The organism is Sphingomonas sp. NFX23, assembly GCF_049887795.1.
Taxonomy (GTDB): domain Bacteria; phylum Pseudomonadota; class Alphaproteobacteria; order Sphingomonadales; family Sphingomonadaceae; genus Sphingomonas.
On sequence record NZ_JAGEKH010000003.1, the window covers coordinates 393,186 to 450,856 of the forward strand.

A 57,671-nucleotide genomic window follows, 5' to 3' on the forward strand; every position below is an offset into this window, starting at 1 on the left:
GAAACCGAGGTCGTAATAGAAGTCGCGACCGAGCGTGCTGTCGACGTCGGGAAAGCTGCGATCGAACGCACGGCTGCGGATCTGCGGCCACGCCGCAGCGTAATCCGCCTTGATCCCCTTGGCACAGGCTTCGGCGAGCACCGACACCGAATGCCAGCCGATCATGCACGCGGTCTCGACGCCCTGCAGCGGCCAGACCGGCGATCCGGTCGGGCTCTGCACCGTCTGGCGGACGAGATCGCGCGTAAATTGCGCCGCCTTGTCGGGCTGGACGAGCGTCAGCAGCGGATGCAGCGCGCGGTAGGTGTCCCACATCGAATAGGTGCTGAACGCGGGTTCGGCGGCGGTCGTCTGATGCACCTTGCGGTCGAGCCCGACATAGCGGCCGTCGCGGTCGGTGAAGAGCGTCGGCGACAGGAACGCGTGATACAGCGCGCTCGCCATGATCGTGCGCTGTTCGGGCGTGCCGCCATCGACGCGGACGCGGTCGAGTTCGGCCTGCCACGTGCGCGCCGCCGAGCGCCGCACCGCGTCGAACTGCCAGCCTGTGGCTTCACCCTGGAGCGCGGCCTTGGCACCCGCGACGTCGACCGCGGAGATGCCGGTTTTGATCAGGATTGGCGCGCCGCCCGCCTGGTCGAAGAACAACGCGACCTTCAGGCGGTTGCCGGTGACGCCCTTCGCGCCCGCCGGTGCAGGCGCGTCGTCGTCGCCGAAGAACTGGACGCGGTCGGGTTTGCGCGACAGCAGCATCGCGAAATGGATGCGCCGGCCCTTCGCCCAGCGGTGGACGCGGCGGCTGCCCGTCAGCATCCCGTCGGCGGAGATCGCCAGCGAGGCCTCGTCGATCAATGTCCCCTTGTCCCAGACGTCGAGGATCATGTGCGCGAAGTCGACGAGTATGTGCCCCGGCCCCTGCGGGAAGCTGTAGCGGTGGTGGCCGGTACGCTCCGTCACGGTGAGTTCCGCGAGCACGCCCGATTCGAGCTTCACGCGGTAATAGCCGGGTTCTGCTAGCTCGTCGGTGAAACGCTGGCGATACCCCTGTTCGGGTTTGCCGAGCGCACCGGGCTTCAGTTGCAACGGCCCGCGCGTCGGCACGACCAGCACGTCGAGCATGTCGCCAATCCCGGTGCCCGACAGATGCGTGTGACTGAAGCCCATGATTGAGCCATCGTCCTGGTGATAGCCCGAGCACGCATCCCAGCGGCTGTTGTCGGTGTCGGGGCCGAGCTGCACCATCCCGAACGGCAGCGATGGGCCGGGATAGGTATGACCGTGCCCGCCGGTACCGACGAACAGATCGGGTTTGCCCGCGACGGGCGCCTGCGCGGCCGCGGCGTTGGTGACGGGCAACGCAGCGGCGAGGCCAGCAAGCCCTGTGCCGGCGAGCACCTGGCGGCGGTTGGCGGTGGTCATGTGTATCTCCCGGAATTCATATCAGTAGCGGGCGGCCAGCAAGGCAGGCTTGCGGCGCTCGAGGTCGAGGATCAGCTCGCCGAACAATCCATTGGCCCAGGCGAACCAGCTGCGCGTGAACTTGGCCGGATCGTCCTTGTGGAAGGATTCGTGCATGAACCCGGTGCCGCCGTGCGTGGTCTTCAGCCACGCAAGGCACTGGCGGATCACGGCATCGTCATCGCTGTTCATCGCATGTGTGATGATCGACATCGGCCAGATCATGTCGAGCCCGATATGCGGCCCGCCGATCCCGCGCGCGGCGGTACCGGTGAAGAAATACGGGTTGCGATCGCTCCACGCGAGCGCGGCGGTGCGGCGGAACAGCGGGTCGCTGCGATCCGCCGCGCCGAGCAGCGGCAGGCCCGACAGGCTCGGCACGTTGGCGTCGTCCATGAAGATCGCGTTGCCGAAGCCATCGACCTCATACGCCCAGACCGCGCCGCCCTGCCCGTCCGGCATCCGGCCATGCGCGCGGAGCGCCGCCTCGACCTCGGTCGCCAGCGCCTCGCTGTCGGTCGCGCCCGCCATATCGCCGCGCGCCTCGCGCTGGACCGTCGCCAGCATGCGCAACGCCGACACCGCGAACAGGTTCGACGGGATCAGGAACGGATAGAGGCACGCATCGTCCGACGGGCGGAACATCGAATGGATCAGGCCGACCTTCCGCGTCGGGGCGCCATAGCCCTCGAACATCAGCGTCTCGGTCGGCGAGACGTTCAAGCGCTGGAAATGATACGGGCCCTTGCCATCCTTGCGCTGCTGTTCGCGGAAGGTCGCGATCGCGCGGCGCATCGCCTTCGCCCACAGATCGTCGAACGGCGTCTTGTCGCGGGTCGCGGTCCAATAGCCGTGCGCGAGCCGCATCGGGTAGCATAGCGAGTCTATCTCCCACTTCCGCTCGGCGACGCCCGGCTTCATGTCGGTCTGGTCGGTCCGCGCGCCGAGGTTCGACTTGGCGGTCGGATCCTCCATGAACGCGTTGGCATAAGGATCGATCAGGATGCAGCGTGCCTGCCGCGCGATCAGCCCGGTGAAGACGCGGCGCAAGCCGGCATCCTTCGGCGCGAGGTGCACATAGGCCTGCATCTGCGCCGAACTGTCGCGCAGCCACAGCGCCTCGATATCGCCGGTGATGACGAACGCATCGGGCTTGCCGTCGACCGTGCCGACCTTGACCGTGGTGTCGAGCGTGTTGGGATAGCAATTCTCGAACAGCCAGGCGAGTTCGGGATCGGCGATCTTCGCCTTCACGCGCGCGATCTCGGCCTCGACCGCGGGACTGACGAAGCGGCGCTGGCCGCGCGGCGGTCGCTTGCTTACGAGTAGCGCGGCGGCAGCGGCGGACGCGGCGCGCGGGAGGCTGGCGGTGACGGCCAGCGCGGCGGCGCCCGTCATCACGTCGCGTCGACGAAGGCGCATTCCGGTTTCCATGGTCAACGTCCCGCCACCGGTGCGCTCATCGAGAACGGCGCGTCGGCCTTTGCCGCACCCCAGGCGGTGTTCGGCGTCGGCCCCATCACGAACCGCAGCGTGCCGCCCTGCTGCAACGCCGCGCGCGTCAGCCAGGGCTTGTCGTGCGGAGTGCCGTTGAAGCTCGCCGACTGGATGTAGACATTGCCGGGGCCATTGTTCGCCGCCTCGATCGTCAGCGTCTTACCGCCCGGCATCGTCAGCTTCACGGTCTGGAACAGCGGGCTGCCGATCGCATATTGCCCGACCGCAGGCGTGACCGGGTAGAAGCCGAGCGCGGAGAACACGTACCACGCCGAGGTCTGGCCGTTGTCCTCGTCACCCGGATAGCCGTCCGGCGCGGGCGAGTAGAGCTTCTTCATCACGTCGCGGACGTGATATTGCGTCTTCCACGGTGCGCCGGCCCAGTCGTAGAGATAGGTCATGTGCTGGATCGGCTGGTTGCCGTGCGCATATTGCCCCATGTCGACGATCTGCATCTCGCGGATCTCGTGAATGGTCTGCCCGTAATAGCTGTCGTCGAAGATCGGGGGCGTGGTGAAGATCGAATCGAGCCGCTTCACGAACGCCTCGCGCCCGCCCATCAGGTCGGCCAGCCCCTGCACGTCCTGCATCACCGACCAGCTGTAATGCAGCGCATTCCCCTCGGTGAACGCGTCGCCCCATTTGTACGGGCTGAACGGCGTCGACCAGCTGCCGTCCTTTTTGCGGCCCCGCATCCAGCCGCTCTGCGTGTCGTAGAGCTTGCGGTAATTCTGCGCGCGCGCGGCGTAGAGCTTCGCATCTTCGGTCTTGCCCAGTGCCGTCGCGAGCCGCGAGATCGAGAAGTCCGCAGTGGCGTATTCGAGCGTGCGCGCGGCATTCTCGTTGATGCCGACGTCATACGGCACATAGCCGAGCCGGTTATAATATTCGACGCCCTCGCGCCCGACCGCGCCGACGACCTTGCCCTTCTTGTCGACCGGGCGGCCCTGCGACGTCGTCGCGTTCTTGACCATCGCCTGGTACAGCGTCTCGACGTCGAACCCGCGCACGCCGTTCAGATACGCGTCGGCGATCAGGTTCGCCGAGTTCGATCCGATCATCACGTCGCGGTGGCCGGGACTGGCCCATTCGGGCAGCCAGCCGGACTCCTTGTAGGTGTTGACCAGCCCCTGCATGATCTCGCTGTCGCGCTCGGGATACATCAGCGCGAAGAACGGGAAGACCGCGCGCCACGTGTCCCAGAAACCGTTGTCGGTGTAGAGGAAGCCCGGGTGCACCTTGCCGTCATACGGGCTGTAGTGGACCGTCTGGCCCTTGGCATCGACCTCGTGGAACATCCGCGGGAACTGCAGCATGCGGTACAGCGCGGAATAGAAGATCCGGCGGTTGTCGAGATTGGGATCGGTGACCTGGACGCGGTCGAACTCGCGCTGCCAGATCGCCTTCGCCTTGGTCTTGGTCTGCTCGAACCCGTCGCCGCCGATCTCGCCGCGCAGGTTTCGCTCGGCCTGTTCGAGACTGATGAACGACGACGCGACCTTGACGCCGACCTGCTCGCCCTTGCGTGTCTTGAAGCTGACGACCGCGCCGACATGATCGCCCTCGCGCGTCGGCGTCGCGGTGACCTGGCCCTTGCCGTCCCAGGTCTGGCTGACGGTGAAGTCATGGTCGAATTCGGCGACGAAGTAATTGTGGAAATTGTCGGGCACGCCGCCGTGGTTGTTGCGGACATAGCCGGTGATGCGGCGCTTGGCCTTGTCGATCGAGACCATCGAGCCGCCGGCATAGCCGTCGAGGATGATGTGCGCGTCGTTGCTCTGCGGGAAGGTGAAGCGGAACTGTGCGGCGCGGTTGGTCGGCGCGACCTCCGCGGTCACGTCGTAATCGGCGAGATAGACCTTGTAGCTGTACGGCCGGCTGTCCTCCGCCTTGTGGCTGTACCAGGACGCGCGTTCGTCCTCCTTCACCTTCAGCGCACCGGTCGTCGCCATCAGCGAGAACGCGGCGTAGTCGTTCATCCACGGACTGGGCTGGTGCGTCTGCTTGATGCCGTTGATCTTGTTCGCGTCGTAGGTGTAGCCCCAGCCGCTGTTCGTCTTGCCGGTGACCGGCGTCCAGAAGTTCATCCCCCACGGCACCGCCACCGCGGGATAGGTATTGCCGTAGGACAAGGTGTAGTCGGAATCGGTCCCCATCAGCGGGTTGACCAGATCGACCGAAGGCTGGTCCTGCGGCTGCATCGCGCCGTTGGCCGACGCGGCGGCCGTCGCCTTGGTCTGGGCCAGAATCGGCGCGGGCGCGACGAGAGCGAGCGACGCGACCGCCGCTACCGTGCCGCGCAAATTGGCGATCGCCCTGTTTCTCACATCGCTCTCCCTGAATTTCGTGTCGGCTTCTGCACGCCGATCGGTCGCGGCTTCACGCCCGTATTGGTCATCACCACCGGCTCGATCCGACCATCGGTGGCAAAGACCATCCTGTCGATCGCGATCTGGCGGTGTTCGCCGCGATCGGTCTCGAGCGGGCGGCGGTGATACGCGATGTACCAGTCGTCGGTACCCGGCACGTTGACCACCGAGTGATGCCCCGCGCCGCGCGCGATGCGCAGGTCCTGCGACAGGATCTTGCCGCGCGGCGTGAACGGACCGGTCGGTCCCGGCCCGGTCGCATAGGCGACGCTATAGTCCGGGCCGGTCCAGCCGCCCTCCGACCACATCAGGTAATAGACGCCCTTGCGCTCGATCATGAACGAGCCCTCGACATAGCCGGGTGGCGTCACTTCCTTGTAGGTCGAGCCATCGGCGAACGGCAGGATGCGCGTCAGGTCGGAGCTGAGCCGGACGACGTTGCAATGCTTCCAGCCGCCGTAGAACAGATAGACCTGGCCATCGTGATCGCGAAACGCGAACGGGTCGATCGGTTGCGCGCCGTTGTGGAACGCGCCGACCAGCGGCTTGCCGATCGCGTCCTTGAACGGACCACCGGGCCGGTCGCTGACCGCGAGGCCGATCCCGCCAAGCTCCGCATCGCTCTGGATGTCGTTCGCGCTGAAGAACATGTAATAGCGACCGTTCGCCTGGATCACCGATGGCGCCCAGATCGCATAGGCCGCCCACGCTGCGTTCCGCACGTCAAACACGTGGTCGTGCTTGGTCCAGTGCACCAGGTCGGGTGACGAGAACGCATTGAAGAAGGTCTGCATCCCGTAGGACTGACGCACCGTCTTGCGTTGCCGCGCGAGCGTCTGCGCGGCCGAGAAGCGGCTGGTGACGTCGGGCTTGCCGTAATGATCCGAATAGGTCGGATAGATCCAGTAGCGCCCGCCGAACACGCGGATCTCGGGGTCGGCATACCAGCCGGGAACGATCGGGTTCGACGCACTCGCCAGCCCGCACATCATCAGCGCGGACGCGGTCAGCGCGATCCGAACCCCGCGCCGACCGCGCGTTTCGCCAACATGCGGTGACCCGACGCCGCGAGAAAAGGGAGGGTAGCGCCGCGAAGGCGCCACCCGAGAGACAAGCCGATCAAACCAGGTCATCAGAAGTTGAACGAAACGCCCACATAGGCCCGCCGCCCGAAGTAATTCCGATAGGTGAAGCGGTCCTTCGTATCGTTGCCGAGATGGCGGCTTTCCTCCGCCTTGGTGAGGTTGATCACCGAGGCGGTGAGGTTGAGCCGGTCGGTCAGCGCATAGGCCGCGTTGAGATCGACCTGCGCATACGGATCGGTGTATTCGTTCAGGCCCGACTGCAACCCGCCGACGACTTCGCCGCGCCGGTTGTACGAGGCGCGCATCAGCACCTTGCCGTGCTCATAGAAAACCGAGGCGTTGACCTGCGTCTTGGCGCTGCCGACGAGCGCGGACGAACCGATCTTCTGCCCGTCGAGCGTCACGTCCGCCACCGACGTGTCGTTATAGGTGAAGTTGACCTGCGCGCCGAGACCGAACGACAGCGTGTGCTGCGCGTACAACTCGACACCCTGCGACCGCGCATTCGATCCGTTCGCGACCGTCGAGTAAGGCTGGATCAACTGCTGCGTTCCGTTGACGTCGCGCGTGACGTTGAGCACCAACGGCACCACGAAGTCCGACACATCCTTGCGGAAGAAGGTCGCGCCGAGCACCGAACCGCGGTGGAAATACCATTCGATGCCAAGGTCGTATTGCCACGCCGAGAATGGATTCAGGTCAGAGTTTCCGCCGCTGCCCGACCAGCCGGCGAACTCGCCGAACTGGCCACGATCGAACGCATACGCATCCGAGCGGAACGTGAGCGACCGCTGCGACCCCAGATTCTCGAACGATGGCCGCGCGATCACCTTCGCGACGGCGCCGCGAACGAGGAGATCAGGCGTGACTTCGTACGACACGTTGAAGCTCGGCAGCCAGTCCGTGTACGTCTTCGACTGGTCGGCACGCGTGTTGACGATCGTCTCGCGCACGCTGAGTGGCAGCACCTGGCAATTGCCATCGGGGCCGAGCGGACGGTTGGGATCGGCCGCCCCGCCGGGGCCGTTGACGCAATAGTCGTTGAGATATTGCAGGCGGTCGGACGTGTTGCCCGACTGTTTCGTATTGGCCATGCGGAGGCCGACGTTACCGCGAAGGCCACCGGTCCCGAAGTTTACCTGCGCATAGCCGGCGAAGACCCGCTCCCCCAGCGCATAGACAAAGTCGGGTTCGTACACCCGCACCGCCTGGCCGTAGGTCGAATTCAGATACTTCAGATATTCGTCAAAATTGATGCCCGGCACGACGTTCGCGTTGAAGCCGCCGTTAATGTTGCCAATCTGGTTCGCGTAAAAGAATTCAGGCCGCGCGACGGCACCGGCGGCGGTATCCTGGTAGCGAAGCAACGTCGCCGGATCGGCATACCAGTCGTTGCGGCCGGTCTCGCGGCCGATCTTGAGGTCGCGCCATTTGCCGCCGATCTGCACGGACTTCAGGAAGCCGTCGAACCGCCTTGTCAAGTCGAGCTGCGCATAACGCTGGCCGAGATCGCTGTTGACGAAGCTCGAGTTGGTCGAGCCCACGTCGATTTGTGCGATCCCGTTGCGGAGGTTGTTCTGCAGCTCGGGTGAGAACTCGAAATTGGCGATGCCGTCCGAGATATCCCAGTTGCTCACCAGATTGCCGTTCTGCTCCCGGCCCGGCGTCGTCAGGCGGGGCTTGGCGGCGACGCTGAAGCGCACCGACGGGCCACCGCTCGACTTGGTCTTGCCCAGTTTCAGGACGGCGTCGAAGCGATCCTGGCTATATTTGACCTCGGTCTCGAACGTGTTCGAAACCTGTTTCTCGCGACTGTACGTGCCGGCGATCTGCGGCGTCTCCATCGTGCACGGGGTCGGGCGCGCGAGACAGCCCGTTCCCGCCGCCGGCACCGCGAAATTGGCCGACTGGAAGATCGTCCCGCTCTTGTCGAACGTCGCGCCGGTAAAGAAATTGTCGTAGCCCCATTCGGGGATCTTCAACACGTTGGATGTATAGTTGCTGCTATAGCCGAACCGGAAATAGTTCGCGGTGACCGTGACCGCCTCGAACGGCTTGAACTGCGCGGTCGCCTGGATCCCGTAACGCTCGCGTTCCTGGTCGAAGACTTCGGCGTTGACCGACTGCGGCGCCCAATAGCCCGAATAATGCGTGCCATCGCGCGCGGTCGTGCCCTGGCCGGGCCAATAGGAGATCGCATCGTTGTTCGCGAAGGTCTTGCCCTCGACGTCGGTCGCGGGCTTCAGGACGTTGCCCTGCGCGTCGCGATCACTCCACCACAGCCAGCTCTCGGACGAGCTGCGCAACTCGCGGTTGGTGCGCTTCTGCCAGACGCCGCCGACCAGCAGGCCGAACGTCTCCTCCTTGTTCTTCCACGACACCTGCCCGCCAAGCTGCGGTTCGTACTTCTCGGTCGTGTCCGAATACGTCCCTTCGGCGGAGACGAAACCCGACCACGCCGGCACGTCGAACGGCCGCCGCGTGTTGAGGATGATCGTGCCACCGACGCCACCTTCCTCAAGCCGCGCTTCGGGCGACTTGTACACCTCGGTGCTGGCGATGAACGTGGACGGCAACAGCACGTAGTTGAACGACCGCTGCGGCTCGCCACTATCGGCGCCGGCGAGGAAATTGCCGTTGAGCAGGGTGAGCGTCAGGCCGGACTGGAGGCCGCGGATGCTGACCCGGCTGCCCTCGCCGCCGTCGCGGGTGATGACCACGCCCGGCACGCGCTGCAACGCATCGGCGACGTTCTTGTCGGGGAACTTGCCGACGTCTTCGGCGGTGATGACGTCGACGAACGCGTTCGCCTCGCGCTTCCGAGCGAGGCTCTTCTCGATCGAGCGCCGATACCCGGTAACGACGATGTCGCCAGTGTCCTGCGCCGACCCATCCGGCTGTGTCGTGCCGGCGGCTTGCCCGGACTCCGCCGTAGCAGTCGAGGCGGGCTGCGCCTGGTCGGACGGCGTCGCGCTCTGGGGAGGCATAGCGGAGGGCGCGGCCTGTTGAGCCTGCGCGGCACCGGCCAACGCAGCAGTAAGACTGACCGTGGCCAACATGAACGACAACGGACGATGGCGACGCGCCACGATCGAGCACGATTCTATGCTTGCGGTCATCAGACTTTCCTCTTCCTCGTGAGGATGCCTGCGCCCCCTCACTTACCCCTGCGAATAGCGCGCCTGCCCACCGTTTTCGGTTGGGCTGTCCGGTTGAATCGGATCCTGTCGGCGTGCAGTCTCGACCCGTCTATTTGCCAATTGTAAAAGCAAATTGTCAAATAGATTGTTGTGTTAGTTTTGGACCGTTGCGGACGCAACTCGGTGAATACCCTTCGATACGCCGATAGTCTGGGGGAAGACACCGCGAGGATTCACGCCTGCCGTCGCGTATTCGTACGCAAACGAAGACCAACAGCCCGCACTCGGCAACGCCAAGCGCACGGAGGCCTCACATGCCAAGATAGCGGTACTGAAACCGATTACCGGTGTCAGTCGGCTGCCACGCCAGAATCCTTCCAAAGCGCTGCGGCCTTGGGCAGCAGGAAATGACTGAACGGTAGGATCGCCGCACCAACGGCAGGCGCATCCTCCGACAGCGCGGCACGGCGGACCGGCGCGATCGCAGGCGCATCGGTCGCGTCCCGGATCAATGCGTTGACGCGCTCCGCCACCCGTTCCACCACCCGGCTCGGCAGGCGCCCGCCGATCAGGATTACCGCCGGATCGATCAGGCAGTTGATCGCATCGAGGGGCGTGCAGAGCGTATGCGCTGCCCGCTCGACCCATTCCTCCAGGCAAAGCTCGACGTCCGGCGCCCAATCGGCCTGATGCAGCACCTGCCCGATCTCGAACCCCGAATTCGCCAGATGCTCGGCGAGCCCGGATAGCGATACCAGTTTCTGCACGGTCTCGCGTCCCCGCTTGCCGCCGCCGGCCGCCATGAACCCCAGCTCGCCGCTGCGTCCATGCGTGCCGCGAACATACGCGCCATCCGCAACGAAGCCGCCGCCCAGCCCCGACGACACGAGGATGTAGAAGAAACTGCTGTAATTCTGTCCGAAGCCCAGCTGCATCTCGCCCATCGCGGCGGCGGCGGCATCGTTCTCGACGAACACCGGCAGCGACAGCGGCTTGTCGAACAGCGTCGCCATGTCGATTCCGTCCCACGCCGCATAGGCGGCCGGACGGCCCGGCATCGCGACCAGCGCGAGGTCATCGGGTCGCGCCACGCCGATGCCGACCAGCTTGGCGGGATCGACCTTCGCGCTTTTCAGCATCTGGCGTACCGAGCGCCGGAACAGATCGCGGACGTCGTCGGGCAGCGCGAAGCTGATCTCGATCGACTTGCGCGCGAGGATCTGCGCGAGAAAATCGACCAGCACGATCGTGATATGGTCGCGGTCGATATTGACGCCGATCGAGTAACACGCGTCGGCCCGGACGACGAGTTTGGTCGGCGGTTGACCACGTCCACCGCGGCGCTGCCCCGCCTCCTCGATCATGCCTTCCTGCAACAGCCGCCGCGTGATGTTGGCGATCGCCGGCCCGGTCAGCCCGGTGATCCGCGCAAGGTCGATTCGCGTCAGCGATCCGCCGAGGCGAATAGCATGCAATGTCACGCGCTGGTTGTGATCGGCGGCCCGCTCGAGGTTGGTTCCCGACAGACGCGGCGGCGTTTGAAGAGTCATGCGGACCGATAATCCAGGCTCGAGAACAGAAGACGAAGCCGCACTGCGCTGCAACATAGCGACTTCAGCGTCGGCGACGAAGTGATCCCGCGATTGCGAAGGCTTGGCAAGCGCACACTATTGGCGTTCAGTGAACGCGCGGCATATCGGCCCGGTCTGAAGACCATCTTCTGCATCCCCCTCGCTTCCAAACTGTTCGTTTGAATTATCCAATTTGATGTTCTAATCCACTTCTGCGGTTGCGCAAGAGCTGGCGATGAAGCCAGTCTGGCGACCGAACGAATAGAGGGGATGTGCGCGACATGGTTCACCTGGCACCCGGCAAGCTCCCCCGCCTATTTCCCTCCGAACGGGTGACCTCGATGTCCATCTTCACGCGATCGTGCCTCGTGGGTGCGCTGTTCACCACGATCCTCGCCGGCCCCGCCTTCGCGCAGGATGCTGCCAAACCGAGCGATGCGGTGGATCCGTTCATCGGCACCGGCGGCGAAGGCCACACCTTCCCCGGCGCGGTCGCCCCCTTCGGCATGGTCCAGTTGTCGCCGGACACCGATACCTCCTGCGTGATCCGCACCTGCTACGGCCACGCCGCCGGCTATCGCTACGACGACCCGACGATCGAGGGGTTCAGCCACACGCATTTCTCGGGCGCGGGACATTCCGATCTCGGCGACATTCTCGTCATGCCGGTATCGGGCGAGACCGTGCCGATGGACCCCGGCACGCCCGCCGCGCCCGGCTATCGCTCGCGCTTTTCGCATGCCAGCGAGGTCGCTAAGCCTGGCTATTATGCCGTTACGCTCGACGGGCCCGGCGTACGCGCGGAAATGACTGCGGGCACTCGGATCGGCGTGCATCGCTACAGCTTCCCCAAGGGTAAGGCCGCGCACCTCGTCGTCGATCTCCGGTCTTCGCTCTATAATTACCCCGGCAAGATCCTGTGGTCGGGGCTGCACCTGCGCGACGACGGCGTGCTCACCGGCTTTCGCGAGACGCGCGGCTGGGCACCAGGCCGCAAGCTCTACTTCGCGATGCGGTTCTCGGCGCCGCTGGTCGGCCACGCGCTGGTCAACCGCGAGAAGGACATCCCGTACAAAGGGTTCCAGGGCCCAGGCCGCGGCAGCGATGCGCTCGCGGAGAAACTCGGCCAGGCACTGGAAGCGCGGCTGGATTTCGGCCCGCTCGATGCACCGCTCGAAGTAAAGGTCGGGATCTCCGGCGTCGACGAAGCCGGGGCGCTCGCCAACATCGACAGCGAACCCGGCGGCTTCGACGCCGTCCGCGCCAAGACCGGAAACGACTGGGATACCGCACTCGGCGCGGTCAAGTTTGAGGCGCCCGCACCGATGCGCCGCATCTTCGCGACCGCGCTATATCACAGCCTGCTCGCCCCCAGCGTGTGGAGCGATAGCGACGGACGCTACCGCGGCCCTGACGACCAAGTGCGTCAGGCGTCCGGCTTCACCGTCCGCTCGACCTTCTCGCTATGGGACACGTTCCGCGCCGAACATCCGCTGCTGACGCTGATCCAGCCGGAGAAGACCAATAGCGACATCGTGCGCTCGCTGATCGCCAGCCAACAGCACAGCCCCGACGGCATCCTTCCGGTCTGGCAATTCGCCGGACGCGAGACGTGGACGATGATCGGCTATCACGCCGTCCCCGTCATCGCCGACGCGTATATGAAGGGCATTGGTGGCTTCGACGCGGACGCGGCGTTGCAGGCGATGGTCGCGAGCGCCGACCACGCCTCCTATGGCGGGCTCAGCGAGTATATCCAGCGCGGCTACGTCCCGATCGACAAGGAGCCGGAGGCCGCGTCGAAGACCGTCGAATACGCCTATGACGACTGGACGATCGCGCGGATGGCGCGGCGGATGGGCAAGACCGCCATCGCCGAGCGGTTCGAGACGCGCGCGGGCAACTGGCGCAACAGCTTCGACGCGAAGTCCGGCTGGCTGCGCGCAAGGCTCGCGAACGGAACGTTCCGCACGCCGTTCGATCCGACCGCGATCAATTACGGCTCCGATTATACGGAGGGCAATGCGTGGCAATATAGCTGGTTCGTGCCGCAGGATCAGGCGGGACTGTTCCGGCTGCTCGGCGGCGATGCGAAGACCGTCAGGAAGCTCGACGCGATGTTCGACTTCGACAATTCGAAGGTCGATTACAGCCATGCGGAGGATATCGCCGGGCTGATCGGCCAGTATATCCACGGCAACGAACCGAGCCACCACGTCGCCTATCTCTACAGTTACGCCGGCGCACCGTGGCGGACGCAGGAGCGGCTCGGCCAGATCGTGCGGAGCCAGTACGGCGCCAAGCCGGAAGGGCTGAGCGGCAACGACGATCTCGGCCAGATGTCCGCATGGCTCGTCTTCACCGCGCTCGGCTTCTACCCGGTCGCACCCGGATCGAACGAATATGTCATCGGCCGCCCGTTCCTGTCGCAGGCGACGCTAGCGCTGCCCGGCGGCAAGCAGTTCGCGATCCGGACCGACAATCTGTCGGACGCCAACCCGTACATCCAATCGGTCACGCTCAACGGCAAACCCCTCGCCCGCAGCTATCTGCGCGACGACGAGATTCGCCAGGGTGGCGAACTCCGCTTCGTGATGGCCGCGAAACCCAACAAGCTCTGGGGCAAGGGCGCGAAGGCCCGCCCGTTCTCGTCCTCGACCGCGCCATCGACCATGCCGCGCCACTAAAGACTGTCAGACCGATTGCCCCCGCGCCCCGGTTGCGCCTAGCTTCGCCCCAACGCTTCCGGAGTCCGTCGCCATGTCCGTCAAATTCGTCCTGTTCGCCTCGATCGCCCTCGCCACCACTGCAATCGCGCAGGACAAGACCGCACCCGTCGGCGGCGACATCCCCGCCAAGTTCGTGCCGCCGACCGCCGCGCAGGATTACGTGAAGCGCGAGGTGATGATCCCGATGCGCGACGGGACCAAGCTCTACACCGTCATCGTCTATCCCAAGGGCGTCGCGAACGCGCCGATCGTCCTCACCCGCACGCCCTACAACGCGAAGGGTCGCGCGAACCGCTCCGACAGTTCGAGCATCCTCGCCACGCTGCCGCTCGCCGACGAGATGTTCGTCAAGGCGGGCTATATCCGCGTCTACCAGGACATCCGCGGCAAATACGGCTCGGAGGGCGAGTATGTCGTGACGCGCCCCGTGATCGGCCCGCTCAACCCGACCAAGGTCGACCACGTCACCGACGCGTACGACACCATCGACTGGCTTGTGAACAGGGCGAACCTGCCGGAGTCTAACGGCCGCGTCGGCATGATCGGCTCGTCCTACGAGGGCTTCACGGTCGCGATGGCGCTGCTGAACCCGCACCCCGCGCTGAAGGTCGCCGCGCCCGAGAGCCCGATGATCGACGGCTGGATGGGCGACGACTGGTTCCACTACGGCGCGTTCCGCCTCGCCAACATCGCATGGCTCGGCAGCCAGACCGGCTACAAGGGTGCGGGCAAGGCACCGCCGACCGGGGGCTATGACGATTACGACAATTTCCGCGAGGTCGGCTCGGCCGGCGACTGGGCGAAGAAGTCCGGCTACGATCAACTACCCTATTGGCAGCGGATGGTGTCGCACCCCGCCTATGACGGCTTCTGGCAGGGTCAGGCGCTCGACAAGCTGCTCGCCGCCAACCCGTCGAACGTGCCGACGATCTGGGAACAGGGCCTGTGGGACCAGGAGGACATGTACGGCGCGATCACCGCTTGGGAAGCGCTGAAAGCCAAGGGCAAGCTCGGCAACAACCACCTCGTGATGGGTCCGTGGCGCCACAGCCAGATCAACCGCGAAGGCCGCAGCCTTGGGCCGTTCCAGTGGAATGGCGACACCGCGCAGCAATTCCGCGAGGACATGCTGCTCCCCTATTTCAACCAGTATCTGAAGGACGGCCCGGCCGTCACGCTGCCCGCCGCCGCGATCTACAACACCGGCGAGAATCACTGGGACAAGTTCGCGACATGGCCACTCGCCTGCGAGACGGGCTGCACCGCGCCGCTCAAGCCGATCTACCTGCAGGAGGGCGGCGCGCTCGGCTTCGGCAAGGCGGCGGCCGGTGGTGACAGCTACGTCTCCGACCCGTCGAAGCCCGTGCCGCATTTGCCACGCCCGGTGAACTTCGGCGACGGCCGCTGGGGCGACTGGCTCGTCAGCGACCAGCGCGGCGTCGATGGCCGTCCCGACGTGATGACCTACACCACCGAGGCGCTGACCGCGCCGGTGCGCGTGTCGGGCGCACCGATCGCCGACATCTTCGCCAAGACGACCGGCACCGATGGCGATTTCGTCGTCAAGGTGATCGACGTCTACCCGGCCGAGAACGCGACCGATCCCAAGATGGGCGGTTACGAACTGCCGATCAGCCTCGACATCTTCCGCGGCCGCTATCGCCAGAGCTTCGCCAAGCCGACCGCGATCCCAGCGGGCAAGGTGCAGGAATACAAGTTCCGCCTGCCGACCGTGAACCACGTGTTCCAGCCGGGCCACAAGATCATGATCCAGGTCCAGTCGAGCCTGTTCCCGCTTTACGATCGCAACCCGCAGACCTTCGTCCCCAACATCTTCCTCGCGAAGAAAACGGACTATAAGCCGGCAACGGTCACCATCGTCCGGGGCGGCGCATCGGCTAGCGCGGTCTGGTTGCCGGTCGTCCCGCTCGACCAGTCCGCGGCGCTGGCCAAGTAATCGATCGAACCAAGCCGACATAAGGATGGCATCGTCGCCCGGCCAACTCGGCCGCGGCGGCGTCCCCGCAGCGTCATTACCCCCTGACGCCAGACTGATCATACTACCGCATCGCCTAGTCGTTTCCGATCACGCGCGGCCGCCTGCAATTTCGTACTGAAGGCGCAGGTTACCAAGGGCAATGCGATGACGAAGGTTCAAGACGACAGCCACTTCCCCGCCGACGACAACGACGATTCGAGCTATTTTCAGCGTCGAGCCGAGTGGCATGAGGGCCGCGCCGAGGTCGCCGAGGATTCGAGCACGCGGTCGCTACATCTGCGGTTCGCGCGGCTCTATGCGGCGCGCACGACGTCCTGATATGGTACATTACAGCTAGTATTCTTACACAAAACTACCAGGAACCAAGAGGTTACCGGTAGGTTTATGCGTCCAGTCCCGTCGCGATACCCCGCGTGCGGCAAGATACTGGAGCTGCTCACATGAAGCGCATGACGTCCGCCACCGGGGCCCTGGCCCTGCTGGCGTCCATTGCCGGTTGCGCCGCGCCCGCGACGCGCATCTCGACCGGGCTCCAGCGCTACGGGCTCGATCAATCGCGCTCCGATTGCGTCGGCGGTCGGCTTCAGGCGAACCTCTCGCTCGGCCAGTTGCAGCGTCTGGGCAAGGCCGCCGCGGCGTACCGCCAGGGCGACACCACGCCCGGCGTGCTCACCCCGTCCGATCTCATCCGCGTCGCCTCCGAGCTTCGCGATCCGAAGATCGCGCTCGAAGTCGGCAAGGCCGCCGCGGGCTGCGGCGTGCTGCCGTAACCCGCGCCCTCTCCACCGAATTTCAAACGTAAGGATCTGACATGAACAAGGACGAATTCCAGGGCGGCGCCCGCTATGTCGGCGGCAAGGTCGAGAAGGCTGTTGGCGACACCGTGAACAGCCGCGACTGGCAGGTCGACGGCGTCGTCGACCAGGTCGCCGGCGGCGCACAGAACCTGTACGGCCGCGCCAAGTCGGCGATCGAGGATGCCGTCGACGGTGCCCCCGAACTCGCCGACAAGATCGGCAGCGAGGCGCGCGAAGCCGGCGATCGTGCCGCCGACGCCGCTCGTCGTGCGGCCTCGACTGCGCAGGCATCGGCCAAGGACGCGCCCGTCCTCTGGGCGCTCGGCGCCGCCGCAATCGGCTACGGCCTCGCCTGGCTCGTCCACGGCCAGCGCGACTGATCGCATGACCGTGGCGCCGCCTCTCAAGTCGCTTCGTGACTCCGCCGATCTGCGCCATCTGCGCCAGATCATCGCGGGGCTGGACGAAGGCGTCATCCTCGTCGATCCCGACCAGGACATCCTGTGGGCCAACACGGCCGCACTCGGGATGCACGGGGTCGATTCGGTCGAGGATCTCGGTGCCACGGTCGACGATTACCGCCAGCGTTTCCAGCTGCGCTACCGCAACAACCACAAGCTCAACGACGCCGACTACCCGATCGAACGCGTCGTGTCGGGCGAGGCCTTCTCGGAGGTCGTGGTCGAGGTCGCGGTCGCCGGTGAGGACGAGCCCCGCTGGGTGCATCAGGTGCGCAGCCTCGTCCTGACCAACGACGACGACGAGCCCGAATGCCTCGTCATGATCATCCAGGACGTGTCCGCGCGGTTTGAGGCCGAGGATCGCTTCGAACAATCGTTCAACGCGAACCCCGCGCCTGCGGTCATCTGTCGCCTGTGCGATCTTCGCTTCGTGAAGGTCAACCAGGGCTTCATCGACATGACTGGGCACGACCGCGATGCCGTCCTGTCGCGCACGGTCTATGATATCGACGTCCTCGAACGCGGCGAAAAGCGCGATCTCGGCAAGGAGCGCCTCGCCGAGGGCCGCACCATCCCGCAGATGGAGGCGGAGCTCAGCCTTCCCGACGGCGAGACCAAGCTCGTGATCGTCGCCGGCCAGCCGATCGACATGGGCGATCAGCCCTGCATGCTGTTCACCTTCGCCGACCTCGAACCGCGCCGGAAAGCCGAAACGCAGCTGCGTCATAGCGAGGAGCGCTTCATGCGGACCTTCTCGCTCGCACCCGTCGCGCTCGCGATCGGCGCGCGCGACGGTCACCGGCTGTGCGACGTCAACGAAGCCTTCACCAGCCTCACCGGCTATTCCTCGGCGGAGATCATCGGTCGCCCGCTCGGCGACGTCGACCTGTGGGAAACGCCCGCACTGCGCCATGCGATCGAGGCCGATATCGACGCCGGCCTCCCGATCCGCGACCGCGAAGTCCGTATCCGCGGCAAGGACGGCGACATCATCGACTGCATCGTCTCGACCGAGCCGATCCAGCTCGACGACGAAGCCTGCGTGCTGTGGGCGATGCGCGACATCAGCACCCGCAAAGCGTCCGAGCGCGAACTCGTCAACGCGATCGAGGCGGTGATGAAGGACACGAGCTGGCTCAGCCGGTCGATCATGGAAAAGCTTGCGCGGATCCGCACGCCGAACGCCGAGCCGGTCGGCGTCGGGCTCGACGAACTGACGCAGCGCGAGCGCGAGGTGTTGGCGCTGATCTGTCGCGGGCTCGACGACAAGTCGATCGCGCGCACGCTCGACGTTTCCAGCAACACCGTGCGCAACCATGTCGCGCGGATCTATTCGAAGATCGGCGTCAATCGTCGCAACGCCGCCGCCGCCTGGGCGCGCGCGCGGGGGTTCGATGGCGATTCCATCCCGCACGCGCTCCACCTCAAGGCGCCCTCGAAGGAGATCGCCGCATGACGCGCGACACGGACAAGCCGGACCAGGACGACGCCCGCACCCGCCAGGCGAAGGGCTCTATCCAGGAGGCGATCGGCAAGATCATCGGCAACGCCGCGATCGAACAGCGCGGCTCGCAGGAAAGCGAAGCCGGCGCGCGCCAAGCCAAGGCCGACGAAGCCTCGAAGGCCGGAACCGCGAAGGCCGACAAACAGATCGACACACCCATCGATAGGCACGGCAAAGACTGACGCCGTTCCTCGAATATCGTGAATAACAGGAGTGAATTATGGCTAACCATGTAAATCCCGGCGTCCTGCCGACGGACGACTTCCGTCGCGTGAAGACCCCGACCCGCATCTCGTGGGGCGCAATCTTCGCCGGCGTCGTGATCGCGATCGCGATCCAGCTGGTGCTCGGCATCCTCGGCACCGGCATCGGCCTCAGCCTGGTCGATCCGGTCGAGGGCACGACCCCCGGCGCGACCGGCTTCGGCATCGGCGCAGGGATCTACTGGATCATCACGACGATCATCGCTCTCGGCGCGGGCGGTTATGCCGCAGCACGCGGCGCTGGCGTACATGATCGGTTCGACGGCCTGATCCATGGCCTCGTCGTCTGGGGCGTCACCCTGATCCTCACCATGTACCTGCTCACCTCGGCCGTCGGCGGCATCATCGGCGGCGCATTCCGCACCGTCGGTTCAGTCGCATCGGCAGCCGGCACCGGCATCGGCGCAGCAGCCCCGAAGGTTGCCGACGTCGCCAATGTCGACGTCACCGACGTTCGCGCCGAAGCTGCTCAGTATCTGTCGGACGCACCGTCGGATCCCGCGCAGATGACGCCGGAGCAGGCGCAGAAGGAAATCGCCAAGGAGCTGCCCGCACTCGCAAAGGGTGGCCAGGACGGCGCACAGGCTGAAAGCCGTATCGTCGACATCGTCGCGGCTCAGCGCAAGATCAGCCGTCCGGAGGCTCAGGCCCAGGTGACGCGCGCCAAGGCACAGTTCGTCCAGACCAAGAACAAGACGATCGAGACCGCCAAGTCGGCGACCGACACCGCCGCTGGCGCAGCCGCAGGTACGTCGTTCATGATCGTGATCGCGCTGCTCATCGGCGCTGCCGCAGCAGGCTTCGGTGCCACCACCGCCGCCCGCCGCCGCATCTACACCGACGCCGTCTGATACGGCCGATCGGTTCGTGTAACGGGCGCCGTCCGCGTAACGGGACGGCATCCCATTCGGCGAACGGCCGCGCAATCGCGCGGCCGTTCGTTCGTCAAACAGGTTACATCGTCGCTGCCGACCGAGTAAGGACCCGCGGCGAGGACCTGATAGAAATCCAAGGGTACCGAGATGACCACGTCGCAACAGGATCGCCGTTCGCTTCGCATTGCCATCGTCCGCGCGTTGCAACTTGCCGACGCCCAGGACGACCATCTCGTGGCGGCCTTGCTGGCGCAGGCGCTCGACGCAGCCGAAAACGAGCTGTCCGAATAAGATACCGATGATGCGTGCGCGCCACGAACATTTTATAATGAATGCTGCCCGCAGTTCGTCCATCGAGGGGCAAAACGCGCCTCCGTGGGTTGGCTGATCGCGCCAAGCCTGCGATGGCAGCACCATGAATTCTCACGGAACACTGCTCGAGCCCGGTCGCAACTGCTGGCGGATCGAACCCGCCAAGCAGGCCACCGTCATCGTCGACGCCGACGATTATTTCAAAGCCGCCCGCGCGGTGATGATGAAGGCCAGGAAGCAGATCCTGCTCGTCGGCTGGGATTTCGACGCGCGCATCCGCTTCGGTGGCGGTGACAGCGGCGGCGACGACGACGATGGCGGCCCCGAGCGCGTCGGCGAATTCGTCACCTGGCTCGCGCGCCGCACGCCGGGGCTCAACATCCACATCCTCCGCTGGGATACCGGGGCGATCAAGACGCTGTTCCACGGCCAGACGCTGTTGCGCATCGCCAAGTGGATCCGCGACCCACAGGTCCACCTGCGGCTCGACGGCCATCATCCCCCCGCCGGCTCGCATCACCAGAAAGTGGTCGTGATCGACGACGACGTCGCGTTCTGCGGCGGGATCGACATGACCGTCGACCGCTGGGACACGCGCGCGCACGCCGACGACGAACCGCGCCGGATCGAGCCCGACGGCTCGCCTTATGGTCCGTGGCACGACGCTACCACGATCCTGCAGGGCCCGGTCGCGCGCGCGCTCGGCGACATGTGCCGTGGCCGCTGGGAAGTGTCCGGCGGCGGCGCGCTGGAGCCGGTGACCGATGGCGCCGACTGCTGGCCCGGTCATGTGAAGGCCGACTTCACCGACGTCGAAGTCGGCATCGCGCTCACGATTCCAGAAATGGCCGAGCAGGAGCCCCGCCACGACATCGAGGCGCTGTACGTCGACCTGATCGCGCGGACGAAGCGCTTCTTCTACGCCGAGAGCCAGTATTTCGCGTCGCGCAAAGTGGCCGAGGCGATCGGCAAGCGGTTACGCGAACCCGACGGTCCCGAATTCGTCATCGTCCACCCGACCACGGCGGAGGGCTGGCTCGAACCGATCGCGATGGACTCCGCACGGGCGCGGCTGGTCGAGGCGCTGCACGAACAGGATCCGCACAATCGGCTGCGGCTCTACCACCCCTTCACCGCGGGTGGGCAGCCGATCTACGTCCACGCCAAGGTGACGGTGGTCGACGACGAAGTGCTCCGCGTCGGCTCGTCCAACTTCAACAACCGTTCGCTGCGGCTCGACAGCGAATGCGACGTCGTCATTGACGCCGCGCGCGATCGCAACGCCGGTGAGCGCGACACGATCGCCAGCATCCGCAACGGCCTGCTCGCCGAACATCTCGACACCGACGTCGCGACGATCAAGACGTCGATCGCCGAAACCGGCTCGCTTATCGAGACGATCGAACGGCTGCGCGGCGACGGCCGCTCGCTCCGCCCCTACGAGGTCCCCGAACTCGACTCCGTGCGCGAGTGGCTGGCCGACAACAAGATCCTCGATCCCGAGAGTCCCGGCGAAATGTTCGAGGGGCTGTCGGGCCGCAAGCCGCTGCTCAAGAACCTGCGTCCGCACCTCCACCGCGCCGACGGCAGCATCTCGCCGATCATGGCCGCGGTCGCGGTCGGCGGCACCGCGGCCGGCATTGCGCTGGTCGGCACGATGCTGTGGGGACTCCGCACCAAGAAATGACGCGCAAATCCTCCCCCCTCGAGGGAGGAGGACTCAGCCTCGAAGCTCATCCCCAAACGCGCGCACGATCCGGCGGTCGGGGATCAGCCACAGCGCAACCACCGCCACGTACAACGCGATCGCGAACCAGCGGCTGACGAACGCGAGCGGCACGCCGGTGAAATACAGCGCGATGCTGCCCCACCCCTTCCAGTCCGAACCGATCGCGCGCGCGACTGCGGACTCCTTGCCGTTGCAGGCGATGATCGCGCGTTCGGTCAGCGAATAGCCGATCGCCGCCAGCCCCAAGACGATGCCATAAGCTGCCGTCGCCCCCGCCGCGAACGTACTCTCGTCGAGCCAGCGGATCACGAACGGCACCAGGCTCAGCCAGAACAGCAGGAACAGGTTCGCCCACATCACGCGCCCGTCGACGCGCTCGACCGCGGAAAACATGTGGTGGTGATTGTTCCAGAACAGCCCGACGTTCACGAAGCTCAACACATACGCCAGCAGCACCGGCGCACTCCCGATCAACGCGTGCAGGTCGCCCGTTTCCGGCACCTTCAACTCAAGCACCATAATCGTGATGATGATCGCGACCACGCCGTCGGTGAAGGCCTCGACTCTCCCCGGCCCCAGTCGTCGTCCGCTCATAGTCGCCCCCCGCCAGCTCTCACCGTGAGCTTGGCCACAATAAGAAATGTGAATTCAGTATCTTGCAAGAAACCGGCCCGGTTTCCGCCGTGCCGATGCTTTTCCTATATCCGATCGACCGATCTATCCCAGTCCGATCCAGGCTTTTACATCACACGACGGCATGGCAGTCATGCGCGAACGCGGTTTCTGTTTGCCATTCTCCAGACGCGATCGACGCGCGGCAGATCAGGAAAACCTGTGTTCGGAGAGGCTTGACCCTGGATCGCACGCTTCCTTGCACTTCCATGACAAGACGGAGATACCGAAATGAGCAGCGGCTTCATCAAGACCGAAGACGGCGTCGACATCTTCTACAAGGATTGGGGACCGAAGGACGCGCAGCCGATCGTGTTCCACCACGGCTGGCCCTTGTCGTCGGACGACTGGGACACGCAGATGCTGTTCTTCCTCGCCGAGGGCTACCGCGTCGTCGCGCATGATCGCCGCGGGCATGGCCGCTCGTCACAGGCCGAAACCGGCAACGACATGGACCATTATGCCGCCGACGCCTCCGCCGTCGCCGAGCATCTCGACCTGACCAACGCAGTGCATATCGGCCACTCGACTGGCGGCGGCGAAGTCGCGCGCTATGTCGCGCAGTTCGGCCAGCCGCAGGGCCGCGTCGCCAAGGCCGTCCTCGTCAGCGCGGTCCCGCCGCTGATGCTCAAGACCGACGCCAATCCCGGCGGCACGCCGATCGCGGTGTTCGACGGGTTCCGCAAGGCCCTCGCCGAGAACCGCGCGCAGTTCTTCCTCGATGTCGCATCGGGGCCGTTCTACGGCTTCAACCGTCCGAACGCCGTCGTCTCGGACGGCGTCATCCGGAATTGGTGGCGCCAGGGCATGATGGGCAGCGCGCTCGCACATTACGACGGCATCAAGGCGTTTTCGGAGACCGACCAGACCGCGGATCTGGAGGCGATCACCGTGCCGATGCTGGTGCTGCAAGGCGATGACGACCAGATCGTCCCCTATGAAGACGCCTCGCTCGTGCAGGCGAAACTGCTCAAGAACGCCACGCTGAAGATCTACAAGGGCTTTCCGCACGGCATGCTGACGACGCACGCCGAGGTTCTCAACCCCGATCTGCTGGCGTTCGTGAAAAGCTGAACACCCGCCACGATCGGCCCGCAGCATAATCTGAATCCCGCTGCGGGCCGATACCTTGGACCCTGACCGTCAGCTCGGATCGCGCGGCGCTTGCGTCGCCTGTTGCCGCCACAGCATCCACGCCACCCCGGCCAGCACTGCCGTCGCCGCAAGCAGAACCGCCCACAGCACGATATTCCGCGTCGGCGCCCCCGCATCGCCGAGCGCCGACAGTGTCACCGTCGCGGCCGGCACCGACACCAGCCGCGCTTCGCCCGGCCTGCCCTGCCCATCGGCAAGATCGGCGGGCGACAGGAACACGTCCTTCGCCGCAGCGCGCCCGGCCGCCAGCGTGAACGGCGCGGTGCCGCTGGCGAGGAAGATCACGCCACGGTCCGCAAAACCGATCCGCAAGCGCGGCGCGACGGTGAACCCCGCGCTGCGAGCATCGGCCTCGATCCGGATCGCACGCGGTGCGTCGCCGGACAGCGCGATGTCGCGCCCGCCATCGCTGCGCGCGACGCCTTGCCCCAGCAGAGCCCAGGGCTGCTCGCGGTCGTCCCGCCCCAATATCCGAACCGGTACGACGCCATCGCCTTCGACCGGTATCACCCGCAAGCTCGCCATCGGTGTCGCGAACGGCACCGCGAAATCGACGATGCGCGCAAGCCCGGACGTCGGCGCGGGCGCCTGAGCCTCGACCGTTTCCGACGCCGCCGCACCGTCCGGCCGCACATCGAGCACGGCGCCACGGATCGCGACCGGCGCCAGCAACCGCGACCCCGCGCTCCACGTGATCCGCAGATACTCCCGCGCCACGGTGGCACCGTCCAACGCGACGATCGACGACCGCACCGCCTCGCCCGCGCGCCGATAGACCGTCGCCTTGCCCAACCGCCGCCACTCGCGCAGGTCGCCACTGGCCTCGACCGTCAACGTCACCGGCTGGCCCACCGGCAAGTCCGCGGCAACCGCAACCCGCTCGACCGCGCCCGACACCCGCCGCGCATCGAGCAGCACGCCGAGCAGCACGGGCGCGCCGCCAGCCGCAACCGGCTCGCCGCGCACTTCGGCGACCTGCGCCGCACCGCGCCCATCGAGCCTCAACGACACGCCCGACACCTTCAGCGCATCGGGCGCCCCCAGGATGGGCATCGGATCGAGCGACACATGGCCGACCACCGCGGACGCGCCTGCACGGGCGATCGGCATCGCCCGCCCCTTCGCATCGAACACGCGCAAATCATGCCCGTCGCGGGTCTGCAATCCTGCCAGCACCGCGGCCGGCAACGCTAGTCGCTGGACTTTCGCACCTGCCTCCACCGACAGCGGCAAGCGAAGCGCATAGCCGTCCGGCTCGCCATCCGATCCCGCCGGCGCCGCAGCGATCAACAGTACCGCGCCGACCAGTGCGCCCAACCGCCACCGAACCCCGCTCATGCCACCGCCCCACGCTTCGTATCATCCGACGCGACCTTGGGTGGCAGCGGCGCCAGATACCCGACCAGCAGCATCAGCATCCCGACCGCGATGAAGGCGATGATCCGCGCGCCGCCGCCGGTCGCGTACAGGTCGACGACCAGCAGCTTGACGACGGTCGCCCCCAACAGGCTCGCCCCGGCCAGCCAAAGGCTGCGCGTTGCACGCCGATGCGCGACGACCATCAGCGTCAGCGCGATCACCGTCCACAGGATCGCGATCCCGGTCTCGACCAGTGCATTGCCGAGCAGCGTATCCGCCTCCCATTCCACGCCCGCCAGATGATGCGCCGTCCGCAACCACGCACCGTTCGCCGCGGCGAAACCAAGCGCGGCGATTGGCAGCCAGATGCGCTTGCTCGCCAACAGCGCCGCGCCCGCCGGCACCGCATCTGCAGCCAGCACTGCCCGCCGCCACAGCAACAGCACGCCCGCCGCCAGCGCGACCATCACGTCGACCGGATTGAGCAGCGGCACGAACGGCAACGGCGCGGTATCGCCCGACGAAAACAGCGCGATTGCCGCGGCGCCACTGAAGATACCCAGCGCGATCGGCACCGCCGCCGTCCAGGCATAGTCCACCGCATGGCGATCGAGCGGCCACCGCGTCGCGGCCCGGACGCCGCGCAACGCCGGTCCCGCCCACAGCGTCAGGCCCGCAAGCACCACCACCCCGCCCGCCAGGAACGTCACTTCGTTCCACGCCGTCGACCACAGTGCCGCGCGATCGATCCCGTACCACAGCATGTCGGCGATCAGGACCACCGCCAGCCAGACGCCCGCGACATGGCTTGCCGACGCCACCGCCCGCGTACCCGGTGTCGCGACGTCGTCACGGTCGCTGCGGAACAGCATCCAGCCATGCACCGCGAGCGCGACGATCCACAGGAAACAGCCGGGCGACGACAGCACGGTCCCGCCCCGATCGGCCTGCGCGACGAAGCCGATCCACAATGCGCCCACACTCACGCGCGCCGGCCACGCCGCGACCGGCCAGTCGCGACGCCGAGCGATCGTCTGGAACGCCGCTGCGCTGACCAGATACGCCAGCATCGCCAACAGGATCTGCACGTTCGTGGAGAACACCGACACCGGCGACAGCGATCGCTCGACCGCCGGATAAAGCCGCGTCGCCTCCATCAGCCAGCCGATCCACCACGCCGCAAACCCGGTGAGGAACGCAGGCGTCGCGATCACCGCCTCGCCCCGTGCATAGGCCCGCGCAAGTCGCGTCTCGCCGGGCACGATCGTCTCCTTCGCGAACCATGCCGTCGCTAACCAGCCGAGTGCCACCAGGATCGCACCGACGAACGCCGGATTGGCGAACGGCAGCGCCGCAACGTTGTCGTCGAGCGTGCCGAGATACAGCAAGGTCGCGACGACCTGCAGCGCCAGCCCGAACAGCCGCGGCATCCAGCGTGCCTGCCGCATCCCGACCCAGAACGCGCCCGCGCCTTCCAGCGCCCACGCCGCCGAGGTCCAGCGCGCGCCCAGCGCAAGCGGGATCGCCATCGTGACGAAGCCGATGCCGATCGCCAGCATCGCCTCGTTCATCACGCGCAGCCCCTGATCTTGCCGGCGCCGCGCCACCAGCGAGACACCCAGATACAGCGCCGCAAAGCCCAATGCCGCAAACGCGCTGCCGAACGGCCGGTCGCCGATCAGCGCGACCTCTAGCCCGAACCCGGCCAGCGCCGGCCCGAACAACAGCGTCGTATCGACCGCGTTGCCGAACTTGCCGGGCGTCGCCCGCGTATAAAGCACGGCGGTCACCACGTAGATCAGCACCGAGACGATGAGGAATATCTGTGCGATCAGGAAATGTTCGGGCCGATACGCGGTCGCGCCCCACAGGCTCGCAATCCCGAACGTCGCGAAGAACCCGACCAGGTTCAGCACGCGCCATGTCCGCGCCCGCGCGATGAACAGGATCGCGAGGTTCAGGATCGTCCCGTACCCGAACAGGCCGAGCGCATTGCCGCCCTCCCCGCCCAGCAGCAACGGCACCGCGAACCCGCCTGCGAACGCCGTCACCGCCAGCGCCTGCGAACGCTGCAACAGCGCCAGCGCACAGCCGAGCGCGCAGACTGCGATCATCAGCACGAACGCCGCCGACAGCGGTACGAGATCGTAGAAGCGCGCCGCCCCGAACAACGTCAGATAGATGATCGCGACGCCGCCGCCTTGCAACGCCAGCGCGAAATCCGGACGCTTGGTTCGCGTCCGGAAGCCGATGCCGAGCAACGCGATGCCGAACAGGCCGACCACCGCGAGACGGAACTCGATCGGAAACAGCCCCGCCGCCGCCGCATAGCTGGCAAGGAACGACAGTCCAACGAACAGGATGACGAGACCGAGCCGGACGATAGTGTTGCCGCCGAACAGCCAGCCGCGCGCGGCCGCAACGCCGCTCGCCAACCAGCCCGGCTCGCGTGGTTCGGCGGGCGCAGGTACAGACGCAACGCGGTCGCCCGAAGGCGGCGAACCCCACCGGCTTCCCGCCGCGGTATCGAAGTCGGTTAGTGCTTCACGTTGCGATACGACCTCCGGCGCGACCGTCGCGGTCGACGGCTCGGCGACCAACGGCTCGATCGATCGCGGCGTAGTGCGGACCTCGGGCACATCGGCGACACCGTCCGTGCGATAGCGCGGCGCGTCCATCAGTTCGTTGACGTGGGCCCGCAACAAGGCGACCTCGGCGCTCAGTACCGCCGTCTCGCGCACGATCTCGATCCGCATCGCCCGCCGCAACGCCCAGCCGATGCACAAGCCAACCGCCCCGCCCAAGAATAAAGCGGTTTCTGAAAAGCTTCCGAGCACCCAGCCGAGCAAAGCACCGACTATCGCCATCCAGATTAGCATCGTCCGCGCTGCCCTCGCCTAGTCATCGCCCCACCTACTCATGGACGTCTTTGCACTAACATGGCGCAAGCCCCCCCGCCGGTCGAGCGTGATTGCGAATACGCGCGCCGACTAAATTTAAGCTGCATGATCCCGTTTCTCGATTTCGCCCGTTAAGTGCCTGCCCTGCAACGAAAGGGTGCAAGACCAGGGGAGATACCGATGCAGGGAATGCGTGCATGGTGGCGTTGAGCGAACGACGATCGGTCGTCGTCATCAGCGACTGGGTCGACGGCTGGCCTCCCGCGGATCCCTCCGCCGCAACGCCTCCTCGCGACGGATCGGCATGGCGCGCGCTCGATCCCGCGAGCCAACCCTGGACGGGTGCCGCCGACCACCGCGAGCCCGTCGCCGGCGGGTATCTCGAACGCCTTCCCCTCGCGCTCGCCGCGGCCGGCATCGTCGAGCAGGCCGAGATCTGGCATCACTGGCGCGGCGACGGGGACCCGCCATTCCACCGCGATAGCCCGGTGCTCGCGCGCCGCGCCTTCCGCCTCGACCACGACCACGCACCGTTCGCCTCCACCGAGATGATCGATTTCGTGCGGACCTTCGGCGCACCGCACATCCTCGTCGTGCTGGGTCTCGGCGTCGCGCCCGAACTCCTCGCGCTCTGTGCGAACAGCATCATCCTCTACAATTCGATCGACGCGCCCTCGTTGCGCGTGCCGCCCGAAGTCAGCGAACATTTCGATCTCGTCATCACCGGCGCGCAGTGGCAGTCGGACGAAGTCGAGGCCCGCCACCCCGGCATGCGCACTGCGATCCTGCCGGTCGGTCCCGAATTCGCCGCGATCGACCAGTTCCGTCCACTCGGCAAACCCAAGGACGTCGACCTGATCTACGTCGCCGCCGCGCAACCGTATAAGCGCCACGACATCCTGTTCAACGCACTCGCACAACTGCCGCGCGACGTGCGTGCACTTTGCGTCTTCGGCTATGGCGAGGATGCCGACGCACTCCGCCAACGCGCACGCGACCAGAACCTCTCGATCGAATTCGTCGGACCGCCGGGCGTGCCTATCGACGAGGTCAACCGCCTGATGAACCGCGCCAGGTTCGGCGTCGTCTGCGGCATCGACGACGGCGCGCCGGCGATCCTCACCGAATACATGCTCGCCGGCCTGCCCGTACTCGCCAACGCCGAATTACGCTGCGGATTGCAGTTCATTCGGCCCGACACCGGCATGACGGCTTCGACGAACGGGTTTGCCGATGCAATTCTTACAATGCGCGAAACCTACGAAGAATATCGGCCCCGCCAGGCCGTGTTGGAACGTTGGACGTGGCAGCATAGCATCGTGCGTTTGAGGGCAATTATCCAGCAAATACATGATGCAAAGCAATGACATTTACATAGTCAGGTTTGAGGTGTGGGCTTAGGTTCTATCGACAACGCGGATAACCGCGGATTTGCGGATTGGAAGAGCGTGCACGGTATCGGACCTATTCTCACGCCCTCGAAGTCCGACGATGCCGCCCCGCCGCCGCTGATCTGCTTCTCGCATCTCCGCTGGGATTTCGTCACGCAGCGCCCGCAGCATCTGATGAAGCGGTTCGCGCAAACCCAGAGCGTGTTCGTCTGGGAAGAACACATCCCCTGCGACCATCCGCTGCCGTTCCTCGAACATCACCCGTTTCCCGCCGACAACGTGATCGCACTGCGCCCGCGGCTGCCGCATTGGTGGAATGCCGAGCAGGTCGAGGCGGGCTTGCGGCAACTGCTCGATATGCTTGTCGCGACGAGCATTCGGGCCAAGCCTTTGCTATGGTTCTACACGCCGATGATGCTCCCGTTCGCCGAGCATCTCGACGCCGCCGCGGTCGTCTACGATTGCATGGACGAACTGTCTGCGTTCCGCTTCGCCGACCCCGCGTTGCTCGACCGCGAAGGGAGGCTGCTCGCGCGCGCCGACCTCGTCTTTACCGGCGGCTACAGCCTCTACGAAGCCAAGCGCGGCCGTCACTGCGACGTCCACGCCTTCCCCTCGGCGGTCGACGTGGCGCATTTTGCACAAGCGCTGACCGGCAACAGCGAACCCGAAGACCAGAGCCACATCCCCGGTCCGAAGCTCGGTTTCTTCGGCGTCATCGACGAACGCATCGACCTTGCATTGCTCGACGCGGTCGCCGCGCAGCGCCCCGACTGGTCGTTCGTGATGATCGGCCCGGTCGTGAAGATCGACCCCGCGCACCTGCCACGCCGCGCCAATATCCACTGGCTCGGCGGACGTGGCTACAACGAACTCCCCGCCTATCTCTCCGGCTGGGACGTCGCGCTCATGCCGTTCGCGATCAACGCCGCGACGCGCTTCATCAGCCCGACCAAGACCCCCGAATATCTCGCCGGCGGCCTGCCCGTCGTCTCGACGCCGATCGTCGACGTGATCCGCCACTACGGCGACGCAGCGGCCGTCTCGATCGCCGCCGACGCGCCCGCGTTCGTCTCAGCGTGCAAGGCCGCGCTCGCCCTCCCCCGCGAAGGCGCATGGCGTGACGAAGCCGACCGCCTGCTCGCCACGCAATCCTGGGACCGCACGCAAACCGCCATGGCCACCGAGATCGACCGCATCTTAAACGGTAAAAAATACACTCCCGCCCCGAAGCGCGAACGCTACGACACGCTGATCGTCGGCGCAGGGTTCGCCGGCGCGGTCCTCGCCGAACGCCTGGCCAGCGACAGCGGCCAGCGCGTCCTCGTCGTCGACCGCCGCCCGCACATCGGCGGAAACGCGTATGACGAACACGACGCGGCGGGCGTGCTGATCCACCGCTACGGCCCGCACATCTTCCACACCAATTCCAACGACGTGTTCGACTATCTCTCGCGCTTCACCGACTGGCGACCGTACGAACATCGCGTCCTCGCCAGCGTCGACGACAAGCTCGTGCCGATGCCGATCAACCGCACGACGCTCAACGCACTCTACGGCCTGTCGCTCAAGGACGACGCAGAAGCCGCCGCCTTCCTCGCCAGCCGCGCGGAATCGGTCGAGGACATCCGCACCTCCGAAGACGTCGTCGTCGCCGCAGTCGGTCGCGATCTCTACGAGACGTTCTTCCGCGGCTACACGCGGAAGCAATGGGGCCTCGACCCGTCCGAACTCGATCGCGCCGTCACCGCGCGCGTGCCGACCCGCACCTCGACCGACGACCGCTATTTCACCGATAAATTCCAGGCGATGCCCGCCAACGGTTATACCCGGATGTTCGAGGCGATGCTCGATCACCCCGGCATCACGCTCGATCTTGGCGTCGAATATCGCGACGTGATCGACCGCATCGACGTCGACCACATCGTCTTCACCGGCCCGATCGACGAATATTTCGACTTCCGCTTCGGCAAGCTCCCCTATCGCAGCCTCCAGTTCCGCCACGAGACGCACGACGTCGCGCAGTTCCAGCCGGTCGCGGTCGTCAACTATCCCGACGAAGCCGTGCTCCAGACGCGCATCACCGAGTACAAGCACCTGACCGGCCAACTGCACGCGAAAACCAGCATCAGCTACGAATTCCCCAGCGCGGAGGGCGACCCGTATTACCCGATCCCGCGCCCCGAAAATCACGCGCTGTTCAAACGCTACGAGGCACTCGCCGACGCGGAGGAAGGCGTGACCTTCGTCGGTCGGCTCGCGACGTATCGCTACTACAATATGGACCAAGTCGTCGGGCAGGCGCTCGCGACGTATCGCCGCATGGTCGCAAAGTCGGCCGTTCTCGAGACCCCCGTTATGGCCGCCGAATGACCCGCATCTGCCTGTTGACCGACAGCCTCGCCCCGTCCGGCGTCGGCGCACACATGATGACGCTCGCCGAAGGACTGGGCGGAGACGAGATCGTCGTCGCCGCGCGCCCCGGCACCGGCCTGCTCGAACACGCAGCCGCCAGGGGTTATGCGGTGAAAGCGCTCGACGACGATGCAAACCTCGCGCGCTGGCTCGACCGCGCCGCGCCCGACATCGTCCACGTCCACGCCGGCATAGGATGGGAAGGCCACCCCGCAGTCCGCGCCGCGCACGCTGCCGGCGTCCCCGTGATCCGCACGGAACACCTCCCCTACCTCCTGACCGACTTCGCGCAGCGCGACGAGCACCGCGAAACCTCGGCCGCACTCGCGCGCCTGATCTGCGTCTCGGACGCAGTCGGCGACAGCCACCGCGCAGCCGGCGTCGATCCGGCACTGGTCGCGACGATCCACAACGGCGTCGGCGCGCACAAACCCTCGCGCTCTCGCGAAGCCCTCCGCAGCGAATGGGGCGTCGGCAATGCCCCCGTCCTCCTGATGGTCGCACGCTTCGCCAAGCAAAAAGGCCACGCTCTCTTGCTCGACGCGCTGCCCGCGATCCGCGCCGCGCACCCGGACGTGATCGTGCTGCTAGCAGGCGAAGGTCCCCTCCTCACCCAGACCGCACGCGCCATCGCCGCGAAGGGCTTGGCCGGCACCGTCCGCATGCTCGGCGCCCGCAGCGACGTCGCCGACCTCATGACGCTCGCCGACCTGCTCGTCCTCCCCTCCGCGTTCGAAGGCCTGCCGCTGGTCGCGCTCGAAGCGATGGCCGCCGGCCTCCCCGTCGTTGCCACCGTCGCACCCGGCAATGCCGAAGCGATCGAGGACGGCGTCACCGGTCGCCTCACCGCCGCAGACCCGGCCAGTTTCGCCGATGCCGTCGTCACGCTGCTCGCTGACCGCGACAGCCTGAAAACGATGGCCAGCGCCGCGATCGAACGCCAGCAGGACCTATTCTCGGCCGATCGCATGATCGCCGACACGCGCGCGGTCTACGCCGCCGTGCAAGACCAGACAGATAGACAACCAAAGGGAGACGGCGTGGAGCGGACACGGATCGGGTTCATCGGCGCAGGCGGGATCGCCAATCGCCATTTCGGCGTGCTGGAGCAGTTCGACGACGTCGCGATCGTCGCGGTCGCCGACGTCGACATGGCGCGCGCGACCGACGCCGCCGCCCGCTTCGGCGCGCGGGCGTTCAACGATGCCGCCGCGATGCTGGCCGCGGTCGAACTCGACGCGCTCTACATCTGCGTGCCCCCGTTCGCGCACGGCGAACCCGAGCGCCTCGCGATCGAGCACACGCTGCCGTTCTTCGTCGAGAAGCCCGTCGCGCTCGATCTCGGCACCGCGGAGGATGTCGCAGCGGCAGTCGACCGGCTCGGCCTCGTCACAGCGGTCGGCTACCACTGGCGCTATCTCGACACCGTGGACGAGGTGAAGGCGCTGCTCTCAGCGACCCCCGCACGCCTGCTATCCGGCTATTGGCTCGACTCCACGCCGCCCCCGCGCTGGTGGTGGAAGAAGGACGCATCGGGCGGCCAGATGCTCGAACAGACGACGCATCTCGTCGATCTCGCGCGCTATCTCGTCGGCGACGTCGTCCGCGTCTACGGCCAGTCGGGCCACATCGACCGCGCCGCCTTCCCCGGCCTCGACGTCGCGACCACCAGCACCGCGATGCTCACCTTCGCCAGCGGCGCGATCGCCAATTTCGCCTCGACCTGCCTGCTCAACTGGAACCACCGCGTCGGCCTGCATCTGTTCGGCGAAGGCCTCGCGATCGAACTCACCGACCGCGACGTGATGATCGACATCGGCCGCGGCCGCCCGGTCCGCGGCACCGGCAGCGATCCGGTCGTGCTCGAGGATCGCGACTTCATCGACGCGGTCCGCGGGGGCGAAAACCGCATCCGCTGCCCCTACCCCGCCGCGCTCGAAACGCTCCGCCTGGCGCTGGCGATCGAACGCTCCGCCGTCGAAGGCCGCGCGATCGACGTCCGCGAACGGGAGGTCGCGCATGTCTGAGTGGCGCCACGTCCGTTCGCTCGGCGTCGAACGTCCCGGCCAGGCCTATTTCTTCGGCTATGACGAAGCACCCCCAGGCGACGGCCAAGTCCGCCTCGACCTGCTCTACACCGGGTTCTCCGCCGGCACCGAACTCACCTTCGTCAAGAACAGCAATCCGTATCTCCACTCCCGCTGGGATGCTGGCCGCGGCGTGTTCGTCCCCGGCGAACCGAGCGCGCACTATCCGGTGCCGTTCCTCGGCTACATGGAATGCGCGCGCGTCAGCGACAGCCGGGTCGGCGATTTCGCCAACGGCGACGTCGTCGGCACCGTTTTCGGCCACAAGACCGGCCACACCGCGGACCCGTTCAACGACCTGCTGACCAAGCTCCCACCCGAGCTCGATCCGATCCTCGGCATTTATATCGGGCAGATGGGTCCGATCGCCGCCAACGGCATTCTTCACGCAGACGTCGAACTGCTCGGCCCCAACGTCGTCAACCTCGGCGACGGCATCCGCGGCCGTCCCGCTTTGGTGATCGGCGCAGGCATAGTCGGCATGCTGACCGCCCTGTTCGCACAAGCTGCCGGGGCAAGCGAAGTCGTGATCGCAGACCCCTCCCCCTTCCGCCGCCTGCGCGCCGAATGCCTCGGTATCACCGCGATGACCGAGGACCAGGCCTGGGCGTACGCCAAGGCACGCTGGCTCCACGGCGGCGACGATCGCGGCGCGGACGTCGTGTTCCAGACCCGCGCCGACGCCGCCAGCCTGCACGCCGCGATGCGCGCGCTGAGACCACAAGGCACGGTAATCGATCTCGCCTTCTACCAGGGCGGCGCCGACCGGCTCCGGCTCGGCGAGGAATTCCACCACAACGGCCTCAACCTCCGCTGCGCCCAGATCAACCGCGTCCCCCGCGGGCTAGGCTTCCAATGGGACCGTCGCCGCCTCGCGAATGAGACGGTGAAGCTCCTTCTCGCCCGCGGCCCCGAGATCCGCGCGCAACTCATCACGCACGTCGTGCCCTATGACGACGCCCCCAAGTTCATCGCAAAGCTGGTCGGCGAGCGACCCGAATTCCTCCAGATCGTCTTCAAGGTCGGCGATTGAGCACCGCACTCACTGCCGACGCCCGCCCGATCCGCATCCTGTTCGTCTTCGCCTGGCTCGTCGTCGGCGGCGAGGAGACGGAAGTGCGTCTGCTCGCCCAGGCGCTCGACCCGACCCGCTACCGGATCGAGGTCGTCGCCTGCTTCCGAAAAGACGGCATGCCCGAGCAGACTCACGCGCAACTGGAAGCGATCGGCGTCCCCGTCGACCGCACCCCTTATGCGCTAGGTTTCGACGAGACCGTCGCCTACCTCGCCAGCAAGCTGCCTGCTTACGACGTCGTCGTCTCATGCCAGAACGTCGCGGACATCTATCCCGCGCTCGAACGCATGCACCTCCGCCCGCCATTGATCGAGCATGGCGGCCTCGTCTCCGAAGCGCTCGCCGGCCCCAAGCATTTCACCGCACGCTATGTCGGCGTCTGCGCCTCGATCCGCGACGCCGCCGCCAGCCGCATGCCCGGCCGCGAACACCACGCGATCGAGATCCCGTCGATGGTCGACACGCGCGCCTTCGATCCCACCCGGCGAGTCCCCGTCCGCGCGGCACTCGGCATCGCCGACGACATACCGCTGATCGGCTGGCTAGGCCGGCTCGACCCGAAGAAGCGCGTCGAAGACTTCATCGAAGCCGCCGCGCTCATCCACGCCCGCCACCCCCGCGCGCGTTTCGTCGTGATCGGCGGACCGGACGCCTTCATTCCCGAATACGCCGTCGCCCTCCGCAACCGCGCGCACGTCCTCGGCCTCGACACCGCCCTGACCTTCCTCGGCGACCGCGACGACGTGCCCGACCTGCTCGCCGCGCTCGACATCTTCGTCTGGCTCTCCCGCGGTGAAGGCATGCCGCACGTCATCGCCGAAGCCGGCGCCGCACGCCTCCCCGTCATAGCGACCCGAGACAACGGCTCCGAACAACAGATCGTCGACGGGATCAGCGGCCTGTTCGTGCCCCACGAAGACCCGTCCGCGGTCGCTACCGCCATCACGAAACTCATCGAAGACCCGGCACTCCGAACCCGCCTCGGCATCGCCCTCCGCGCTAAGGTCGACAGCGAGTACGTTGTCGCCGCGGTCGTCCCCCGCTGGGAATCCCTATTCGCCGAAGTCCTGTCCGACCGGTCACCTTTACCTCGTCCGACCGGACTTTTCCGCAGCTTCCTGCAAGGCGGCTTCGAATCCTCCACGCACCGCCGCGCGCATGACCGCAAGCGCGTCGACGTCATCGCCGCCAGCCATCACGACACCCTTGCCGCGCATGATTACAGCGAACTCGCCAAGCTCGGCATCCTGACGGTCCGCGACGGCCTGCGCTGGCATCTGATCGAACGCGAACCCGGCCGCTACGACTGGTCCAGTCTCGACCGCCAGCTGGAAGCTGCCAAAGCGATCGGCACCGAAGTCATCTGGGACCTGCTCCATTACGGCTGGCCCGACGACATCGACATCTGGACGCCCGCCTTCGTCACACGGTTCGCGGCCTTCGCCGCCGCCGCCGCGCGCCATATCGGCCCGGCCGCACCCGGCGAAACCCGTTTCTACGCCCCCGTCAACGAGATCTCGTTCTTCGCCTGGGGCGGCGGCGACGCAGCCTATCTCAACCCGTTCGCCCGAGGCCGCGGCTACGAACTCAAGGTCCAACTCGCCCGCGCGTCGATTGCGGCGATGGAGGCGATCCTTGCGGTCGACCCCGCCGCAAGGTTCGTCCACGCCGACCCGGTCATCAACGTCATCACCGACCCCGCCCGCCCGCACGACGCCCCCGCCGCCGAAGGCCACCGCCTCGCGCAATACCAGGCCTGGGACATGATCGTGGGCAAAGCCTGGCCGCAGATCGGCGGCCGACCGGCGTTGCTCGATATCGTCGGCGTCAATTTCTACCACAACAACCAGTGGATCCACGGCGGCCCCCCGCTAGCCTACGACCACCCCCTCAGCCGCCCGCTCCACACGATCCTCGCCGACGCCTACGCCCGCTATGGCCGCCCGATCTTCATCGCCGAAACCGGCATCGAAGGCAGCGCCCGTCCCGCCTGGATCCGCATGATCCTGCGCGAGGTGAAGATCGCCCAGTCGCTCGGCGTGCCGGTCGAGGGCGTGTGCCTCTACCCGATCCTGGACCACCCCGGCTGGGACGACGATCGCTACTGCCCCAACGGTTTGCTCGCTTGCTCGCCGGACCTCGCCGACCGCGTACCGAACGCCGCGCTGGCCGACGTGATCCGGCAGGCGCAGGGGCGCGATATCCTGCGTTAACTTGGGCCCGGATACTGATCGAAGTCGATACGATCGAGGGGACATTTCCGCCGCCACGTCGCGTTGACGGTCGCCACAAAGGCATGCGGAGAGAGATCACATGGCCATTAAATTTGCAGGAACGATGAACGCGATCAATCGCGGGCTCGACGCGACCAAGCCCACCAAGGGTGCCGACATGGTCGAGGATTGGGAAGCCGCGCTGGCCGATACCGACGTCTCCGGCGCCAAGGGCATCCTTCGCGATCTCGGCTCGCTGCGCAAGCAGTTGGAGAAGGACACGCCCGACGCGGACCGCGTCCACGCGCTGCTTCACCGCCTCGGTACCGCGACGACCAAGATCGCCGACAAGGCCGACAAGTCGCAGGACAAGCTGAAGGCACTCGGCGAAGCACTGACCGAAGCCGGTGAGGACGCGCCGGACGAGGAAGAGGACGTCGCAGCCGCCGCCGCACCAAAGCGCGCGCGCAAGAAGGCCTGAACGAAAAACGGGCCGGCGATCGTCAGATCGCCGGCCCGTTTCCTTAGTTACGTCGCGAAAACCTCAGGCGGTCACCGCCTCGGCTTTCGGATTGACCTTCGACGTCGCCATCGCGGTCAGCTTGTCGTCGGTCGCATATTCCTCGTCGAGCGTTTCCTTCAAGATCGCCGCGATCTCGCTGCGACCAAGCTGGTTCGCCCACGCGATCAGCGTGCCGTAGCGCGTGATCTCGTAATGCTCGACCGCCTGCGCCGACGCGATCAGCGCCGCATCGAGCACCGCCTTGTCGGCGATCTCGCCCGCGACTTCGTTGGCTTCCTTGATGATCCCGTCGATCGCCGGGCAGGTCACGGCCTTGGCCTTCTCGCCGAGCAGCTCGAAGATCCGCTCGAGCCGAACGATCTGTCCCTCGGTCTCGCGCAGGTGCGTTTCGAACCCGGCCTTCAGACCCGGCGCGGTCGCCTTGTCGGTCATCTTCGGCAGTGCCTTGGTGATCTGGTGCTCGGCATAATACACGTCCTGCAACTGGTGCAGGAACAGGTCTTCGAACGTCGCGATGTCCTTGGAAAACAAGCCCATGATCATATCCTCGCATAGCTGGTGCACGCGAAGCGAAATGCTCCGGTGGTGGGGAAACGCCCTTACCGCGGGGTAAGTTTCGTCTCCCCCAACCACCGGAGCGTCGGGGGATCAGCCCTTCAGCTTGGCCGCCGTCTCGGCGATCCGCTTGCCCTGGTAGCGCGCGCCATCAAGCTCGTCCTTGCTCGGCATGCGGCTGCCGTCGCCATCCGAGATCGTCGTCGCGCCGTAGGGCGAGCCGCCCTTGACCGCGTCGACACCCATCTGCGCCTGGAAGCCATAGTCGAGCCCGACGATCGTCATGCCGTGATGGATCAGGTTGGTGATGATCGAGAACAACGTCGTTTCCTGACCGCCATGCTGGCTGGCCGTCGAGGTGAACGCACCGCCGACCTTGCCGATCAGCGCGCCCGAGAACCACTGGCCGCCGGTCGTGTCCCAGAACTGCGCCATCTGCGCGGGCATCCGGCCGAACCGGGTCGGCGCACCGACGATGATCGCATCATACCGCTCGAGCGCGGCGGGGCCTTCGATCTCGGCGTGCGCGGTGTCGGTCTTGAAGTGCGCGGCCTCGATCACCGCCTGCGGTGCGGTTTCGGCGACGCGGCGGATGTCCACCTCGGCCCCACCGGCGCGCGCGCCCTCGGCGACGGCATCCGCCATCTGCTCGATATGGCCGTAGGACGAGTAATAGAGCACGAGAACTTTGGTCATGGTAATTTCCTTCTTAGGCTCCCCCTCCCGCAAGCGGGAGGGGGCTGGGGGGTGGGCACCCGGTTTCATCAAACGAGCCGGATCGAAGTGCGTATCTTCAATAACGATCACGGCGGAGGTGAGCGCGACCCCACCCCCTGCCCCCTCCCGCTTGCGGGAGAGGAAAGAAGCTTACTCCGAGTCTACCAGAACGATCTCGGCGTCCTCTTGAGCCGTGATCGTCACCGTCTGGCCGCCCAGCAACGCCGCTCCGTCGCGCGCTCCAAAGGCTTCGTCGCCGATCGTGATCGCACCAGTCGCTGGCACCAGATACACATGGCGCCCCTCGCCGACCGCATAATCGACGCTATCGCCAGCCTTCAAAGTCGCCGCCAGCACGCGGGCATTCGCACGGATCGGCAGCGCATCGCCGTCACCCTCGAACCCGCTGGCCAGCGTCACGAACTGGCCCGAACGCTCGCCCTTCGGAAACGGCTTGGCACCCCAACTCGGCGCGCCGCCCTTACGCGAAGGCTCGATCCAGATCTGGAAGATCGTCGTCGTCTCCGGCTCAAGGTTATACTCGGCATGCCGCACGCCGGTCCCCGCGCTCATCACCTGCACGTCGCCAGCCTCGGTGCGGCCTTTATTACCGAGCGAGTCCTGATGCGTGATCGCACCGCTGCGGACATAGGTGATGATCTCCATGTCCTGATGCGGATGCGGCGGGAAGCCCGAGTTCGCAGCGATCTGGTCGTCGTTCCACACGCGGATCGCACCCCAGCCCATCCGGGCCGGATCATAATAGCTCGCGAACGAGAAATGATGGCGTGCGTTCAGCCAGCCATGATCGGCGTGGCCGAGGCTGTCGAAGGGGCGGCGTTCAACTTTGGAAAGGGTCGTGGTCGTCATGATAGGTCTCCACTGGTTGAACCCAAGATAAGCGCTGCGATTACGCCGTAAATAGAAACGCTGGAAACCGATCGTTTCGGTGGCTAACATCCCCTACTTACCCCCCTCCCTGAAAGGGAGGGGTTGGGGGTGGGTCGGCCGCTTGGCGAATGCGACGTTCCCTCGATAGCGACCCACCCCCAGCCCCTCCCTTCCAGGGAGGGGGGAAGATCTGGAGACCCACATGCGCCTGCCCGATCTCGAAGCCTGGGCGATCTTCGCCAGCGTCGTCGAGCACCGCTCGTTCAGCGCCGCCGCCGACGCGGTCGGGCTCAGCAAGGCGACCGTGTCGAAGGCAATCACCCGGCTCGAAGCGCATCTCGGCCAGTCGCTCTTCCATCGCACCTCGCGCCGCCTCGCGCTCACCGAAGCCGGCAAGCCGCTCGCCGAGCACGCCGCGCGGATCCTCGCCGAAGCCCGCGCCGCCGAGGAATCCGCACACGACGCCGCCAGCGCGCATACCGGCCGCGTCCGCCTTGCCGCCCCGATGAGCTTCGGCGTCACCAACGTCGCGCCGATCCTCGCCGAGTTCCTCGTCGTGCACCCGGGTATCGAGGTCGATTTCCACCTCTCCGACGCGCGCGTCGACATCGTCGCCGAAGGGTTCGACGTCGCGCTGCGGATCGCCGAGCTTCCCGACAGCTCGCTCCGTGCGCGCCGCCTGTGCAGCATCCAGGCGCACACCGTCGCCGCCCCCAGCTACCTCGCGAAGCATGGCACCCCGACGCACCCGGCACAACTCGGCGAGCACCAATTGGTCGGCTATTCGAACGTCGTCGGCCCGTGGCGCTTCCACGGCCCCGGCGGCGCGGACGTCTCGGTCCGCCTGCAGGGCCAGCTCACCGCCAACAGCGGCGAGGCGATCGTCCCCGCGCTGATCGCCGGCCTCGGAATCGCGCGCCTCCCCGACTTCATCGTCGACCGGCATATCGCGTCCGGCGCACTCGTCACGATCCTCGAAGACTGGGCGCCCGCGAAGATCGGTCTCCACCTCCTGACCCCGCCAAGTCCCCTCCGCCCGGCCCGTGTCGAAGCACTCATAGACTTCCTCGCCGCACGCCTCCGGGATCCGAACGCAGGGCAAGCGTAAAGCGGCGACCTTGCGCAAAACCGGGCCGGATGCCATGTAAGAGGCTGGATAAACGCTCGAGTTTGCACCCCAGCGCGATCCCAACGACACCCGATACCGGGATGAGGACTTTGAGCAGCGGCCGCGCTCAGTCGGTAGTATTTGTATCGATTTACGTAATTTCCGCGTGGCTGACCCGATAATCCGGTCATGGATTCTCGTCGTCTTCGGCCTGTGTCGGGACAGCGGACCATGCCGAAACGAAAAGGCATGACCATGCGGCCAGACGCTAACGACACGATGTCCCCAGAAACCAAGACCGGCGTGACCCGCCGCAACCTGCTCGGCTCGGCGATCGTCGCCGGCGGTGCAGCCGCGTTGCCGATCGCGCACGCCGACGCCGCGACCACCGAGCGCACCGTCGACGTCCTGCTGATCGGCGGCGGCATCATGAGCGCGACGCTCGCCGTCCTGCTGCGCGAACTCGAGCCGACCTGGACGATCGAGATGGTCGAACGCCTCGACAAGGTCGCCGACGAAAGCTCGAACGGCTGGAACAACGCCGGCACCGGCCACTCCGCGCTGTGCGAACTGAACTACACGCCGGTCAACAAGGCCGACGGCAAGGTCGAGATCGCCAAGGCGGTCGAGATCAACGAGCAGTTCCAGGTCACGCGCCAGTTCCTCAGCCACCAGGTCGATACCGGCATCCTCGCCAACCCGCGCTCGTTCATCAATTCGACGCCGCACATGAATCTCGTGTGGGGCGATGCCAACGTCGCCTTCCTGCAAAAGCGCCACGCCGCGCTCCAGGCGAGCCCGCTGTTCTCGGGGATGGAATTCACCACCGACCCGAAGCAGATTTCGCAGTGGGTGCCGGTGATGATGGAGGGCCGCGCGCCCGGCACGAAGCTCGCCGCGACGCGCTCGCCGCTCGGCACCGATTGCGACTGGGGCGAAGTCACGCGCCAGTACATCGGCTCGCTCGCCAAGCAGGACAATTTCACGCTGACCACGGGGCATGAGGTCCGCTCGCTCGAACGCGAGACGATCGGCGGCAAGAAGGCGCGCTGGCGCGTCACCGCGCGCGACATGAAGACCGACGAGAAGCAGGTGATCAAGGCACGCTTCGTGTTCGCAGGCGCAGGCGGCGGCGCGCTGCCGATCCTTCAGAAGTCGGGCATCCCCGAGGCCGACGACTATGCCGGATTCCCGGTCGGCGGCTCGTTCCTCGTCGCGGACAAGCCCGCAATCACGCACCGCCATCTCGCCAAGGTCTACGGCAAGGCGGCGGTCGGTTCGCCGCCGATGTCCGTGCCGCATCTCGACACGCGCTTCCTCGACGGCAAGCAGGCGCTGTTGTTCGGCCCGTTCGCGACCTTCTCGACCAAGTTCCTCAAGGAAGGCTCGTATTTCGATCTTCCGGCGTCGGTCACGCTCGACAATTTCCGGCCGATGCTCGCGGTCGGCTGGGACGATTTCGACCTCGTCGAATATCTCGCGGGCCAGCTCATCATGTCGGACAGCGACCGGATGGACGCACTGCGCGAGTATTTCCCGGGCGCGAAGGACGCCGACTGGCGCCTGTGGCAGGCAGGCCAGCGCGTCCAGATCATCAAGCGCGATCCGGAAAAGGGCGGCGTGCTGCGCCTCGGCACCGAGATCGTCGCGTCGAAGGACGGCTCGATCGCCGCGCTGCTGGGCGCCTCGCCTGGTGCCTCGACCGCGCCGTCGATCATGCTCAACCTGTTGAAGAAGGTGTTCCCGAACCACCTCGCCACCGCCGGGTGGCAGGCGAAGATCCGCGAGATCGTGCCGACCTACGGCGTGATGCTCAACGAGACCCCGGACGTCCTTGCCGAACATTGGGCCTCGACCGCGGACACGCTGCAACTCGCGATCCCCTCGCCCACGGTCGGCGTCGCAGCCAGCCCACGCCCCGCGGCGATGCGCGTAAAGCCAGACCGTAGCCCCGACCTCGCACTTTAAGTTCGAACGACGGCTATACTGCAATCCTCCCCCGCCAGGGGGAGGTGTCGCCGAAGGTGACGGAGGGGGAGGACACGGAACGGCGGTCGTCGCTTACCGCCCCCTCCGTCTGGCAAGCGCCAGCCACCTCCCCCTGGCGGGGGAGGATCAGCGAGCGCCGTTTCCGGAACGTACCTTAAGTCCTTGGAACGGCTGTCCTACGCTGCGACGATCTGCCACGGTCGCAAGATGATCGCCCCGCCCTCCTCGCAAAACCGCCATCAAGCCAGCCTCGGATCCGCTCCAAAAGCCGGAAGTGCACACTCCGCACAAACCGCGCCAGCGTGTGCACTTTGTGAACTTCCGGCTTTTCGGCGGGCCGCGGCATGAACCGCCTGGCCCCCGATGCAGACGATTCGCGCTTCATCCGCCGCGTCATCCTGACCATCGTGATCGTCGCGGTCGTCGCCGCGCTCTACAAGGCCGGCGACCTGCTCATCCTCGCCTTCGGGTCGATGCTCGGCGCGATCGTCATCCACGCGATCGCCGATCTCTACCGCGACCATCTCCGCGTTCCACGCAAGCCGGCGCTAGGCCTCGGCATCGCCACCGTACTCGGCGTCATCGCGTTCCTGGTCTGGTTGTTCGGCGTGCAGTTCCGCAGCCAGGTCAATGTGCTGATCGCCCAGACACCGGCGCTGCTCGACCAACTCGCCGCGTATCTCTCGCAAAGCGCGGTCGGCGCGAAGCTCGTCGACGCCGTGCAACAGGCCAATGCCGGGTCGAAGGTCGCGCAGGACGTCGGCGGCCTCGTGACGGGCGCGGGCGAACTCGTCCTCAACTGCCTGTTGCTGCTGGTCGGCGCGCTGTTCTTCGCCGCCGATCCCAAGGTGTACGAACGCGGCTTCCTGCTGCTGATCCCGCGATCGAAGCGCGCCGCGGTCGAGGATGCGCTGTTCGACGTCGGCTCGACGCTGCGGCTGTGGCTCGGCTCGTCGCTGATCCTGATGACGACGATGGGCATCCTGGTCGGCATCGGTCTCTGGTTTTCGGACGTCCCCAGCGCTGCCGCGCTCGGCCTGCTCGCCGGATTGTCCGAGTTCATTCCGTATATCGGCCCCACCGCGGCGATGATCCCCGCTTTAGGACTCGCCGCGACGCAAGGGACCTCGTCGATCGTCGGCACGCTCGTCACCTATGCGGTCGTTCGGCTCGTCCAGACCAATTTCATCACGCCGTACGTGCAGAACCGCGTGATCTCTATCCCGCCCGCGATCACGGTTTTCGCGATCATCGGTATCGGTACGATCTTCGGCCTGTTCGGATTGTTCTTCTCGGCCGCATTGCTGGTGGTCATCTTCACGCTCGTCCGCAGCCTGTATCTGCGCGAGGTTCTCGGCGAGGATATCCCGAAGACGGTTCACCGGACGTTGCTCGGCCCCGACCTGACGCCGAGCCCTCCGAGTGAAGATTTGTAAAGAATTCAACTGCTCGGCAGTGATCCGATCGATTCGCCGCGTCAACCTTAGTTCGAAATTAACCTTTTGCCTTCAGATGTTGTGTGGTTAATGAATAGAAGTCGAGCGGCTGGCATGGGGTGTCGGACGGTCTTGCGAAGAGGGGACGACGCATGCGAGTGCTGCTGATCGAGGACGAGCCGACGACGGCCAAGGCTATCGAGCTGATGCTGACGACCGAAGGGTTCAACGTCTACATCACCGATCTCGGGGAAGAAGGCCTCGATCTGGGCAAGCTGTATGATTACGACATCATCCTGCTCGACCTGAACCTGCCCGACATGCACGGATACGACGTGCTCAAGCGCCTGCGTGTCGCCCGTGTCGCGACGCCGGTGCTGATCCTGTCGGGCGTCAACGAGATGGACTCGAAGGTCCGCAGCTTCGGCTTCGGCGCCGACGACTATGTCACCAAGCCGTTCCACCGGGAGGAACTGATCGCGCGCATCCACGCCGTCGTCCGTCGTTCGAAGGGGCACAGCCAGTCGGTCATCCGCACCGGCAAGCTGGCGGTCAATCTCGATGCGAAGACGGTCGAGGTCAATGGCAGCCGCGTTCACCTGACCGGCAAGGAATATGCGATGCTGGAGCTGCTCTCGCTCCGCAAGGGCACGACCTTGACCAAGGAAATGTTCCTCAACCATCTCTACGGCGGAATGGACGAGCCCGAGCTGAAGATCATCGACGTCTTCATCTGCAAGCTGCGGAAAAAGCTCAGCCTCGCCTGCGACGGCGAAAATTACATCGAGACCGTCTGGGGTCGCGGCTACGTGCTGCGCGAACCCGACGAAGTGCTCGAATCCCAGGTAGCGTAACTCCCCAGTTTTCGGGAGCACGAAGGCCGCGGCATCGGGGGGTGCCGCGGCCTTTCCTATTTTTCGGGATAGCCGCCGAATTTCGTCATCCTGACGAAAGTCAGGATCCAGGGTACAGAAGGCCGTCCTCGATTGCTCTGGATCCTGACTTTCGTCAGGATGACGGATTATTTTTCGAACGCAGCGCCCCGCTAGGCGTTACGCCGCCACCGCCGAAATAGCCCCCGCTGGCTGAGCGACTCGAACATCTCCTGAGGGCCCTCCGGATCCAGCACCTCGTTATCCGCCAACCAAGCCTCGACCGCAGTCAGGTCGGGCACCTCGTAACACCGCAGCGTCTTGCTCACGCCGACCCGCTCCTGCCGCAACCTCTCGATAGTCTCGATCAACGAGCCCGTCTCGGCGATCATCGCACTGACCACCTCAACCGCGACACCGAGATGCTCCGCCATCAACCCGTCCCGGATCGCCGCAATCCCCTCCGCGGTCGCCGCATCGACAGCCCGGATCGCCAGGTCGCACTCCGTATCGAGCCGCAGCGACCGATTATTGACGTTCGAAGACCCCAACCGAAACACGTCGTCATCGGCGATAAGGATCTTTGCGTGGCAATAGATCGGCGCGCCGTCCTTGGTGTACGGATGATACATCCGCAGCCGCCGGTGCGTGTCGCGCCGGTGCAGCGCCTCCATCAACCGCGCCCGCGCCGTATCCATCGCCAGCGGCTCCAGCCACCCCTGCGCCACAGTCGGGTTGATGATGACGATCTCCGGCCCGTCCGCCTCGTCGAGCCGCCGTGCCACCGCCTCCGCCACTTTCCGCGACGCGAAATACTGGCTCTCGATATACAGATGCTTCTTCGCGCGGGCGATCTGCCCCAGGAACAGCGCCTCGCTCTCGGACACCGGCGCCTGGTCCGACATCTCCGGCTCGGTCCGCGCGATGCCGACGTCGACGTTGCGGAAATCGACCGCCAGCCCCTCGGGCCAGAACGTCCCGCCCGGCACGCCCGCCGCCATCGGCTTGCCCCCCGCCAGTCGCCAGCGCCGGCGGAACAGTTCGCCCAGCGCGTGCGCGACGGGTCCTTGCACCGCGCTGATCGCGTCGTGCCATGGCTTGTACGGCTTGCCCGATGGCTGGACGCGGTGCGGATCGCCGTCGTGGTGATCGCGCGTGTCCCAGCGGTCGCCGGTCATGTCGATCCCGCCGCAGAACGCCAGCGCGTCGTCGATGATGACGATCTTCTGGTGATGCGACGCCGCGGTCGGGTGATGCCCGTCGAGCTTGGTATGGATCCGCTTGTGTCGCATCCACTTGATCATCGTGAACAGCGTCGATCCGCGGAACAGCGACTTGATCGCCCCGGTATCCCAGCGCAACACGAAGATCTCGAGTTCGGGTTCGCGCTCGACCAGCCAGTGCATGAACGCGCCCAGCGTCTTGGGTTCGCCCGGCCGATCGACGCCCGGCTCGAGCAAAATACGCGCATCGAAGTCCCAGCCGATCAGCAGGATGCGGCGTTTGGCCCCCAGCATCGCGACGCGCGCCGTCCGGAAATAGTCCGCCGCATCGACGATCACCGCCATCCGTTCGGCGCGTTCGATCCGCCAGCACTCCGTCCCAACCTGCATCGGTATCCCTTCGTCCGTTGCCGACTGATATGCGTGGCGTGCGGTTTGGTTGCGTGAATGCCCTGTATCGTCGCGCCCGGCCGCCCTATCTGGGATGACGATGGCCGCTCCTCCTACCCAGCCGCCGGCGCAGCGCAAGGTGATCCATGTCGACATGGACGCCTTCTACGCGTCGGTCGAACAGCGCGACGATCCCTCGCTCAAGGGCCGGCCGGTGGCAGTCGGCGGATCGCGTGCGCGGGGCGTGGTGGCGGCCGCGAGCTACGAGGCGCGCGCGTTCGGCGTTCGCAGCGCGATGCCGTCGGTCACCGCGATCCGAAAATGTCCCGACCTCGTGTTCGTGCCCCCCCGGTTCGACGTGTACCGCGAAGTCTCGGACCGGATCCGCGCGATCTTCGCCGACTATACCGACCTGATTGAGCCGCTGTCGCTCGACGAAGCGTATCTCGACGTGACCGAGGACATCCGCGGGCTCGGCACAGCAGCCGCGATCGCGGAGGAAATCCGTGCGCGGATCAAGGCTGATACCGGCCTCACCGCGTCCGCCGGTGTCAGCTACAACAAGTTCATCGCCAAGCTCGCCTCGGACCAGAACAAACCCGACGGCATCTGCATCATCACGCCGAAGCGCGGCGCGGCGTTCGTCCAGTCACTGCCGGTCAAGCGCTTCCACGGTGTCGGACCAGTGACCGCGCAGAAGATGGAGCGGCTCGGCATCCTCACCGGCGCGGATCTCTACGGCATGACGCTCGCGTTCCTGCAGGCGCATTTCGGCAGCTATGCGGACTATCTCTACGGCGCGGCACGCGGCATCGATCACCGGCCCGTGCGCGTCAACCGGGCCGCCAAGTCGGTCGGTGCGGAACGGACGTTCGAGACGAACCTGACGACGGCGGAGGATCTGCGCGCGGCGCTGCACCGGGTGGCGGATGCGGCATGGGTGCGGATCGAACGGCACGGCACCCGCGGTCGCACGGTCACGCTTAAGCTGCGCCACGCCGACTTCCGCACGATCACGCGCGCACGATCGTCGCAGGCACCGGTCACGGACAAGGCCGCATTCCTCTCGGCAGGCCTCGACCTGCTGATGGCGCAATTGCCCGTGCCGGACGGCGTGCGCCTCCTCGGGCTGACATTGTCCGGTATCATGGGCGAAGACGACGAAGTGCAGCCAAGCCTGTTGTAGGTCAAACCAGTTCGACGACCCCTGCATCGGGCGCCAGCAGCGTCAGGATCGCAACCGCGCCCTGCCCCGGCCCCTCGCTCTCCAGACGCAGCGAACCCTGCATCGCGTTCACCGAATTGGCGCACCAGTGCAGCCCCAGACCGCCAGACTTATGCGCACGCGTGGAGAAGCCGCGGTGGAACAGCGTCGCCGCGACCTCGGGCGTGATCCCCTCGCCATCGTCGCGAATCTCGATCGTCACGTTGCCATCGCCCGGTTCGATGGCGGTAACAATCGATCCGCTACCGGTCCCGCGCGCAACGATCGATTCGGCCGCATTGGCAAACAGGTTGCCGATTACCTGGCTAAGAATCAGCCGGTTCGCCATGACCAGATTAGGTCCCGCGGGAAATCCGAACGCGATCGAAGCGCCGTCCAGATAGCGGACGATCGTCGCATTGCGCGCGATGATCGTGGTGACGTCGCATATCTCCAGCGCCGGACGTTCGTGCGCGCCTTGCTGCTGTTGGCCGATGATCTCCAGCACATGCCCCATCGCCTCCCGGCCGATGCTGAGTTCGTGACGCGTGGATTCGCGATTGGCGGCTTCCGCGTCGATCGCCGCGGTGACGAACGCGGCCAGCTTCTCGCGGCGTTCGTCCGAAACGTCGCCACGAGCAAGTTCCTCGATCGCCCGGTCGAGCATGGCGCGGTCGATCGGCGGCACCTGCGCGATCTCGCGGCTGAGGATCGTGCTGATCGGGTTCAGCGCGTTGCGGACGTTGTGCATCACCGCCACCGCACTTTCGCTCCGTCCGAGATCGAACGACTGCACGCCGATCTGTTCACGCAGATCCTTCAATTGCTGCAACATTGCGTTGAAGTTGCGCCCGAGCGAACCGATCTCGTCGCGCCGTTCATCCTCCTCGAGCAGGGTTAGGGATCCCGACGCGCGAACTCGGCGCATATGGTTCTCGATGCGCAGCAACGGACGCAGCACGAGTTGCGCTATGAGGCGACGCAGCACGATGAGCACGAACAGCAGAAGCACGATCGATCCCACGATCGCAAACACCAGCACGCGCCTGCCGAGCCGCGTTGCATCACTTGGCACGGCAAACCGAACCGTGGCCACGGCGCGTCCATCGGCGCCGATCAGTGGCACGGCAATTGCCGCTCTCGACCCTCGATAGGTCGCCACCCCCGAACTGCTGGAACCGACGTCTAACGTCGCGTCGACACCCAAAGCTTCGGATATTTGCTTGGCGGTTATCACGCGTGCGACCGCGATATAACCTTGCCCGGTATCCGCGCCGCTCGCCCCCCCCATTCGCGCGACACCTACCGCTGCGACACTATTCCCCAGCCGCGCATAGAACCGCGCCGAACGACGCCGACCAAGCACATGCGCGAAGTCCGTACGATCGAGCAAATCAATCCATTGTTGCGACGAGGTCGAACCCGGCGGTCCGTTCCAACTCGCGCGAGCAAGACGCCCGTTTGCTGTGATCTCGGCAACGCCATCGGCAGGAAGTGATCGCGTCGCAGGCATAGCGCGACTACCAGGCGCAAGCCTTGCCTCGGATAGCTTCGTTGCATCGCGGCGGTCTCGTGCTTCCGCCTGGACCCCGGCAGCGTATTTGGACAGCATCGCGCGCGTTCGTTCGACCTGCCCGGCGATCGCCGCGTCTTCGAGCTTGGTAAAGCTCGGCGTGATGATCAACGCCAGCAACACCGTGATCGCGACCGTCCCGCACAGCGCCACGCCCGTCATGATCAGCACGAGTTTCGCACCAAGCGACGCAGGCCGCCGCATCTTGCCGAATTGCCGCCCCAGCGTCGCCGGAACGCGACCCATCCCGACAGTCGGCACTAGTTCAGCATTCCGTTGCCCAATTGCCGCGGTGCCGTCGGTCCGTCACCCGCCACATCGTCTTCGCCGCCGAGATAGCGCGCGTTTGCCATTTCGAGTGCGACATCCGCCGCAACCGGTCGCGAGTAGAAATATCCCTGGAAATGGCTCGCTCCAGCCAGCTTGAGCGCCTGGACCTGCGCGTCGGTCTCGACCCCCTCGGCAATCACGCCCAGCCCCAGCGCGCGACCGAGATGGATGATCGAATGCACGATCGCCGCGCTTTCGCGCTCCCGGCCCATGCCATCGATGAACGAGCGGTCGATCTTCAGGCAATCGAGCGCGAACTTGCGGATGTTGTACAGGCTCGAATATCCCGTCCCAAAATCGTCGAGTGCGATCCGGAACCCCATCTGGCGCAGCTTGTAGAGCGTTTCCGCCGCCCGTTCGGCATCGTCGAAGATCGCGGTCTCGGTGATCTCGATCTGCAACCGCGCAGGCTCGATCCCGGCGCGCTCGACGCTTTCCATGATATGCCCGACGAAATTGTGACGGCGAAACTGGCGCGGCGAGAAATTGACCGAGACATACTGACCGGGCCATTGCTTCAGGACGTGTAACGCCTCGCCCAGCACCCAGTCGCCCAGTTCGTGAATCAGGTTCGATTCCTCGGCGATCGGAATGAACGTGCTCGGGCTCATCGCGCCATATTCGTCGGTGTTCCAGCGGATGAGCGCCTCGAAACCGATGACCTCGACCGCGTCGCGCGACACGATCGGTTGATAGACCAGGCTCAGCTCGCCCTTAGCAATCGCCTGGCTCAGCCCACCCTCGACCCGTCGGCGAAAGCGAATGCCTTCGTCCATGCTCTCGTCGAACAGGCGAACGATGCCGCGACCGCCGCGCTTGGCGTCGTTGAGCGCCAAGTCGGACCGTCGCATGACGTCGACTGGATCGCGGCCCTGCCCGCCCTCGCTGACGACCACGCCCGCCGACGCGCCGCCCTGCACCGAATTGCCGAACACCTGCAGGCTGACCGAGCACGCCGCGACGACTCGCTCGCACGCCATGACGCCCGCCGCCTCGCCGGACGTCTCGAACAGGATGCCGAACTCATCCCCGCCGAGCCGGGCCACCAATGCTCCCTCCGGCGCCGATCGCTGCAGGATCGCACAGATTTCGCGGATCAGCGCGTCGCCCGCCAGATGGCCAAGCGTGTCGTTGACCAGCTTGAACCGATCCAGATCGACCATCACCGTCGCGAACAGTCCCGCCGCGCGCGTTCGTTCGGCCAACGCGCGCAGGAACGCGAGCCGGTTCGGCGCATCGGTCAGCGAGTCATGCGTCGCCATATGCACCGCGCGACTCTCGTTCGCGGCTAATTCGGCGCTTTGCTCTTCGAGTTGAACAACCTGCGCGGCCAGCGTGACGCGGGCCGCCTTCAACTCGCGATCGATTTCCCACCGCTTCGCAAGCGCCGTCGCGGTCTGTGTCACCTCGGCGACCTCGAACGGCTTGGCGATGTAGAAGATCTTGTCGGCGGGCCCGGCAACCTTGCTGATTTCGATCGGCGAAAAATCGGAAAATCCGGTGACGATGACGAGGTTGATCTCCGGGTCGAGCGCCCGGATCCGCTGCGCCGTCTCGCGCCCGTCGATACCGGGCGGCATGCGGATATCGATGAACGCGACCGCGAACGGTCCGCCTTCCGCCAACGCCCGCGCGACGTCCGCGACCGCGTCCAGCCCTTGATGCGCATGCGTCAGCGCGAAGCCGGCGATATCCCCGCGGCGCAGATCGCCGGCGTTCCCTCCAAACAGGTCCGCCGCCATCGCGCCGAGCGCTTCGCCGCTCTCCGATCGCTGACCGGCGAAGCTGCGCCGGTAGCTGTCATGCATCGCTGGCTCGTCGTCCACGATCAGAATGCGCATCATTACCGTCCTTCACCGGCCAACGCATCCGTGCCTTGCGGTACGCCAAGTGCCTTCATCGTCACGAAGGATAGTAACCTAAAGCAGTTAAGACGCTGTGAACGATGTTTGTAACTTATGTCCAAGTGCTTGAGCGCCCAGCACGATTGCGCCAAGCGGCCCGGCGTTGTTGCCTAACGCAGGCGGCACGATGAACGTATCGACCAGCGCGACCTCGGGCAGCGTGATGTACCCGCCGAGGCTCCGCGTCATCGCCGCTCGAACCCGCGGGAACAGATGCGATGCCCCCATCACGCCGCCGCCCATCACGATCCGCCGCGGGATACCGGTCAGCACGAGCGTATGGCAAAGCTGGCCGAGCGCATCGGCGACGTTATCCCAGACCGGATGCTCGGCGGGCGCTTCGTCCGCCGGAAAGCCGATCCGTGCCGCGATGGCGGGTCCCGCGACCAGTCCCTCGATGCAAGCGCCGTGGAACGGGCAATTGCCTATCCAGTCGTCACCCTGGAATCGAGCGGGGCGGATATGGCCGAGTTCGGAGTGCGTGAGGCCATCGACCGGACGGTTGCCCGCGATCATGCCGGCGCCGACGCCCGTGCCGACCGTGACATAGGCGATGTCCGGCAGGCCCTTCGCCGCCCCCCAAAATGCTTCGGCCAGCGCCGCGCCGACCACGTCGCTATGGAAGCCCGTGGGCACGCCGTAACGTCGGCTCAGCCGTCCCGCGATGTCGGTCCCGGCCCAGCCCGGCTTCGGCGTCGAGGTGATATGGCCGTAATCCCCCGAATGGCGATCGATCGAGACCGGCCCGAAGCTCGCGATACCGATCGCCACGAACCCGCTCCACCGGTCCAGCACTGCCTCGATCGCGGCCAGCGTCTCTTCGGGGCGCGTGGTCGGAATCCGCACGGTTTCTTCGATCTGGTCGGGGCCGCGCGCAAGAATGCAGATGCATTTGGTGCCGCCAAGTTCGATACCTGCGACCAGCGGTGCTTCCGTCATCCTCAACTCCCAACACGTTTACCGCGCCCGCTTCCTTCGCCGACGCCATCCAGTCAAGAGCAGGTGCGTCGTCGCGATCACACTGAACGAGGATTTGATCTGCTATCGATACGTTCGCTCGTGCGTTATGTCGGTCGAGTTCACCCGAACAGACAGGAATTCCGAATGGCGAAGAAACCCGCGAAGCTGATCAAGGCGGACACCGATGTTTCGGTCGAGGCACAGCCACAGTACAAGGTCGAATATCGCGAGATCCAGCCTTATGGGACGCTGAAGAAGCTCCCGATCGCACTTGAAGACAATGCCCGCGCCCAGAGCGTTGCAACGCTGAACCAGGTGCTCGCGGACACGATGACGATCCGCGACATGTACAAGAAGCATCACTGGCAGATGTCGGGCGCGACTTTTTACCAACTGCATCTGCTGCTCGACAAGCATTATGAAGAGCAGGCAGCACTCGTCGATCTCATCGCCGAACGCATCATGGCGCTTGGCGGTATCTCGATCGCGATGTCGCACGATGTCGCGGAGATGACGACCATCCCCCGCCCGCCAAAGGGTCGCGAAGACGTCCCGACGCAGCTCGCGCGCCTGCTCGAAGCGCATGAGATCATCCTGCGTCAGGCTCATGAAGGCGCCGAAGCTGCCGACGAATCGGGCGACGACGGCACCAACGATCTACTGGTGAGCAACATCATCCGCACGCACGAACCGCAGGTATGGTTCCTGGCGGAACACCTCGCCGCGACCGAACTGGTCCGCAGCGACAAGTAAGATTACGGCCCCCTCTTCATGCGAAGAGGGGGCCGTACTTTCGTTCTGGCATGCCGTAGGCGACAGCCGCGCGGCGTATTTAGCGCGTGGCGTTATACTTCAACTGATCGTCGGTGAGTTGGAACCCGACCAGCGCCTCGAAGCTCGCACGCAGCACGGCCTGGCGAACTTCCGGCGTGCTCAGCGGATCGACCGCAGCGTCCTGATCGCCTGCCTTGCGCTTGCGGGTCAGCTTTTCCCGAACGTCTTCCGGCAAGGTGGCCGCAGCGCGCGATACCGTTGCCGTCGTCGTGGCCGACGCCGATGCCAGCGCTTGTCCGGCGGCGAAGTGCAACGTCACACGGCCGATGCGCTTCGCGACGACCGCGCTGCCGCCGCGCACGACCGTGATGAAATACGGCAACGTCACGTCGCGCGCCGCCTCGGTACGCGTACGGCGAGCGCGGATGTCGAACGTCACGTTGGTCACGACCTGATCCGTCGCATCCGCGCAGGTCGATCGGACGTTGGTCATGAAGCCGGCGACGTCGATCGCCGACTGGTCGCGGCTGGTGACCGGATCGAACAGCGTGATGTCGCCGGTCGCTGCCGGGATCGCCACGGGCGGGCAGACCGAGCGGACTGCGGAAATGCCGCCAGTCGCATCGACTTCGCCCTTGCCGGCGCACCCGCTCAACAAGATCGCACACGCAGAAACGGCTAGGATGGGGGCTTTCACGGCGACGCTTACCTTCTCGAACGAGCGAAAGGGCCACCGCATGTCGCAAGCGGCCCCTGTCGCGGCGCACCATAGGAACCGGCTATCGTCCAGGCAAGCAATCGCGTAGAGGCGTGGCATCATGAGCCCAATCGACAAGCCGCCGCTCGAACTGTTGATCGCAGCACCCCGAGGCTTTTGCGCAGGCGTCGACCGCGCGATCCGGATCGTCGAACTGGCGATCGAGAAACACGGGGCGCCGGTCTATGTCCGCCACGAGATCGTTCACAACAAGTTCGTCGTCGACACGCTGAAGGCGCAGGGCGCGATCTTCGTCGAGGAACTGAACGAGGTGCCTGATGGCGCACCCGTCGTGTTCTCGGCGCATGGCGTACCGAAGTCGGTGCCGCTCGACGCGCAGAATCGCGGGCTCGAATATCTCGACGCGACCTGTCCATTGGTGTCGAAGGTGCACCGCCAGGCCGAGCGGCTGGTCGCGCAGGGGCGGCATATCGTGTTCATCGGCCATGCCGGGCATCCCGAGGTGATCGGCACGTTCGGACAGGTTCCGGCGGGCGCGATGTCGCTGATCGAGACGGTCGAGGACGCCGAGGTGTTCATGCCGATCGATCACACCAACCTCGCCTTCCTGACGCAGACGACTCTGTCGGTGGACGATACCGCCGCCGTGGTGGCGACGTTGCAGCGCCGCTTCCCGCAGATGCTGCCGCCACGGGGCGAGGACATCTGCTACGCGACGTCGAACCGCCAGACCGCGGTCAAGGCGATCGCGCACAGCGTCGATGCTGTGCTGGTGATCGGTGCGCCGAACTCGTCCAACTCGGTGCGGCTGGTCGAGGTTGCCGAGCGCGAGGGGACGCCAGCGATGCTGATCCAGCGCGCGAGCGAGCTCGACTGGGACTTCCTGGCCGGCGTCGGCACGCTGGGGATCACGGCTGGCGCATCGGCGCCCGAATTGCTGGTCCGCGAACTGGTCGACCGGCTGTCGGAGCGCTTCACGGTGTCGGAGCGCGAGGTCGAGACGAACCGCGAGACGATCGCGTTCAAGCTGCCACGCGGACTGGAGGCGGCCGCCTAGCATGGCGGTCTATACGCAGGTGTCGGCGGAGGCGCTGGGCGCGTTCCTCGCGCGCTACGATCGGGGCGAACTCCTATCCGCCAAGGGCATTGCGGAGGGCGTGCAGAACAGCAACTACCTCGTCGAGACGACCGCAGACCGCTTCATCCTGACGCTGTACGAGGAACGGACGTCGACCGACGACCTGCCGTTCTTCCTCGACATGCTCGATCATCTCGCGGCCGACGGCAATCCCGTACCGCGCGCATTGCCCGATCGTGACGGCGTGGCAATCCAGCAGCTCGCCGGACGATCGGCATGCCTGATCGAGTTCCTGACCGGGGTTTCGGTATCGCATCCAACCGCGGCGCAGGCGTTTGCGGCGGCTGCGGCGATGGGGCAGATGCACAACAGCCTCGCCGGGTTCGACCAGGTCCGCCCCAACCCGCTCGGCGCGGACACGTGGCGGCCGTTCCTGGAGCGCTGCGGCCGCGACATCGACACGATCGAACCGGAGCTGTTCGACCGGACCGAGGCAGCGTTGACGGCGGTCCTGGCGGAATGGCCGCGCGACCTGCCGATGGCGGCGATCCATTCGGACCTGTTTCCCGACAACGTGCTGATGCTCGGCGACCGCGTGACCGGGGTGATCGACTTCTATTTCGCCTGCACCGACGTCCGCGCCTATGATCTGGCGGTGATGCACACGTCGTGGGCGTTCGACGGCAATGGCGAGAATTACGACCCGGCGATCGGCAAGGCGCTGATCGACGGCTATGCCAGCCGCTTTCCGTTGTCCGACGCCGAGCGCGCCGCGCTGCCGATCCTGGCGCGGGGGGCATGCCTGCGGTTCCTGCTGACGCGCGCGTGGGACTGGCTCAACACGCCGGCCGATGCGCTGGTGACGCGCAAGGATCCACTCGCCTATTGGCGGCGGCTCGAGACGTATCTCAAGGACGACCTGTTTGCATGACTGACGAAGCTCCCGTTTCCATCACCAAGGTCGAGATCTTCACCGATGGCGCGTGCAAGGGCAATCCGGGCCCCGGCGGCTGGGGCGCGGTGATCCGCATGGGCGCGCACGAGAAGGAATTGTCGGGCGGCGAGACGCCGACGACCAACAACCGGATGGAGATGACCGCAGCGATCGAGGCGCTCAATGCGCTGACCCGGCCGTGCGCGGTAACGCTGTATACCGACAGCAAATACGTGATGGATGGCCTCACCAAGTGGGTGAAGGGCTGGCAGCGCAACGGCTGGAAGACCGCCGACAAGAAGCCCGTCAAGAACGCGGAACTGTGGCACGCGCTGCTGGCGGCGGTGGCGCGGCACAAGATCGAATGGCAGTGGGTCAAGGGCCATGCCGGCCACCCGGAGAACGAGCGCGCGGACAAGCTGGCGAGCGATGCCGCGGTGGCGGCCGGGCGCAAGTAAACCTAGAACCGAGCGGGCGAATAGCGTGCGGCGTCGATCGCCGCGACTGCGGGATCGGGACTGACGCCGAGCAGCAGGCTGGCGGCGAGCAGCGCCGCCGCAGGGGCGGTCTGGATGCCGAAGCCGCCCTGCCCCGCGCACCAGAAAAAGCCGGGCACGTCGCGGTCGAAACCATAGATCGGCAGGCGATCGGGCGCGAACGTGCGCAGGCCCGCCCAGCGTCGCTCGACCGCCGCGACTCGCCAGTCGACGACCTGCTCGAACCGATCGATCGCGATCGCGACGTCGATCTCCTCAGGCGCGGCGTCGCACGGGGCCGTCGGCGTCTCGTCGTGCGGGCTGAGCCACAACCGACCGCCGAGCTCGGGCTTGAAATAGAAGCGACCGGCAATGTCGGCGATATGCGGCAGCCCTTCGGGTGCGCCGGGGTCGGTACGCAGTTGCACCATCGTCCGGCGATAGGCCTGCAAGCCTAGCGGGCGGACGCCGGCCCGCGCTGCGATCGTATCCGCCCAGGCCCCGGCCGCGTTGACGATCGTCCTTGCCTGGAACGCACCTGCCTTCGTCTCGATCGTCCAGATCCCGTCGGCGCGCGTCGCTCCGGCAAACGCGGCATCGGTGACGAAGACCGCACCCGCCCGGCGCGCGGTGGCGATGCTTTCGGCGTGGAGCGCGGCGACGTCGATATAGGCACAGGTCGCTTCCTGCACGCCCAGCATCCATTCCGGGCGAAGGCCGGGCACGAAAGCGGAAGGATCGACTCGGTCCAGCCGCACGTCGCTATCCGCGAAGTCGGCAAGGAACGCGTCCATCGCCGCTTCGTCCTCGGCGCGGCCGACGTGCAGCGAACCGAGCGGCGCCAGATGGCCCCCTGCCCGCAACAGCGGACCGGACGCCGTCGTCAGCGGCTGAATATCCGGCCCGCCGTACGTTTCCGACCAGAAGGCGGCCGAGCGCCCCGTCGCGTGATAACCGGGC

At 66.0% G+C, this 57,671-nt stretch carries 44 protein-coding genes (2 of these 44 cut by a window edge); 26 read left to right on the forward strand and 18 right to left on the reverse strand.

Features of this window, described 5'->3' with window-relative positions; translation table 11 throughout:
• The 6 genes from J4O76_RS09455 to J4O76_RS09480 form a co-directional block, all read right to left on the reverse strand.
• Positions 1-1,419, reverse strand: the 5' portion of a protein-coding gene (locus J4O76_RS09455; RefSeq protein ID WP_426281490.1) for a GH92 family glycosyl hydrolase. The gene continues 909 nt to the left of window position 1, outside the view; 1,419 of the gene's 2,328 nt are visible here — the first part of the coding sequence; it begins with the start codon at positions 1,417-1,419; its stop codon lies off the left edge, out of view.
• 21 nt (positions 1,420-1,440) lie between these two features.
• Complete coding sequence (locus J4O76_RS09460) at positions 1,441-2,880, reverse strand: glycoside hydrolase family 125 protein (protein ID WP_426281493.1); 1,440 nt, start codon at positions 2,878-2,880, stop codon at positions 1,441-1,443.
• 14 nt (positions 2,881-2,894) lie between these two features.
• Positions 2,895-5,156 (reverse strand): GH92 family glycosyl hydrolase, encoded by a 2,262-nt coding sequence (locus J4O76_RS09465; RefSeq protein ID WP_426281846.1) that lies wholly within the window; start codon positions 5,154-5,156, stop codon positions 2,895-2,897.
• 122 nt (positions 5,157-5,278) lie between these two features.
• Positions 5,279-6,457, reverse strand: a complete 1,179-nt coding sequence (locus J4O76_RS09470; protein WP_426281494.1) for a glycoside hydrolase family 43 protein — start codon at positions 6,455-6,457, stop codon at positions 5,279-5,281.
• The gene (locus J4O76_RS09475) at positions 6,457-9,528 is read right to left on the reverse strand and encodes a TonB-dependent receptor (protein ID WP_426281495.1); all 3,072 of its coding nucleotides are present in this window, start codon (positions 9,526-9,528) and stop codon (positions 6,457-6,459) included. Before J4O76_RS09475 ends, J4O76_RS09470 begins: the two co-directional genes overlap by 1 nt.
• 371 nt (positions 9,529-9,899) lie before the next feature.
• Entirely contained in the window at positions 9,900-11,099 is a 1,200-nt protein-coding gene (locus tag J4O76_RS09480) for an ROK family transcriptional regulator (protein ID WP_426281497.1), read from the reverse strand.
• A 362-nt stretch (positions 11,100-11,461) separates the two neighbouring features.
• On the opposite strand from J4O76_RS09480, the gene J4O76_RS09485 reads away from it, so the two are divergent.
• The 10 genes from J4O76_RS09485 to J4O76_RS09530 all read left to right on the forward strand — a co-directional run bounded on the left by J4O76_RS09485 (position 11,462) and on the right by J4O76_RS09530 (position 21,747).
• Complete coding sequence (locus J4O76_RS09485) at positions 11,462-13,807, forward strand: GH92 family glycosyl hydrolase (RefSeq protein ID WP_426281499.1); 2,346 nt, start codon at positions 11,462-11,464, stop codon at positions 13,805-13,807.
• 73 nt (positions 13,808-13,880) lie between these two features.
• Positions 13,881-15,806, forward strand: coding sequence for a CocE/NonD family hydrolase (locus J4O76_RS09490; RefSeq protein WP_426281500.1), 1,926 nt, complete (start codon positions 13,881-13,883; stop codon positions 15,804-15,806).
• 186 nt (positions 15,807-15,992) lie between these two features.
• Entirely contained in the window at positions 15,993-16,166 is a 174-nt protein-coding gene (locus J4O76_RS09495) for a hypothetical protein (protein WP_426281501.1), read from the forward strand.
• Positions 16,167-16,288: 122 nt separating this feature from the next.
• Positions 16,289-16,618: a hypothetical protein gene (locus tag J4O76_RS09500; RefSeq protein WP_426281503.1), complete on the forward strand. Its 330-nt coding sequence runs from the start codon at positions 16,289-16,291 to the stop codon at positions 16,616-16,618.
• Positions 16,619-16,659: 41 nt separating this feature from the next.
• The gene (locus J4O76_RS09505; RefSeq protein WP_056064930.1) at positions 16,660-17,025 is read left to right on the forward strand and encodes a CsbD family protein; all 366 of its coding nucleotides are present in this window, start codon (positions 16,660-16,662) and stop codon (positions 17,023-17,025) included.
• Positions 17,026-17,029: 4 nt separating this feature from the next.
• The gene (locus J4O76_RS09510) at positions 17,030-18,562 is read left to right on the forward strand and encodes a PAS domain S-box protein (RefSeq protein ID WP_426281504.1); all 1,533 of its coding nucleotides are present in this window, start codon (positions 17,030-17,032) and stop codon (positions 18,560-18,562) included.
• Positions 18,559-18,792 carry a hypothetical protein gene (locus J4O76_RS09515; RefSeq protein WP_426281505.1) on the forward strand — a complete coding sequence of 78 codons (234 nt, stop codon included), beginning with the start codon at positions 18,559-18,561 and terminating at the stop codon, positions 18,790-18,792. Before J4O76_RS09510 ends, J4O76_RS09515 begins: the two co-directional genes overlap by 4 nt.
• Positions 18,793-18,830: 38 nt before the next feature.
• The gene (locus tag J4O76_RS09520) at positions 18,831-19,724 is read left to right on the forward strand and encodes a hypothetical protein (RefSeq protein ID WP_426281507.1); all 894 of its coding nucleotides are present in this window, start codon (positions 18,831-18,833) and stop codon (positions 19,722-19,724) included.
• A gap of 171 nt (positions 19,725-19,895) precedes the next feature.
• Positions 19,896-20,039, forward strand: coding sequence for a hypothetical protein (locus J4O76_RS09525; protein WP_156348916.1), 144 nt, complete (start codon positions 19,896-19,898; stop codon positions 20,037-20,039).
• A gap of 124 nt (positions 20,040-20,163) precedes the next feature.
• Positions 20,164-21,747 carry a phospholipase D-like domain-containing protein gene (locus J4O76_RS09530; RefSeq protein WP_426281508.1) on the forward strand — a complete coding sequence of 528 codons (1,584 nt, stop codon included), beginning with the start codon at positions 20,164-20,166 and terminating at the stop codon, positions 21,745-21,747.
• A 33-nt stretch (positions 21,748-21,780) separates the two neighbouring features.
• Here the strand turns inward: J4O76_RS09530 and J4O76_RS09535 are convergent, their stop codons facing one another.
• Positions 21,781-22,383, reverse strand: a complete 603-nt coding sequence (locus J4O76_RS09535; protein WP_426281510.1) for a TMEM175 family protein — start codon at positions 22,381-22,383, stop codon at positions 21,781-21,783.
• Between the two features lie 309 nt (positions 22,384-22,692).
• On the opposite strand from J4O76_RS09535, the gene J4O76_RS09540 reads away from it, so the two are divergent.
• Positions 22,693-23,535, forward strand: coding sequence for an alpha/beta fold hydrolase (locus J4O76_RS09540; RefSeq protein WP_426281512.1), 843 nt, complete (start codon positions 22,693-22,695; stop codon positions 23,533-23,535).
• 69 nt (positions 23,536-23,604) lie between these two features.
• Here the strand turns inward: J4O76_RS09540 and J4O76_RS09545 are convergent, their stop codons facing one another.
• Together J4O76_RS09545 and J4O76_RS09550 are read right to left on the reverse strand one after the other, a co-directional pair.
• On the reverse strand, positions 23,605-24,954 hold the full coding sequence (locus J4O76_RS09545) for a DUF3999 family protein (RefSeq protein ID WP_426281514.1): 1,350 nt from the start codon (positions 24,952-24,954) through the stop codon (positions 23,605-23,607).
• Positions 24,951-27,842: a DUF2339 domain-containing protein gene (locus tag J4O76_RS09550; protein WP_426281515.1), complete on the reverse strand. Its 2,892-nt coding sequence runs from the start codon at positions 27,840-27,842 to the stop codon at positions 24,951-24,953. Before J4O76_RS09550 ends, J4O76_RS09545 begins: the two co-directional genes overlap by 4 nt.
• A gap of 230 nt (positions 27,843-28,072) precedes the next feature.
• On the opposite strand from J4O76_RS09550, the gene J4O76_RS09555 reads away from it, so the two are divergent.
• The 6 genes from J4O76_RS09555 to J4O76_RS09580 all read left to right on the forward strand — a co-directional run bounded on the left by J4O76_RS09555 (position 28,073) and on the right by J4O76_RS09580 (position 37,537).
• Entirely contained in the window at positions 28,073-29,242 is a 1,170-nt protein-coding gene (locus J4O76_RS09555; RefSeq protein WP_426281516.1) for a glycosyltransferase family 4 protein, read from the forward strand.
• Positions 29,243-29,440: 198 nt separating this feature from the next.
• Complete coding sequence (gene glf / locus J4O76_RS09560; protein WP_426281847.1) at positions 29,441-31,639, forward strand: UDP-galactopyranose mutase; 2,199 nt, start codon at positions 29,441-29,443, stop codon at positions 31,637-31,639.
• Complete coding sequence (locus J4O76_RS09565; RefSeq protein WP_426281517.1) at positions 31,636-33,708, forward strand: glycosyltransferase; 2,073 nt, start codon at positions 31,636-31,638, stop codon at positions 33,706-33,708. Before glf ends, J4O76_RS09565 begins: the two co-directional genes overlap by 4 nt.
• Complete coding sequence (locus tag J4O76_RS09570) at positions 33,701-34,801, forward strand: zinc-dependent alcohol dehydrogenase (RefSeq protein WP_426281519.1); 1,101 nt, start codon at positions 33,701-33,703, stop codon at positions 34,799-34,801. Before J4O76_RS09565 ends, J4O76_RS09570 begins: the two co-directional genes overlap by 8 nt.
• Entirely contained in the window at positions 34,798-37,056 is a 2,259-nt protein-coding gene (locus J4O76_RS09575) for a glycosyltransferase (protein ID WP_426281520.1), read from the forward strand. Before J4O76_RS09570 ends, J4O76_RS09575 begins: the two co-directional genes overlap by 4 nt.
• A 100-nt stretch (positions 37,057-37,156) precedes the next feature.
• The gene (locus J4O76_RS09580; protein ID WP_235524733.1) at positions 37,157-37,537 is read left to right on the forward strand and encodes a hypothetical protein; all 381 of its coding nucleotides are present in this window, start codon (positions 37,157-37,159) and stop codon (positions 37,535-37,537) included.
• 63 nt (positions 37,538-37,600) lie between these two features.
• Here J4O76_RS09580 and J4O76_RS09585 read toward each other — a convergent pair whose 3' ends face one another.
• From J4O76_RS09585 to J4O76_RS09595, 3 genes are all read right to left on the reverse strand, one after another.
• Complete coding sequence (locus J4O76_RS09585; protein ID WP_056489424.1) at positions 37,601-38,116, reverse strand: ferritin-like domain-containing protein; 516 nt, start codon at positions 38,114-38,116, stop codon at positions 37,601-37,603.
• Between the two features lie 111 nt (positions 38,117-38,227).
• Entirely contained in the window at positions 38,228-38,830 is a 603-nt protein-coding gene (gene wrbA / locus J4O76_RS09590) for an NAD(P)H:quinone oxidoreductase (protein WP_426281522.1), read from the reverse strand.
• Between the two features lie 171 nt (positions 38,831-39,001).
• Complete coding sequence (locus tag J4O76_RS09595) at positions 39,002-39,721, reverse strand: pirin family protein (protein ID WP_426281523.1); 720 nt, start codon at positions 39,719-39,721, stop codon at positions 39,002-39,004.
• Between the two features lie 223 nt (positions 39,722-39,944).
• Between J4O76_RS09595 and J4O76_RS09600 the strand changes: the two genes are divergently transcribed.
• From J4O76_RS09600 to ctrA, 4 genes are all read left to right on the forward strand, one after another.
• The gene (locus J4O76_RS09600; protein ID WP_426281525.1) at positions 39,945-40,850 is read left to right on the forward strand and encodes a LysR family transcriptional regulator; all 906 of its coding nucleotides are present in this window, start codon (positions 39,945-39,947) and stop codon (positions 40,848-40,850) included.
• A gap of 249 nt (positions 40,851-41,099) precedes the next feature.
• Positions 41,100-42,818: a malate dehydrogenase (quinone) gene (mqo, locus tag J4O76_RS09605; protein WP_426281526.1), complete on the forward strand. Its 1,719-nt coding sequence runs from the start codon at positions 41,100-41,102 to the stop codon at positions 42,816-42,818.
• A 365-nt stretch (positions 42,819-43,183) separates the two neighbouring features.
• Positions 43,184-44,275 (forward strand): AI-2E family transporter, encoded by a 1,092-nt coding sequence (locus tag J4O76_RS09610; protein ID WP_426281528.1) that lies wholly within the window; start codon positions 43,184-43,186, stop codon positions 44,273-44,275.
• Positions 44,276-44,427: 152 nt separating this feature from the next.
• Positions 44,428-45,129, forward strand: coding sequence for a response regulator transcription factor CtrA (ctrA, locus tag J4O76_RS09615; RefSeq protein ID WP_056064964.1), 702 nt, complete (start codon positions 44,428-44,430; stop codon positions 45,127-45,129).
• A gap of 191 nt (positions 45,130-45,320) precedes the next feature.
• Here ctrA and J4O76_RS09620 read toward each other — a convergent pair whose 3' ends face one another.
• Positions 45,321-46,760, reverse strand: coding sequence for a phospholipase D-like domain-containing protein (locus J4O76_RS09620; protein WP_426281530.1), 1,440 nt, complete (start codon positions 46,758-46,760; stop codon positions 45,321-45,323).
• Between the two features lie 100 nt (positions 46,761-46,860).
• On the opposite strand from J4O76_RS09620, the gene dinB reads away from it, so the two are divergent.
• Positions 46,861-47,946, forward strand: coding sequence for a DNA polymerase IV (dinB, locus tag J4O76_RS09625; protein ID WP_426281532.1), 1,086 nt, complete (start codon positions 46,861-46,863; stop codon positions 47,944-47,946).
• Between the two features lies 1 nt (position 47,947).
• Here the strand turns inward: dinB and J4O76_RS09630 are convergent, their stop codons facing one another.
• The 3 genes from J4O76_RS09630 to J4O76_RS09640 form a co-directional block, all read right to left on the reverse strand.
• On the reverse strand, positions 47,948-49,798 hold the full coding sequence (locus tag J4O76_RS09630; RefSeq protein ID WP_426281533.1) for an ATP-binding protein: 1,851 nt from the start codon (positions 49,796-49,798) through the stop codon (positions 47,948-47,950).
• Positions 49,798-51,708 carry a putative bifunctional diguanylate cyclase/phosphodiesterase gene (locus J4O76_RS09635; RefSeq protein WP_426281849.1) on the reverse strand — a complete coding sequence of 637 codons (1,911 nt, stop codon included), beginning with the start codon at positions 51,706-51,708 and terminating at the stop codon, positions 49,798-49,800. Before J4O76_RS09635 ends, J4O76_RS09630 begins: the two co-directional genes overlap by 1 nt.
• 87 nt (positions 51,709-51,795) lie before the next feature.
• Positions 51,796-52,710, reverse strand: a complete 915-nt coding sequence (locus J4O76_RS09640) for an ROK family protein (protein ID WP_056488750.1) — start codon at positions 52,708-52,710, stop codon at positions 51,796-51,798.
• 165 nt (positions 52,711-52,875) lie between these two features.
• Here J4O76_RS09640 and J4O76_RS09645 point away from each other — a divergent pair, with 165 nt between their 5' ends.
• Positions 52,876-53,484, forward strand: coding sequence for a Dps family protein (locus J4O76_RS09645; RefSeq protein ID WP_056488739.1), 609 nt, complete (start codon positions 52,876-52,878; stop codon positions 53,482-53,484).
• A gap of 79 nt (positions 53,485-53,563) precedes the next feature.
• Here J4O76_RS09645 and J4O76_RS09650 read toward each other — a convergent pair whose 3' ends face one another.
• The gene (locus tag J4O76_RS09650) at positions 53,564-54,166 is read right to left on the reverse strand and encodes a hypothetical protein (protein ID WP_056489420.1); all 603 of its coding nucleotides are present in this window, start codon (positions 54,164-54,166) and stop codon (positions 53,564-53,566) included.
• Between the two features lie 157 nt (positions 54,167-54,323).
• On the opposite strand from J4O76_RS09650, the gene ispH reads away from it, so the two are divergent.
• The 3 genes from ispH to rnhA are packed head-to-tail and all read left to right on the forward strand — an operon-like array spanning position 54,324 to position 56,693.
• Positions 54,324-55,280, forward strand: a complete 957-nt coding sequence (ispH, locus tag J4O76_RS09655; RefSeq protein ID WP_120301031.1) for a 4-hydroxy-3-methylbut-2-enyl diphosphate reductase — start codon at positions 54,324-54,326, stop codon at positions 55,278-55,280.
• Position 55,281: 1 nt separating this feature from the next.
• Positions 55,282-56,232 (forward strand): homoserine kinase, encoded by a 951-nt coding sequence (gene thrB, locus J4O76_RS09660; RefSeq protein WP_426281535.1) that lies wholly within the window; start codon positions 55,282-55,284, stop codon positions 56,230-56,232.
• Entirely contained in the window at positions 56,229-56,693 is a 465-nt protein-coding gene (gene rnhA, locus J4O76_RS09665; protein WP_056064977.1) for a ribonuclease HI, read from the forward strand. Before thrB ends, rnhA begins: the two co-directional genes overlap by 4 nt.
• Before the next feature lie 2 nt (positions 56,694-56,695).
• On the opposite strand, the gene J4O76_RS09670 is transcribed toward rnhA, so the two are convergent.
• Positions 56,696-57,671 carry the 3' portion of an NAD(P)/FAD-dependent oxidoreductase gene (locus J4O76_RS09670; protein ID WP_426281536.1) on the reverse strand. The gene runs 110 nt beyond the window's last position, so the window shows 976 of its 1,086 coding nt (coding positions 111-1,086); its start codon lies off the right edge, out of view; its stop codon occupies positions 56,696-56,698.

What these genes read in the sequence shown, in the direction of transcription:
- J4O76_RS09535 (WP_426281510.1), bottom strand. Translation starts at nt 22,383, where the DNA reads ATGAGCGGACGACGACTGGGGCCGGGGAGAGTCGAGGCCTTCACCGAC.
- J4O76_RS09550 (WP_426281515.1), bottom strand. Translation starts at nt 27,842, where the DNA reads ATGGCGATAGTCGGTGCTTTGCTCGGCTGGGTGCTCGGAAGCTTTTCA.
- mqo (WP_426281526.1), top strand. Translation starts at nt 41,100, where the DNA reads ATGACCATGCGGCCAGACGCTAACGACACGATGTCCCCAGAAACCAAG.
- J4O76_RS09515 (WP_426281505.1), top strand. Translation starts at nt 18,559, where the DNA reads ATGACGCGCGACACGGACAAGCCGGACCAGGACGACGCCCGCACCCGC.
- J4O76_RS09610 (WP_426281528.1), top strand. Translation starts at nt 43,184, where the DNA reads ATGAACCGCCTGGCCCCCGATGCAGACGATTCGCGCTTCATCCGCCGC.
- J4O76_RS09500 (WP_426281503.1), top strand. Translation starts at nt 16,289, where the DNA reads ATGAAGCGCATGACGTCCGCCACCGGGGCCCTGGCCCTGCTGGCGTCC.
- J4O76_RS09640 (WP_056488750.1), bottom strand. Translation starts at nt 52,710, where the DNA reads ATGACGGAAGCACCGCTGGTCGCAGGTATCGAACTTGGCGGCACCAAA.
- wrbA (WP_426281522.1), bottom strand. Translation starts at nt 38,830, where the DNA reads ATGACCAAAGTTCTCGTGCTCTATTACTCGTCCTACGGCCATATCGAG.
- J4O76_RS09480 (WP_426281497.1), bottom strand. Translation starts at nt 11,099, where the DNA reads ATGACTCTTCAAACGCCGCCGCGTCTGTCGGGAACCAACCTCGAGCGG.
- glf (WP_426281847.1), top strand. Translation starts at nt 29,441, where the DNA reads ATGAAGCGGTTCGCGCAAACCCAGAGCGTGTTCGTCTGGGAAGAACAC.
- J4O76_RS09540 (WP_426281512.1), top strand. Translation starts at nt 22,693, where the DNA reads ATGAGCAGCGGCTTCATCAAGACCGAAGACGGCGTCGACATCTTCTAC.
- J4O76_RS09545 (WP_426281514.1), bottom strand. Translation starts at nt 24,954, where the DNA reads ATGAGCGGGGTTCGGTGGCGGTTGGGCGCACTGGTCGGCGCGGTACTG.
- ctrA (WP_056064964.1), top strand. Translation starts at nt 44,428, where the DNA reads ATGCGAGTGCTGCTGATCGAGGACGAGCCGACGACGGCCAAGGCTATC.
- J4O76_RS09490 (WP_426281500.1), top strand. Translation starts at nt 13,881, where the DNA reads ATGTCCGTCAAATTCGTCCTGTTCGCCTCGATCGCCCTCGCCACCACT.
- J4O76_RS09505 (WP_056064930.1), top strand. Translation starts at nt 16,660, where the DNA reads ATGAACAAGGACGAATTCCAGGGCGGCGCCCGCTATGTCGGCGGCAAG.
- J4O76_RS09470 (WP_426281494.1), bottom strand. Translation starts at nt 6,457, where the DNA reads ATGACCTGGTTTGATCGGCTTGTCTCTCGGGTGGCGCCTTCGCGGCGC.
- J4O76_RS09475 (WP_426281495.1), bottom strand. Translation starts at nt 9,528, where the DNA reads ATGACCGCAAGCATAGAATCGTGCTCGATCGTGGCGCGTCGCCATCGT.
- J4O76_RS09620 (WP_426281530.1), bottom strand. Translation starts at nt 46,760, where the DNA reads ATGCAGGTTGGGACGGAGTGCTGGCGGATCGAACGCGCCGAACGGATG.
- J4O76_RS09495 (WP_426281501.1), top strand. Translation starts at nt 15,993, where the DNA reads ATGACGAAGGTTCAAGACGACAGCCACTTCCCCGCCGACGACAACGAC.
- J4O76_RS09510 (WP_426281504.1), top strand. Translation starts at nt 17,030, where the DNA reads ATGACCGTGGCGCCGCCTCTCAAGTCGCTTCGTGACTCCGCCGATCTG.
- J4O76_RS09465 (WP_426281846.1), bottom strand. Translation starts at nt 5,156, where the DNA reads ATGCAGCCGCAGGACCAGCCTTCGGTCGATCTGGTCAACCCGCTGATG.
- J4O76_RS09595 (WP_426281523.1), bottom strand. Translation starts at nt 39,721, where the DNA reads ATGACGACCACGACCCTTTCCAAAGTTGAACGCCGCCCCTTCGACAGC.
- J4O76_RS09520 (WP_426281507.1), top strand. Translation starts at nt 18,831, where the DNA reads ATGGCTAACCATGTAAATCCCGGCGTCCTGCCGACGGACGACTTCCGT.
- J4O76_RS09485 (WP_426281499.1), top strand. Translation starts at nt 11,462, where the DNA reads ATGTCCATCTTCACGCGATCGTGCCTCGTGGGTGCGCTGTTCACCACG.
- J4O76_RS09645 (WP_056488739.1), top strand. Translation starts at nt 52,876, where the DNA reads ATGGCGAAGAAACCCGCGAAGCTGATCAAGGCGGACACCGATGTTTCG.
- J4O76_RS09585 (WP_056489424.1), bottom strand. Translation starts at nt 38,116, where the DNA reads ATGGGCTTGTTTTCCAAGGACATCGCGACGTTCGAAGACCTGTTCCTG.
- J4O76_RS09565 (WP_426281517.1), top strand. Translation starts at nt 31,636, where the DNA reads ATGACCCGCATCTGCCTGTTGACCGACAGCCTCGCCCCGTCCGGCGTC.
- J4O76_RS09580 (WP_235524733.1), top strand. Translation starts at nt 37,157, where the DNA reads ATGGCCATTAAATTTGCAGGAACGATGAACGCGATCAATCGCGGGCTC.
- J4O76_RS09635 (WP_426281849.1), bottom strand. Translation starts at nt 51,708, where the DNA reads ATGCGCATTCTGATCGTGGACGACGAGCCAGCGATGCATGACAGCTAC.
- J4O76_RS09570 (WP_426281519.1), top strand. Translation starts at nt 33,701, where the DNA reads ATGTCTGAGTGGCGCCACGTCCGTTCGCTCGGCGTCGAACGTCCCGGC.
- J4O76_RS09600 (WP_426281525.1), top strand. Translation starts at nt 39,945, where the DNA reads ATGCGCCTGCCCGATCTCGAAGCCTGGGCGATCTTCGCCAGCGTCGTC.
- J4O76_RS09525 (WP_156348916.1), top strand. Translation starts at nt 19,896, where the DNA reads ATGACCACGTCGCAACAGGATCGCCGTTCGCTTCGCATTGCCATCGTC.
- J4O76_RS09460 (WP_426281493.1), bottom strand. Translation starts at nt 2,880, where the DNA reads ATGCGCCTTCGTCGACGCGACGTGATGACGGGCGCCGCCGCGCTGGCC.
- rnhA (WP_056064977.1), top strand. Translation starts at nt 56,229, where the DNA reads ATGACTGACGAAGCTCCCGTTTCCATCACCAAGGTCGAGATCTTCACC.
- J4O76_RS09555 (WP_426281516.1), top strand. Translation starts at nt 28,073, where the DNA reads ATGGTGGCGTTGAGCGAACGACGATCGGTCGTCGTCATCAGCGACTGG.
- ispH (WP_120301031.1), top strand. Translation starts at nt 54,324, where the DNA reads ATGAGCCCAATCGACAAGCCGCCGCTCGAACTGTTGATCGCAGCACCC.
- thrB (WP_426281535.1), top strand. Translation starts at nt 55,282, where the DNA reads ATGGCGGTCTATACGCAGGTGTCGGCGGAGGCGCTGGGCGCGTTCCTC.
- dinB (WP_426281532.1), top strand. Translation starts at nt 46,861, where the DNA reads ATGGCCGCTCCTCCTACCCAGCCGCCGGCGCAGCGCAAGGTGATCCAT.
- J4O76_RS09530 (WP_426281508.1), top strand. Translation starts at nt 20,164, where the DNA reads ATGAATTCTCACGGAACACTGCTCGAGCCCGGTCGCAACTGCTGGCGG.